Here is a 55,612-nt window from a genome sequence, read left to right as displayed (position 1 = left end):
ACAGCAGTCCTCGCCCCGCGAGATTGGCCATGAGAGCTCGGATGCCGAAGGTCCAGGGCGCCGCATCCTCCGAATGCGTGACGCGCCCGACGAGGGATCCGAGCTTCGATGATGCGATCGTGACCACGTCGCCGACGTGGTGCGTGAATCCCCGCCCGGGCTCGTCGCGGTCGTCCGTCGGGGCGAACATCGTGCCCAGGTAGAGCACGAAGCCGTCGGGGTACTGGTGGTGGCGGCCCGCGGCCTGGGCGGCGAGATCGGCCGGGTCGCGGCTGATCTGCTCCATGTGGCTCGAGGCCTCCATCGAGAAGCCGTCGTCGCCCGTGACGCGCAGGGCGACGGTCTCGTGGCGCACATCGTCGAGGGAGAATCCGTCGTCGAAGAGCCGGATGAACGGCCCGACGGCGGCGGAGGCGTTGTTGTCCTTCGCGCGACCGAGGAGCAAGGCGCTACGCCCCTCGATGTCTCGCAGGTTGACGTCGTTGCCGAGCGTCGCGCCGACGATGCGCCCCGTCGAGGCGACGACGATGACGACCTCGGGCTCGGGATTGTTCCAGCGCGATTCGGCGAGCACGCCTATGTCGTGGCCCGAGCCGACCGAGGAGAGCACGGGGGCCTTCGAGAAGATCTCGGCATCGGGCCCGATTCCGACCTCGAGGTACTGGCTCCACAGCCCCTGATCGATCAGGACGTCCTTGAGCCTCATCGCGGCCTCCGAGCCCGGGACGAGCTCGGCGATATCCCCGCCGATCGCCGCCTGGACCGTGTGGCGGATCCCCTCCGCCGACGATGCCTCGCCGCGGGCGCGCTCCTCGATGACGCGCTCCAGCATCGACACGGGGAATGTCACGCCCGAGGCCTTGATGACGTGCAGGTCGATCGGCGAGAGCAGGTAGATGCCGCGCTCGTCGCGGGTGTCGGGATCCGTGTTCCGCCACGCGTCCTCCAGGGATCCGAGGGACGGGCCGTCCGCGGCGCGGGCTGCCGAGGCGGGATCCGCGTGTTCGGTGAGCGCGCTCATCGTGGGGAACGCGGCGGTGATATCGACGAGCTCGCCGCCGCGCAGCACGACGACGCTCGGGCCGTCGGGCGTATGCACCCTCCCGACGAGGAGGGCGCGCTCGGCGTCGGCGGGCAGGACGTCTGCGGCGGCGGGAAGCCAGCTGCTCATGGGTGCTCCTTGAGGGGTTCGGGGGTGAGGGTCAGCGCCCGCGGAAGACGCCGTCGCGTTTTTCGGCGAACGCGGCGCGGCCCTCCGCGGCGTCCTCCGTGGCGAAGGTGATGGCCTGCATCTCGCGCTCGTACGCGATGGCCTGATCCTGTGGCAGGTTGTAGGCCGCGCGGAGGTTCGCCTTCGCGGTCTCGGCCGCGATCGGTGGGCGCTGCGCGATCTTCCCGGCGATCTGCTGGGCGCGGGCGACGACCTCTCCCGCGGGCACGACCTCGCTGACGAGCCCCCAGGCGAGCGCCCGTTCTGCGTCGATGGCCTCGCCCGTCATGAGCATGAGCGCCGCGTTCGAGGCGCCGACGGAGTTCGCGAGGAGCACCGACATGCCGCCGCCCCCGACCCAGCCGAGCTTGATCTCGGGGGCCGCGAAGCTGGCCGTGTCCGCGGCGATGCGGATATCGCAGGTGAGCGCCGACTCGAGGCCGCCGCCGAACGCGTATCCGTTGACGGCGGCGACGACCGGTTTGCGCAGCTCGCGCAGCGCGTCGCAGTAGTCGCGGCGGTTGCGGAACTCCCACGGGGTCTCGTAGGCGTCGAGCGTGCCGATGTCGCTTCCCGCGCTGAAGGCGCGTCCGGTTCCCGTGTAAACGATCGCGCGCACGGCGGGATCCGCGTTCAGCGCGCGGGCGATCCGTTCGAGCTCGTCGCTCATCGCCTGCGTGACCGCGTTGAGCTTCTCCGGGCGGTTCAGTCGCACGGTCGCAACGTGCCCGTCCTGCTCGACGACGATCTGCTCGCTCGTACTCGTCACGCTCATGATGCCTCCTCGAGAGCGGCGCGGTAACGCTGATCGATCGCATCGAGCGCGTCCGCGTGGGTGGTGGTGCCGGAGAGCGCGTCCCGCACGATGGCGGACGCGGCCTGCTGAAACGGGATGTACCCGGCGAAGCGGGGGCGGATCCAGGCGTGTTCGATGGTGTCGAGAGTCGCGGAATAGAACCCGTGCGCCGCCTCGTCCACCGCGGGATCCCGCCAGGCGGAGCGCAGCCCCGGCTGGCCCGCGTTGCGCGGGATGAAACCCGCCTGCGTCTCGGGCGAGAGGAGCCAGCGCAGGTGGTCGATGAGCGCCGGGCCGACCGCCGCTCGGCGGGAGACCGCGATCCCCGTCCCGCCGATCGTGGACCCGGGGCGGACCGATTGGGGTGGAGCACCGAATCGGATCGCCCCGGAGCTGTAGTTCACGTACCCGTAGACGAGCGGAATGAAATCGATGTCGCCCTGGTCGCGCATGCGCTCCAGCAGCCCGATCGGATTGAGTCGTTCGGATCCCGCCGGGGCGCGATCGGCGATGCTCTGCATGATCTCGAGCGTCCGGAGTCCCGCTTCGCGCCCGAACGCGCCGTCCGCGAACGGATCCGCACCCAGGGACACCGCGATCGAACAAGCGCTGAGGAATGCGTGCGGCCCGGCGAGGCTGAGGGCGCTCCGATCCGGGAGCTCGTCCCAGCTGCGCGGCGCGACGGGCACGGCGTCGACGCGGCGCGCCGAAACCTGCGTCGCGGCGTCGAGCGGAAGGGCCCACAGCCGCCCTTCCATCGTGTACGAGGCGATGGTGGGGCCGACGGCCGACCGCCGCCATGCCTCGAGCTCGGCCTCGCCGAAGAGTTCGTCGAGCGGCCGGATGCTGCGGTTTTCGAGGGCGTCGCCGAGGTGGGGGTGGTCGAGGACGACGAGGTCGTAGCGCTCGCAGAGCTCGTCGATCGGCGCCGACTCGAATCCCTCGAGCGACTGCACCTCCCAGCGGATCGTGTCTCCGCCGGCGAGCTCGCCAGAGGCCTCCTCGAGCGCCCGGCGACCACGGGGATGATCCCAGGTGAGCCCCACGTAGTCCGTCATGCCTTTTTCTCCGCAACCGCGCCCTCGGCCTTGAGGCGTTCGATCGCCTCGGGCCCGATCCCGAGCTCGGCGAGGATCTCGGACGTGTGCTCCCCGACGAGGGGCGCGCCCCTGTCGATGCGGGCGGGGGTCGCGTGGAAGCGATACGGGAAACCGGGCGTCTTGATGTGTCCCTCGGTCGGGTGCTCGTATTCGACGAAAGTGCCGTTGTGGATCACCTGCGGGTCGTTCACGAGCTCCTCGTAACCGTAGACCGGGCCGACCCATACGCCCTCGGCCAGGAGAGTGTCGAGCCAGTGCTGGGTCGTGTTCTTCGCCAGGTGCACGGAGACGAGGGCGAAGAGCTCGTCGCGGTGCGTCCAGCCGGCGACCTCCGGGTCGAGGCCCCGCAGCTCGGGTTCATCGAAGACGCGTCCGAGGGTGTCGAGGTCCGCAAAGGCGAGCGCGAGGTAACCGTCGCTCGTCGCGAAGACGCCGTACGGCGCCCGGATATACACGTGCGCGTTGGGCTCGGATCCGCGTTTCTGCGGCACGCCGCCGACGGTGTAGACGCTGAGTTCCTGCATCTGCAGGGTCGTCAGCGCGTCGAGCATGTTGACGGTGACGAGCTGCCCCTCCCCCGTGCGCTCGCGATGCAGCAGCGCCGCCAGCACGCCCTCGAATGCCGTCGAGGCGGTCACCGCGTCGGCGAGGAACAGCCCGGCCGCGCGCGGCGGTTCGCCCTCGCGACCGCCCGAGAGCATCGACCCGGTCATCGCCTGCAACAGCATGTCCTGCCCCGGACGGTTGACGTAGGGGCCGTCTTCGCCGTAACCCGAGATCGAGACGTAGACGATCGACGGGTTGATCTCGCGAACGCTCTCGTAGTCGAGCCCCAGTCGCTGGGCGACGCCCGGCCGATAGTTCTGCAGGAACACGTCGGATCCGGCGATGAGTTCGCGCACGACGCGCCGCCCGCCCTCGCTCTTGAGGTCGGCGGCGAGCGAGCGCTTGTTGCGGTTGAGCGAGAGGAAGGAGACGTTGATCTCGTTGCCCTGCGCCCCGCCCGCGGCGGCGAAGCGCTGCCACTCTCCGCCGGTGGGTTCGACCTTGATGACGTCGGCGCCGAGGTCGCCGAGGCGCTGCGCGGCGAAGGGCCCCGCCATTGCGATCGAGCAGTCGACGACGCGGTACCCGTCGAGGATGCCGCGGGGGGAGGAATCAGTCATGTCGTGCCTTAGGTCGTGACGTGTGTCGTGGGAGGTGCGTGCGGTCACACGGGCGTCTCGACGCCGCCGGCCGCGGAGGACCGCAGCAGGGCGTCGATGAGTTCGACGGATCGTGCCGCGACGGTGACGTCGGAGTTGTTCTCGGTGGAGGCGCCCGTGATCAGCTCGATGAACCGCACGGGCGGGACGAGGCATTCGTATTCGCCCTCGCCCGGCGCGATGTCGATGGATTCCCGGCGTCCGTCGTAGCGGCTGAGGGTGACGCGCTCGCGCTCCACGTCGATCATCATCACGCCCTCGGTTCCGAAGAGGCGGATGTCGATCTGATAGTTGTCGCCGTCGGCGAGGGTCGCAGCACCGGAGAGCGAGCCGAGGGCACCGCCCTCGAAGTGCACGACTCCGGCGTCGAAGAGGTCGACGGGCGCGCCCGCGGTCGAGACGCGCCCCGCGACCGAGCTCGCGCGAAGCCCCGTGAGCCAGAACAGCAGCGCCGAGGAGTGCGTGACCTGGCCGTGGGCGTAGCCGCCGCCGTGCTCGGGGCTCGACCAGGTGGTCGGGTTGGGCGCCGTCTCGGAGTTCCACAGCTCGAGCATGTAGCTCGGGTCGGTGCCGAACAGCCCGCGCGTGGGGGACGCCATGTTGCACGACACGAACTGGATCTCGCCGATCGCGCCGTCCGCCAGCAGCTTCTTGGCGGCGACCGTGAACGGCTTGTAGTTCCAGCCGTACGGCACGAGGAACACGGTGCCCGCCTCCTCCGCGCGCCGCGCGAGGTCCCAGGCCTCCTCGGCTTTCAGCGTCATCGGCTTCTCGCACAGGACGTGCAGGCCGCGGTCGAGCGCCTTCGCCGCGAGCTCGTGGTGCAGGTCGTGCGGGGTCGCGATGACGACCGCGTCGATGTCGGCGGAGAGCAACTCGTCGGCGTCTTCCGTCGCGAAGCCGAAGCCGAACTTCTCGCGGATCCGCTCGAGGTCGTCCCCGATCCCGCACACGCCGACGAGTTCGACGTCGGGGTGGTCGCGGAACAGGGGGAAATGGTTGCTCGTGGCCCACCACCCGGCGCCGATCGCGCCGAGGCGCACCTTCTTCGACTCGCTCATTCCGCCCACTTCCAGGTGCGGGTGCCGTCGCGCCAGCCCTCGGCGACGCGGCCCGCCCTCGCGAGTCGCTCGAGGTTTCCCGTCATCGGGAAGATCAGGTACTCGGCCGCCTCGCGCGGCCAGGGGCCGAGGTCGGCCGCCGCATCGTGGATCAGCTCCAGCGAGCTCATCTCACCGACGAGGTGCTTCTCGATCGCGCGATCAATCCGTTCGGTGTACGCCAGGGAGTTCTCGAGGAACTCGGTCACCTCGTTCGCCTCGTACACCGGGTAGTGCGCCGTCAGCAGCAGCTCCGCATCGTATCCGCGCAGGCGCGCGATCGAGTCGACGTATGCGGCGGTGTCGCGGTAGGTCGGAGGGAACGCCGGTGACCCCTCCGCTGTCGGCACCGTCTCACCGAGCACGGCATCGGAGATCGCGAGGGTCGCGTTAGCCGGATCCCACACCGCGAGGTGGCCCGGAGAGTGGCCGGGCACGGCGAGGATCTCGAGCACGCGGCCCCCGCCGAGCTCGATGCGCTCGCCGCCCGTCAACGCGCGGTCCACGCCGACGAGCCGCGTCGACTCGCGGATCTCCGCCGTCGTCGACGCCGGGTCGTCGAAGCCATCGGCCCGCGAGAATTCCCCGTAGCGACCCGCGATGAGCACCTCGAGGTTCTCGGTCATCAGCTGGTCGGCGGCGCCCGCGAGGAACTGTGCCTCGGGTGCGACCGCCTTGAGCGCGGCGTTGCCGCCGGTGTGGTCGAAGTCGCAGTGTGAACTGACGACCCAGCGGATCGACGCGGGGTCGATGCCCGCCTCCCGCAGGTACGGGAGGAGCGTCCCCTCGACGGATCCGTCGACTCCCGTGTCGAACAGCAGCGCGCCCTCCGGCCCGACGAAGAGGTGCATCGCGATGAATCGCGGCGGTATCGGCGCCACGATGCGATGCAGACCCGGCCTGATCTCCATAGTGTGTCTCCTGGGTGGTGGGCCGGCGCCGCCGAAGCGACGCCGGCCGGATCCGAACGGGCTCAGACGCCCTGGCGGACGAGGACCTCGTCGATGAACTTCTTCGCGCGCGGCACGTCCGACTCGTCGAGGTGCTCGATGATCAGCGGCACGTTCGGCGAACGCTCCGAGAGCCGCTTGACGTAGTGGTCGTAGTCGAGCAAGCCGAGCCCGGCGGCCGGGAGCTCGATTTCGCCGACGCCTCGGAACGTGTGCGATGCGAGCGCATCGTCGTCGCCAATGTCGGCGTGCTTCTCGCTCTTGTCGTCGCCCGCGAGCTTGACGTCCTTCGCGTGGGCGATCCGCACGCGGTCGCCGAGCACGTCGAACATCTCGTCGAGCGTGCCCTTCTGGTCGCCGATGTTGTGCACCTCGAAGAAGTTCGTCGGGTCCATGAGCAGCTCGAGACCGGGGTGGTTGACGTCGTGGAACAGGCGCGCGGCCTCGCGCACCGATCCGATGACGTTGTTGACGTAGGTCTCCATCAGGAAGGTCGCCCCGTGATCCCACGCGGTCTGCGCGAAGTCGGCCAGGGTCGAGCGCGCGAGGTCGTATGCCTCTTCCGAGCGGTTGTCGGGGTGCCCCGACCATTCGCTCTCGGGGTTCATGGTGCCGGTCTCGCTGATCACGTACGGCGTGCCGAACTCTCGGGCATGACGGAGGATCTCCTTGACGCGCTCGACATTGTGACGGCGGTTTTCCGGATCCGGGTGGATCATGTTGGTGTACGCGCTGATGCCGCAGATGGGCAGGTCGTGGGCGCGGAAGACGTCGCGCACCCGCTTGCCCTTTTCCGCGGTCAGCTGCCCGTCGGAGAGGTCGATGTCCTTGAAGTGCAGATCGAGCTGCACCGTGTTGAAGCCGAGGGCGCGAATCTTCGTCGCCGTCGTCTCGAGGTCGTAGGGAAAGTATCCCGAGAAGATGCCTACCTGAATCATGGAATGCTCCTTTGCGTTCTCCGTGCCGGTGGGTGGGGTACTACAGGGTGAACTCGTCGAGGCGCACGGTGCGCTTCTCGCCGAGGGATCGATAGCTCGCTTCGACGAGCGCCATGGTCCTGACGTTGTCGGCGACGGTGAGCGCGGGCTCCTCGCCGCTCTCCAGGGCGTACTGCAGTTGTTCCATCACGCCGGCGAAGGCGTGCGGGAACCAGTGCGTGTCCCAGGTGGGGGTCCGCCAGTGCCCGTCGGTCTCGATCGTCGACGCGTAGGACAGCGTGGACGGCTCGCCGTTCGGCCAGCCGATCGTTCCCTTAGCGGCGCCCTGGGTGCCCTCGACGCGCCACGAGATGAAGAAGTCGGAGTCGTAGCCCTCCTGGCGCGGGCCGCCCCAGACATCCTCGCGGGTCGTCGCGAGCACCCCGTTGTCGAAGAGGATCGTGGACGCCGCGATCCCGTCGACGTGCGCGAAGGCGGTTCGCGGATCCGTGCGCGCCGCCGTCGAGACCTCCACCGGCTCGCCGAAGAGGTAGCGCAGGGCATCGAGGTGATGCACGCCCATGTTCGCGATCGTCAACCGGTCGTAACTCTCGAGGAACGACTGCCAGTGCGGCACGGCGTGCATGTCGATCGCGGCGAAGACCGGTTCGCCCAGTGCGCCGCGGTCGAGGAGCTGCTTGAGCACCCGGATCGACTGGTCGTATCGCATGTTCTGGTTGACGGAGAGGAGGGTGCCGGATGCCCGGGCCTCGTCGCGCAGGGCGATCGCCTCGTCGAGCGAGAGAGCGAGGGGCTTCTGCGCGAGGATCGCCCTGACGTGCGGCGCGGCGAGCGCCTCGCGGATCAGCGCCGGCTGCTGGTCGGGCGGAAACGCGATGTCGACGATCTCGATCCGCGGATCCGCGATCAGGTCGCTCGGGGTGTCGTGCACGGTCTCGATGCCGTGCCGTGCGGCGACCTCCGCGGCGTGTGCTCGCGAGCGCGAGGCGATCGCCGCAACGGGGAAGCCCGCGAGGCCGTAGGCGGTGAGGTGTTCGTTGGCCATGATCGCACCGGCACCGATCGCTCCGATCATGTGGTTTCGCGCGCGGATCGGCGGGTCGGGTACGAGGCCCGCGTCGTCAGCTGTCATGCGTACTTCCTCCGTGAAGCGTCGCCGTACTCATCATTCGACAGTCGTATGATGATGACATCGTGGCATACGGCGCAAGCGCCATCAATGCCCCTCGAGGGTGAGATTCAGACCCGCTCGCGGCGAGCGCACGTGCGGCCCGGCGAGCACTCCCCACGCGCTCTCGGCGTGCGCCTGCCGGATGGCGCCCTCGTCGATCGCGATACCGACGCCCGGCTCGTCGCCGAGCACGACCCCGCCGTCGGCGAACTCCTGGTCGAGCGTGAGGCCGAACGGCTGGCCGAAGTCCTGGATCTCGGCCGTGAGGTGGTTCGGCACCGCGGCCGCGGCCGCCGTGACGGAGTGGTTCGCGGTGAGCCCGACGGGGCTGATGGGCAGGTCACGCGAGTGAGCCATCACGGCGACGCGGAGGAAATGCGTGATGCCCCACACGGCGCCCGCCTGCACGATGCCGACGCCGCCGGCGTCGAGCAGCGGGCGGTACTGCTCGAGGCCCGTAAGGTTCTCCCCGGTCGCGACCGCCGCGCGGATGGACGAGGCCAGACGCGCGTGCCCCGGCGCGTCCCAACGGCGCAGCGGCTCCTCGATCCAGGCGAGATCGATGCGCTCCTCGAGGCGCGAAAGGTAGCGGACCGCCTGCCCCAGGTTCCACGACTCGTTGACGTCGAGCATGAGGTCGGCACCGGGCATCCGCTGCTGAAGCACGTCGAAACGGGCGAGGTCGCGCTCGAGGCTGCGCCCGCCCTTGAGTTTCGCTGAGGTGAAGCCGCGTTCGGCAAAGCGCCCGTAGAGAGCGCCGAGCTCGTCGTCCGACAGCGCGATGTCGAGGGCGGACGCGTAGCCGGGCACGAAGCGATCGGCCGCGCCGAGCAGGCGCCACAGCGGCTCGCCGGCGATCTTCGCCTTGAGGTCCCAGAGCGCCGTGTCGAAGGCGCCTACGCCGCCGAAGGTCGCCCCCGCGTGCGAGGACTTGAAGACTCGCGCGAGCATCGCGTCGTAGAGCGCCGACACCGCTCGCGGATCCCGCCCCTCGAGTGCCGGGAACAGGCGGTCGAGGTCGGCGTGGGATCCCATGCCCACCCCTTCGATGCCCTCGTCGGTTTCGAGAACCACGAGCGGCACGTCGGTGACGCCGGAGGCGATGAACCCATTGACGTCGCCGACCGGCCGGCCCCAGTCGTGCACGGTGCGGAGCGTGCGGTACCCCGTGATCTTCATATCGTCCTCGAATCAGAGATCAGAATCTGGAAAGACCATACATCATATGTCTGCTGATTGCCGAACGTTCTCGCGAAGATGGACGGATTTCCTCATAGAGTGACCCCATGAACACGCCCCGTCGCACCCCCATCGAACGCATCGGCACGACCGTGCTGCGCGAGCTCGTCGAGCAGATCGTCACGGGCGTTCACCCATCCGACTCGACGATGCCGACCGAGGCCGCGCTCAGCGAGGAGTTCGGCGTGAGCCGCACCGTGATCCGCGAGTCGATGAAGCGCCTGCAGGAGAAGGGCATGGTGACCGTCGCGCAGGGACGCGGCACCAGCGTCAACCCCCGCACCAGCTGGAACATGCTCGACCCCCTCGTCATCGATGCGCTCGTCGCCAACGACGACAACCTGACGGTTCTGGACGAGCTGAGCATCGTGCGCGCCGCCCTCGAGGCCGAGATGGCGGGGGCCGCCGCGCAGCGGCTCGACGACGACGGACTCGAGCGCCTCCGCGCGGCGCTTCAGAACATGGCCGACAACATCGACGACCAGGCGGAGTTCCGCCAGGCGGACGTGCGCTTCCACCACGTCGTCATGTCGCTATCGGGCAACACGCTCGCGGAGAACATCGCCCGCGTTCTCATCGGACACGCGGTCGGAAGCTCGCGCTTCATGGGCCACGACCCCGCTCATTCCTTCGAGCTGACGCTCGCCGAACACGGGCGCATCACGGAGGCCATCGCGGAGAGCGACGCGGCCGCGTCGCGCACCGCGATGAGCGAGCACATCCTCGGCTCGTGGAGCCGCCGCAGGGATCCGTCACGCGGGGAGTAACGGGAGAACATCATTCATGTGATGTTTGTTGACGAGCGTTCATCAGACGTAGTACATTTCTCGGGACATCCGCACCACTCTCCTGCACCGCAGCGGATCATTCCGAGAGGATCGCAATGAAGCGAACAATCATCACCACCGCCGTCGCGGGCGTCGCGCTCGTGACCCTCACCGGCTGCGGCGGCGCCGCGCCGACCACGCCGGGAGACTCCGGTTCGACGGACGCCCCGTCGGGCGGATCCGCTCAGGAGCTGACGATCTGGAACTGGGGCGATGCCGACGAGGCTGCTGCCGCGTACACGGAGGACGTGAAGGCGGCGTTCGCGGAGATGCACCCCGACGTCACCGTCGAGATCGTGAACCAGCCGTTCGACCAGTACTACACGCTGCTGGGGAGCGCGATCGAGGCCGGAACGGGGCCGGACCTCGCCCTCTACAACGGCGGCACGCAGATCAAGAGCCGCGCGGCATCGCTCGTTCCGGTCACGGACGAGCTCGCCGATCTGAAGGACCAGCTGGCGGGATGGCCCGCGTTCGAGGAGGGCGGCGAGACCTACTCGGCGCCCACCTTCCTGCAGGGCTTCCCGATCTACTTCAACAAGGCGCTCTTCGCGGAGGCCGGGCTCGACGCCGACAACCCACCCCAGACGTGGGACGAGCTCACGAGCGCGTGCCAGGCGATCCTCGACAGCACCGACGCCTCGTGCTTCGCTCTCGGCAACAAGGAGGGCCTCGGCATCGAGTTCTTCCTCTCGGGCTTCGGCTCGGGCGTGTTCACCCCGGAGGAGTACGACGCCTGGATCGCGGGCGAGCGCGACTGGACGAGCGAGCACGCCACGCAGGTCCTGCAGATGTGGGCCGACTCGTCGGCCGACGGCTGGTACAACGACGGCGCCAACTCGACGGCGATGTTCAACGACTCGTTCGACATCTTCTCGGCAGGCGACGCCGCGCTGGTCATCGGCCTCATGAGCGGCACCGCCCACTGGAAGCAGTTCGATGAGTTCCTCGGCGACGACCTCGGCTTCGTGATGCCGGTGGCGACGAACGACGGCACGACCGTTGCGCTCCCCGCCGAGGGCGGCATCGGCTACGGCATCCTCAACGAGGAGAAGAAGGACCTCGGGGTCGACTGGATCCGTGCGTCCGTCGACCACGACGCGCTCGCCGCGTACTCGCTGGCCGGCGGCCAGATCACCTCCGACACGACGATCACCCTCGACACCGACATCTCGTCGGCGAACGAGATCGTCGCCGAGCTGCCCGGCAGCAAGCCGCTCCTGCACACCGCGCTCGGCGCCGACGAGCTCGACCTGCTGCACCGCCTCGGCCAGCAGCTCCTGAACGGCGACGTGACGGTCGCCGATGCCACGGCGCAGCTCGCTGACGCTGCGAAGGGCTGATCCGCATTGTCGAACTACGCAACGTCGACCCGCACCCTTGTCACGAGCGGCAAGGGTGCGGGTCGCCCGCGCGGCTCGCAGTCGCCGCGCCGTCGGCGCCCCTGGAACGCCGAGCGTCTCGCGCCGTACCTGATGGTGCTGCCCGTCATCGCCATCCTCGTCGTCTTCCGCCTGTACCCGCTGGTTCTCGGCATCAACTTCTCCTTCACCGGCGACGGTGAGCTCAACGGGCAATTCGTCGGCCTCGACAACTACACCTTCCTGCTGTACGACGAGCGGTTCATCGCCTCGGCAAAGAACGTCGTGATCGTCCTGCTGTTCGTGCCGGTGCAGGTGTTCTTCGCGGGGATCCTCGCGACCTTCATCTTCCTCAAGGTGCCCGGGCACCGCTTCTACCGCAGCGTCTACTTCCTTCCGGTCGTTCTCTCGCCCATCATCATCGGCGCGATCTTCAACATCATCCTCAGCGCGAACGGCCCGTTCAATTCCGCCCTCGGCGCGATCAACCTGCCGGCCGTCGACTGGCTCGGCCTACCCGCCACCGCGCTCCCGACGGTCCTCGTCGTGCACATCTGGGCGACTTTCGGCATGGCGTTCACGATCTTCCTCGCGGGCTTCGCGACGCTCGACGCGGAGCTCCTCGATGCCGCGAAGATCGACGGCACGAACCTGTGGCAGCAGATCGTCCACGTGATCATCCCGAGCCTCAGCCAGACGATCCAGTTCGTGTTCGTGACGACCACCATCGGCATGCTGACGGGCCTGTTCGCCCTGCTCTACACGATGACGGCCGGCGGTCCCGGAGCCTCCAGCTACCTGCCCGAGTTCCTCATCTGGAAGCTCAACGGAGAGGCGCGCCCCGCCCTGGCGTCCGCCGCGAGCGTGTTCCTGCTGCTGATCGTCCTCGTCATCGGGCTCATTCAGATCCGCGTGCTGCGCCGCGCGACGAAGGAGGCATGATGCGCCGCCAACGCGCCACCCAGTGGGTGATCGCCGTGCCCATGATGGTGCTCGCGCTCGCCACCATCTACCCCATGCTCTTCGCGCTCAACGTCTCGCTGAAGGACCGCAAGGGGTACGTTCTCGACCGGCTCGGCGTGACGCAGACGTTCAACGTGCAGAACTTCGCGGACGCCTGGACGAACGCGAGCATGGGCCGCTACTTCCTCAACACGATCATCGTCACGGTGATCTCCGTCGCGATCCTGCTCCTGCTGGCGTCGATGTGCGGCTATGCCCTCAGCCACCTCGCATTCCGGGGCAGCAAGGTGGCGTTCCTCATCATCCTCGCGATGATGATGATCCCGTTCCAGGTGATCATGGTGCCGACGATCAAGGTGCTGAGCTCGATGGGGTTGATCGACACCTTCCCTGGCCTCATCATCGCCTACGTCGCCCAGTACCTGCCGTTCACGGTCTACTTCATGACCTCGTACTACTCGGGCATCCCGAAGGAAATGACGGAGGCGGCCCGCGTCGACGGCAACGGCCTCTTCGGCGTGTGGTGGCGCATCATGGTGCCGAGCGGCAAGCCCGCGCTCATTTCGATGGGCATCCTGAACGCGCTGTTCATCTGGAACGACATCCTCATCGCGCTGCTGCTCATGCAGAGCCCCGAGAAGCGTACCGTCATGGTCGGCGTGAGCACGCTGCGCGGCCAGTACCCGGATAACGTGCCGACGTACATCGCGGGCGTGATGCTGACCGTGCTGCCGATCATCGTCGTCTATCTCATCTTCCAGCGACAGATCACGGCCGGCGTCACCGCCGGCGCAACGAAGGGCTGATCCTCCATGAGTACCGACCGCATCGAGGTCTACGTCGCCCCCGACGGTTCGCCGTTCGCCGACGGCTCGCACGGTTACCCCGCGAACGACCTGGCGCACGGGCTCGACCTCGTGCGTCGGCGCCGCGAGCCCGGCCAGCGGGCGGTGATCTGGATGGCGGGCGGCGAGTACGCGCACGCCGAACCCGTCGTGTTCGACGCGACCGACTCGTTCACCTCGGTCGTCGCCGTCGACCCCGCGGATCCGCCGGTGCTGCGCGGCTCGGTGCGGATCGCGGGCTGGCGGCCCGTCACCGTGAACGGGCGTTCCGTGTGGGCGGCGCCCGCGCCCCGCGCGAGCGGCCGCCGGCTCTATGTCGACGGGGGCGCCGCGCCCCGCCCGCGATACCCACGCGAGGGCTTCCTGCGCGTGGAGGAGCAGGAGGGTCTGGATCCGAAGGGCAGCTTCGTCGGGACGCTCTTCGACGGATCCGCAAGCTTTCGGTACCGCGACGGCGAGATTCCCGAGCTCGCCGAGGAGAGCGCCGTCGAGATCGTCGTGCCGCACTACTGGGTGCAGGAGCGGATGCCGATCGCATCGATCGATCGCGCGGCGCGCACCGTCACGAGCAGCCTCACGAGCATCTTCGCGCTGCGGGACGACGCGGCCGCCACCTTCGCCCGCTACTACCTCGACAACGTCGCCGAGTCGCTCGGCGAGGTCGATGGCGAGTGGTACCTGGACGCCACCGGCCGGATCTCCGGGCTCGAGGGGCCGCACATCCTCTTCGCCTCCGCCGAGTCGCCCGAGCATCTCGACGTGCGTTTTCCCGTGACCGACGCCTTCGTGTCGGTCGAGGGCACGGCGGAGCGGCCCGTGCGCGAGGTGCGCTTCGAGGGCATCTCCTTCGCCGAGGCCGACTTCGCCTCGGTTCCGCCCGCGACCCCGCCGTTCGGGGTGAGGGAGGATCCGCAGCTTCCCGCCGACGGACGCTACGCCGCCGACGTGCAGGCGGCCGCGACCGTGCCCGCCGCCTTGCGCTTCGCGTACGCGCGCGGCTGCGCCGTCACGGGCGGATCCGTGGAGCGCGTCGGCGGATATGGGCTCTCGCTCGGGGCCGGATCGCGCGGAAACCTCGTCTCCGGTGTCGTCTTCCGCGACCTGGGCGCGGGAGCCGTCCGCTCCGGCGGCGGCATCGACCCGCTCGCCGCGGACTTCAACCGCGCCAACGAGGTCTCCGACTGCACCGCGGAGCGCGGCGGGCAGGTGTACCGCGGCGCCGTCGCGATGCTGTTCCAGCATGGTTCGCACAACGTCATCGCGCACAACGAGATCCGCGACTTCCCCTACTCGGGCATCTCGGTCGGATGGATGTGGGACTATCTGCGCAGCCCGTCCGAGGGCAACCTCATCGTCGGCAACCACATCCATCACCTCGGCCAGGGCAAGCTCAACGACATGGGCGGCGTGTACCTGCTGGGCATCGCGCCCGGGACTGTGGTGCGCGGCAACCACATCCACGACGTCGAGTGCCAGAACTACGGGGGCTGGGGCATCTACCTCGACGAGGGCTCCAGCCACGTCGTGATCGAGGGCAACGTCGTGCACGATACCTCGAGCCAGTGCTACCACCAGCACTACGGGCGCGAGGTCATCGTGCGCGACAACATCTGGGCGCGCGGCCGCGAGGGCCAGATCTCGATTACCCGCCCCGAGGACCACACCTCGTTCACCTTCCTGCGCAACATCGTCGTGGGGAGCTCCTCCCCCGGCTTCGTCGGAACGCCGGGCGCGCGCGACGTGCGGAACTATCGGATCGACAGCGACCTGAACCTGTTCTGGGATGCCTCGCCCATCCCCGGTGCGGTTCGGGCCGCGAACGCGGAGCGCCCGAAGGGCGCCGACGGATCCGTCGGCTTCGACATCACCGAGGCCCTCGATGCGGAGTGGGCGAGGCTCGACCACGACCTGCATTCGATCGACGCGGATCCGCGTCTCTCGGACGACTTCACGGTTGACGCCGAGTCCCCGGCCCACGATCTCGGGATCCGGATCCCGGACGTCTCGGGCGCCGGCCCCCGCGCCGTCCCCGACCGCCGCCACCCGTTGGCCGGCCCCACACTCGTCGACCCGTTCCTGCCAACGCAGGGCTGAGCGAGGTCCGTCACACGCCGCACCCTCTCATCCGCACCCCCACCCGTTCAAATGACACTTATGAGGGGTATCGCGCCCCTCGACGGCCCACAAGTGTCATTTCAACGGGTGAGCCAGAGGGTGTTCTCGTAGCGTTTGAACCAGCTGACCTGGCGGCGGGCGTAGCGACGGGTGAGGGCCTGGGTTTCGGCGATCGCCTCGGCCTCGGTCTTCTCGCCCTTGAGTTGGGCGAGGGCCTGGGCGTAGCCGATCGCGCGGCTTGCCGTCTTGCCCTCTTCGAGCCCCTCCGCGCGCAGGGCGTCGGTCTCGGCGAGCATGCCCTGTTCCCACATCAGCTCGACGCGGCGGTCGAGGCGTTCGACGAGCCTCTCCCGCTCCATGCGCAGCCCGGCGATCGTCATGTCTCGCCACGGCACGGGCTTCTCCGGCAATGCGGCGCCGTGGCCGGCATCGCCCTGTGCGAGCACCTCAAGCGCGCGCACGACGCGGCGGCCGTTGCGCGGATCCACCCGCTCGGCCGTCGCCGGATCCTTCAGCCGAAGCTCCTCGTAGAGCGCGCCGGCGCCCTCCGACTCGAGGCGCGCCTCGAGCTCGGCGCGGAGCTCGTTGTCTCGCGGCGGGAAGCGGAAGTCGTAGATCACGCTCGACACGTAGAGACCGGATCCGCCGACGAGGATCGCGTGGCGACCGCGCGAGATGATGTCATCGATCGCGGCGCGCGCCTGCTCCTGATAGGCGGCGACCGCCGCCTCCTGTGTGACGCCGAGCACGTCGAAGAGGTGGTGAGCGATACCGCGGCGCTCGCCGACGGGCAGCTTCGCCGTGCCGATGTCCATACCGCGATAGAGCTGCATCGCGTCGGCGTTGACAATCTCCGCCGCCCGGCCGTGCCCGTCGAGCGCTTCCGCAAGATCGAGGGATAGCTCACTCTTGCCCGTGCCCGTCGCGCCCACGACCGCCCAGAGGTGCGGCTCGTCCGCCGCCTCCGCCGCGTTCCACAGCAGGGTGTCCGCCGACGGCGCCCCCACGGATCCGGGATCAGCCGCGGCCGCGGGGCCGGCGATCACAGCCCAACGCGGAGCGTCGGAATGCCGAGACCGACCTTGCCGTCGCCCGCACCTGCCGGCGAGGGCACGGCGCAGCTGTCGGACAGCGAGCGATCGTAGGCGTCACCCGCGCGGGTGCGACGGATCTTCAGCGGTGCTCCGTCGGTGCTGTCGGCCAGCAGGTGCGAGGGTGCGGCATGCGTGACCGTGACGGTGACGACGTCGCCGGGGCGCGGCGTCTCGGATCCCTCCGGCACCTCGAAGTGCACGAGCCGGTTGTCTTCGGCCCGGCCCGTCAGGCGCTGCGTCGAGGCGTCCTTCTTGCCCTCGCCGGTCGAGACGAGAACCTCGATGCTGCGGCCGAGCTGCTTCTCGTTCTCTTCCAGCGTGATGCGCTGCTGAAGCGCCATGAGGCGCTCGTAGCGTTCCTGCACGACCGCCTTCGGCACCTGGTTCGGCATCGTCGCGGCGGGCGTGCCCTCGCGGATCGAGTACTGGAAGGTAAATGCGCTCGAGAAGCGCGCCGCCTCGACGACCCGCATGGTGTCTTCGAAGTCTTCGTCGGTCTCGCCGGGGAACCCGACGATGATGTCGGTCGTGATCGCGGCGTTCGGGATCTTCTCGCGCACGCGGTCGAGGATGCCGAGGAACTTCTTCGAGCGGTACGAGCGGCGCATGTCCTTCAGCACCTTGTCGCTGCCGGACTGCAACGGCATGTGCAGCTGCGGCATCACGTTCGGCGTCTCGGCCATCGCGTCGATGACGTCGTCGGTGAAGGCAGCGGGATGCGGGCTCGTGAACCGCACGCGTTCGAGCCCCTCGATCTCTCCGCAGGCGCGGAGCAGCTTGCTGAACGCCTGGCGGTCGCCGAACTCGACGCCGTAGCTGTTGACGTTCTGACCGAGCAGCGTCACTTCGATCGCGCCGTCGTCGACGAGGAGCTTGATCTCCTCGAGAATGTCGCCGGGCCGGCGGTCCTTCTCTTTGCCGCGCAGACTCGGAACGATGCAGAAGGTGCAGGTGTTGTTGCAGCCCACCGAGATGGATACCCACCCCGAGTAGTGGGAGTCGCGCTTTGTCGGCAGCGTCGACGGGAAGACCTCGAGAGATTCGAGGATCTCGAGCGACGCCTCGCCGTTGTGACGCGAGCGCTCGAGCAGCTGCGGGAGCGAACCCATGTTGTGCGTGCCGAAGACCACGTCGACCCAGGGCGCCTTCTGCGTGACGGTGTCCTTGTCCATCTGCGCGAGGCAACCGCCGACGGCGATCTGCATGCCCTTGCGCTTGTCCTTCACCGACTTCAGGTGGCCCAGCGTGCCGTAGAGCTTGCCCGCGGCGTTCTCGCGCACGGCGCACGTGTTGATGATGACCACGTCGGCGTCCTCGCCCTCTGCGGCGCGCACATATCCCGCGCTCTCGAGAGATCCGGACATGCGCTCGGAGTCGTGCACGTTCATCTGACACCCGAAGGTGCGCACCTCGTAGGTGCGGGCGCGGCCGTCTTCGTCGAAGGCAGCGGGCGACGGGTCAATGAGCGTCGGGGCAGAAGATGGCGTGGTCATAGCGAGAGCCATTCTACGGAGCTGAGGGTGTGAGCGGGGTGCGCGGACATCACGAAACGTCCGCGCACCCCGGCGCGATCATTGGAAGCGCACCCGACGGCCGCCGCCGCGCGCCTCGTCGAGCGCCTGCGTCGCGACGCGCATCGCCATCGCCCCTCCGAACCCACGGCGGGAGAGCTGCCCGACCAGGCGGCGCAGGGCGGTGTCGTGATCGAGACGCGCGAGCGACCCGGCCTTCGTGCGTGCGAACTCGAGCGCCCGCTCGGCATCGTCGTCGGGAAGCGTTTCGATCGCGCGATCGATCGCGTCGCGCGACAGCCCGCGCTTGGCGAGCGTCTGAGCCACGGCCTTGCGGCCTTGATTCTTGCGGGTGGTCGCCTGATAGACGAGCTGCTCCGCCAGCATGTCGTCGTCGATCGCACCGACGCGCAGAAGACGGTCAATGATGTCTTCCGCGAGCTCGGACTCGACGCCGTCACGACGGAGTCGATCGCGTGCCTCCCGCTCCGAGAGGCCACGTGAGCCGAGCGCACGAACGAGCCGCTGCTCGGCGCGATGCGCGATCTCTTCGGAATCCGTCTCGTCGGGCTCGGTGTTGTCGGGCGCGGTGTCGTCGGTCTCCGAAACGGAGCTCAGATCCGGAAGGGCCGCATCGTCGCCGCTCGCGAGAGCATCTGCGACGCGGCGCACGGGCGCACCCTGCCAGGTGGTGTGCCACTGCGGGTCGTTCTCGTCGAGGTCGGCCCGGGGGCCGCCGGGCCGGTTCTCCGGGTGGGCAGGCGCCTCGGGCGCCGGCCCACCGAAGAGGGGCACGACGGGGGCGAGGCGTTCGCCCCCGTCGTCATGCGAGGTGCGCATGATCAGGCCGCGGCGCGCTCGTCGCTTTCGGGCGCCTCGACCGCGGCCGAGTCGTCTTCGAGCAGGCCGAGCTTGACCTTGATCTTGTTCTCGATCTCGAGGGCGACGTCGGCGTTCTCCTTCAGGAAACGACGCGCGTTCTCCTTGCCCTGGCCGAGCTGGTCACCGTCGTACGTGTACCACGAGCCCGACTTCTTGACGATGTTGTGCTCGACGCCGAAGTCGATCAGCGAACCCTCGCGCGAGATTCCCGTGCCGTAGAGAATGTCGAACTCCGCCTGCTTAAAGGGCGGGGCCATCTTGTTCTTAACGACCTTGACGCGCGTGCGGTTACCCACCGCGTCGCCGCCGTCCTTCATCGTCTCGATGCGTCGGATGTCGAGGCGAACGGAGGCGTAGAACTTCAGCGCCTTGCCGCCGGCGGTCGTCTCGGGAGAGCCGAAGAAGACACCGACCTTCTCACGCAGCTGGTTGATGAAGATCGCCGTCGTCTTCGTCTGGCTCAGGCCACCGGTGATCTTACGCATCGCCTGCGACATCAGTCGGGCCTGGAGACCCACGTGCGAATCGCCCATCTCGCCCTCGATCTCCGCGCGGGGCACGAGCGCCGCGACCGAGTCGATGACAATCAGGTCGATCGCGCCCGAGCGGATCAGCATGTCGGCGATCTCGAGCGCCTGCTCACCCGTGTCGGGCTGGGACACGAGAAGCGCGTCGATGTCCACGCCGAGCTTCCGCGCGTACTCCGGGTCGAGCGCGTGCTCGGCGTCGATGAACGCCGCGATACCGCCCGCCGCCTGAGCGTTGGCGATCGCGTGAAGCGTCAGCGTCGTCTTACCCGAAGACTCCGGGCCGTAGATCTCGACGACGCGACCGCGCGGCAGCCCGCCGATTCCGAGGGCGACATCGAGCGCGATGGAGCCCGTGGGGATGACCTCGACAGGGGCGCGCTCTTCGCTGCCGAGCCGCATGACCGACCCCTTGCCGAACTGACGATCAATCTGCGCGAGTGCCGTTTCGAGGACTTTCTCGCGATCTGTAGCCGTAGCCATGATGAACTCCTTCTTCGCTCGTGTACCGCCGCCCATAGGCTGTCGCGATCCGCCTCACGGGGACGGATTCTTCGACAGGGCGCGTGGCGTCTTGCCTGTTTCCACGCTACGGAGAACCACTGACAAACGAAGCGGATCACCCGAAGATGTGGAGAACAAGCACGATCTCCACGTTGTGAACAACGCTACGCCTCATAGAACGAATATTCGAGATTCGGTCGGCGTGTCGAAAAGACCTTCGAAACAGATCGCCGGAAACGGGTCAGCGCGGTGGCGCCTGCAGTCCCTGTCCGTAGCGCGCCGAGTCGGGGAGATCCGTCTCATCGCAGAGCGCATTCCAGATCTCGCGCACGGAAACACCGGCGGCCAGAGCGTCATTGGCGCTCTGGCCGATTCCGGGCAGAATCAGGTCGGCGAGGATCCAGCTGGCTCGCGCGCCGAAGTGCTCATCCGCGGCCCGCAGGAACTCGCTCCGCTTCACCGGAGCGACAGCTCGGGCTCGACCTCGGCGACGAGTTCGTCGGGAACGACATCCGGGAAGGGACTCTCGATCCCCTCGAGCACGGCGAGACGGTCGCCGACGCGACGCATAACGGCCGACATCGGCACGCCGAGCGCGTCTGTCACCGATGCAAGGATCTCGCTCGAGACTTCCTTCTGTCCGCGCTCGACCTCGCTGAGATACCCGAGCGCGACGCTCGCCTTACTCGCAACCTGGCGCAGGGTCTGCCCCTGCTGCTGCCGGAAGTCGCGAAGCACGTCGCCGATCTCTTGACGAACCAGGATCATGGCGCCCTCCTTACGTTTCGCGTCTTACGATCTCGTTCACACGACCACGGAGTTGTCGCCGGATCGCTTGTCTGACATACCAGAGTAATCGAGATTCGGCCGCGAGATGCTCCTCACGGCAAATGGATATGTAGGTGGAACGCTTCTCTCAGTGCGAGTTATTCCCGAGCACGCGAAGCGCCAGTTCGAGCACCGCGTCGACGGCCGCGGCGCGGATCTCGGCCCGCCCGCCGCTCAGCTCGCAGCGCTCCACCACCACGTCCTCGGCGCTCGCGACGGCGACGTAGACCGTTCCCACCGCGTGCCCGTCCTGGGGGTCGGGGCCCGCCACCCCGGTGGTCGCAAGCCCGAGATCGGCGATCGATCCGTCGAGCGTGAACGCGCGCCGGATTCCGGACGCCATCTGCTCGGCGACCCGCGGATTCACCGCTCCGCGTTCGGCGAGCAGTCCGCCGTCGACGCCGAGGAGGTCGCGCTTGGCCCGCGTGTCGTAGGCGACGATACCGCCGCGCATCGTGCGAGACGCGCCCGGGACGTCGACGAGAGCGGAGGCTACGAGTCCGCCGGTGAGCGACTCGGCCGCGGCGATCGTCAGACCGCGAGCGACGAGTGTCTCGACCAAAGCCGCCGCGCGCGTCATGCGACCTTCCGCGCCCCGCGCAGCTGAGCAAGCACGTAGTCGAGTCCGCTCACGATCGTCAGCACCACAACGACCCACATTCCGATCGCCGTGACGAGGGTCCACGCTTCGCGCCCGATCACGACGTCGAGCGGCAGCAGCGCCCACGACAGCACGACGCCCTGCGTTGCCGTCTTGATCTTCCCCAGCCAGGCGGCCGCGACGACGTGCGTGCGGCGCACGACGAGGCGGTGAACCGTGATGCCCCATTCGCGAACGAGGATCACGATGACCATCCACCACGCGATCTCATCGAGCACGGCGAGGCCCACGAACGCCAGCCCCGTGAGGAGCTTGTCGGCGATCGGATCCCAGAGTTTGCCGAAGTCGCTCACGATCTCGTACTTGCGCGCGAGGAATCCGTCGACCCAGTCGGTCGAGATGGCGACGACGAACAGGATCGCCGCCGTCCAGCGGAGCGCGAGGTGGCCGTCACCGAACGGCCCCCCGACGAGGAGCAGCGCGACAAAGACGACCGCGAGCGGGATGCGCGCGAGCGTGATCGCGTTGGGAAGCTGCGGGTGGATGGCCATCAGTCGCGTCCCGTCAACTTCCAGGCGTCTTCGCCATCTTCGTCATCGCCATTTACGGTCGGGAGCCCATCGAACTGGGCCTCGATCGGGTCGACACCGTAGCGGTCATCGGCGTCGTTCGCCGACGGAGCCGGGGCCGCCGCCGCGGCCGGAGCAGCGGGTGGCTCCTCCCCCTTGAGCTTCGCGAGCACGGCGGGCAGTTGCTCCGGCGCCACGAGCACGTCGCGCGCCTTGGAACCCTCCGACGGCCCGACGATCTCGCGCGACTCGAGCAGGTCCATGAGACGGCCGGCCTTGGCGAATCCGACGCGCAGCTTCCGCTGCAACATAGACGTCGAGCCGAACTGACTCGAGACGATCAGTTCCGTGGCCGCGAGGAGTACCTCGAGGTCGTCTCCGATGTCCTCGTCGATCTCCTTCTTGGGCGCCTCAAGCGCCTCGGCGACGTCAGCTCGATACTCCGGTCGCGCCTGCCCCGTCACGTGCTTGACGACCGCGTCGATCTCGGCCTCGGTCACCCACGCGCCCTGGAGGCGGAAGGGCTTCGAGGAGCCCATGGGCGAGAACAGCGCGTCGCCCTGGCCGATCAGCTTGTCGGCACCGGGGCCATCGAGGATGACGCGCGAGTCCGTCACGCTCGTCACGGCGAAGGCCATGCGTGAGGGCACGTTGGCCTTGATCAACCCCGTCACGACGTCGACCGAGGGTCGCTGGGTGGCGAGCACGAGATGGATTCCGGACGCGCGCGCGAGCTGGGTGATGCGCACGATGGAGTCTTCGACGTCGCGCGGCGCGACCATCATGAGGTCGGCGAGCTCGTCGACCACGACGAGAAGGTACGGGTAGGGCTTCAGCACGCGCTCCGAACCGGCGGGAAGCTGCAGTTCACCCGCGACCACGGCCTTGTTGAAGTCGTCGATGTGACGGAAGCCGAACGACGCGAGGTCGTCGTAGCGCATGTCCATCTCCTTCACGACCCACTGCAGCGCCTCGGCCGCCTTCTTCGGGTTCGTGATGATGGGCGTGATCAGGTGCGGCACACCGGCGTAGGCGGTGAGCTCGACGCGCTTCGGGTCGACGAGCACCATGCGCACCTCGCTTGGCTTGGCGCGCATCAGCAGGCTCGTGATCATCGAGTTCACGAAGCTGGACTTACCGGATCCGGTCGATCCGGCGACCAGCAGGTGCGGCATCTTCGCGAGGTTCGCCACGACGAACCCGCCCGACACGTCCTTGCCGACGCCAATCGTCAACGGGTGAGTCGACTTCTGGGCGGCGGCAGAACGGAGCACGTCGCCGAGAGCGACCGTTTCGCGGTCGACGTTCGGGATCTCGATGCCGATCGCGCTCTTGCCCGGGATGGGCGCGAGGATGCGCACGTCGTTCGATGCGACGGCGTAGGAGATGTTGTTCGACAGCTGCGTGATCTTCTCGACCTTGACGCCGGGGCCGAGCTCGACCTCGTACTGCGTCACGGTCGGACCGCGCGAGAAGCCGGTGACCTTCGCATTGACCTTGAACTCGACGAAGACCTGCTCGATCTGCGCGACCATGCGGTCGTTCGCCTCGGAGCTGACCACCGCGGGCGGGCCGGCGGCGAGCTGCGCCGGCGACGGCAGCACGTAGGGCGCTTCGGGCGGCTGCGGCCCCCGCGAACCGGGGCCATCGGTCCCGAAGCCGGAGATCTCACCGAACTCGTCGTCGGGGCCGAGCTCGTCGTCACCCATGAGATCGATTCCGAAGTCGCCCGCCGCCGCCTCCTCACGGATCCGCGAGAGCGCCGGGTCGTCGAGGACCTGCGTCACCTGCTCGGCCGCGGTGACCTTCGGCTCCGGCGCCCGAGGCGCCGGGTCGTCAGCGAACGGGAGCGGCACGGGTGCGGTCTCCGTGGGCGCCGGAGCGTCGTCTGCGATGACCGCCTGGTCGTAGCCGGGGTCGTCCTGCAGCCCGAGGAGCTGGCCGAGGTGCACCGTGTCCGCCGGCACCTCGACGTCCTCCTCGCGCCCCGTGGCGTTGCGCCGCCACCACGGCAGCTCGTCCGCGCCATCGAAGAGCACGTCCTCGTCGGTCTTCTTCTTCCGCGAGCGGCGGACCCGCGCCGGCTTCTCATCGAGCACCTTCGTCTCGGCCAGGTCCGCCTCCGCGTCGCCGGCCGCCACGCGCGGTTCGCGCGGCTCGGCCTCGAACATCCACCGATACAGGTCGCCCAGGCGCTTGCCGATGCGGTTCGGGGGCGTCTTGGTAATGATCAGGAGGCTGAGAGCGATCAGCAGCGCGAGCACCACGTATGCGCCGATCGGCGAGAGCAGCTTCGCGAGCGGCTCGCCGATCATCCAGCCGAAGACCCCTCCCGACCCGCTGAGCGCGGGCATGCCCTCGGCGGGCGCCGGCCGACCGGAGGCGGGCTCGGGGCGCACCACCGCGATGTGGCAGATCGCCGCGACCGACAGCGTCAGGAGTGCCGTGCCGATCCCGACCCGACCGTTGTTGTACACCGAGGAGGGATGGCGGAACAGCCAGCCCGCGAGGAGCACCAGAACGACGGGGAAGACCAACGCCGTGCGCCCGATGACGCCGCCGAACGTGTACGCGCTGATGTTCTCGGCGACCGGGTTGTTGATGAAGAACCATTCGACGACCGCACCGGCGATCGCGAGCAGCACGAGGAAGAACGGGAAACCGTCGCGACGATCCGACTTGTCGAGCGTCTCCTGCCCGAACGCGCGGAAGAGCCCGCCGGTGGCACGGGCGAGCCCGTGCCACATCCGCACGGGTGCGGCGGGGCGCTCGGGGTCGCCGATGTGCTTCTTCGGCGCAGGGGCGGGCTTCGCGGCGCTCCCCTTCGAGGAGCCGCCGCGGCCGGATCCCGAAGAGTTCTTGGGCGCGGTGGACGATCGTGCCATGGGATCCACGGTACGCGTGACCGCTGACAATCGAACGCAGGACGCGCAAAAACCCGGGTGATCACCGAAGAATTCACCCGGGCTTGCGGCACCGTCGAGGCGTTTACGCCTCGATGACGAGGGGAACGATCATCGGGCGTCGGCGCAGGCGCTGACCCACCCAACGGCCGATCGTGCGACGGATCACCTGGCTGAGCGCGTGGTTGTCGCGAACGCCCTTCTCCGCGGCTTCCTGAAGGGCCGCAACGATCTTGGGACGGATCTTGTCGAAGACCTTGTCGTCCTCCGCGAATCCGCGGGCGTGGATCTCCGGCCCCGTGATGATCTTGCCGGTCTTCGAGTCGACGACCACAATGATCGAGACGAAGCCCTCCTCGCCGAGCACGCGGCGATCCTTGAGGTCAGCATCGGTGATCTCGCCCACCGACGAGCCGTCGACGTAGACGAAGCCGAGGTCGAGCTGACCCGACACCCACGCCTCGCCGTCCTTCAGGTCGATCGAGGTGCCGTTCTCGACGATGAACGTGTTCTCCTCGGGCACACCCGTCTGCTGCGCGAGGTTGGCGCTGGCCGTGAGGTGACGGTATTCACCGTGCACGGGGATGACGTTCTTCGGCTTGAGGATGTTGTAGCAGTAGAGCAGCTCGCCCGCCGCCGCGTGACCGGAGACGTGCACCTTCGCGTTCGCCTTGTGCACGACGTTGGCACCGAGCTTCGTGAGGCCGTCGATCACGCGGTAGACCGCGTTCTCGTTGCCGGGGATGAGGCTCGACGCCAGGATCACCGTGTCGCCCTCGCCCGGCGTGATGGCGTGGTCGAGGTTCGCCATGCGGCTCAGCACCGCCATGGGCTCGCCCTGCGATCCGGTCGACATGTACACGATCTTGTCGTCCGGGATGTCGTGCGACTTCTTGTAGTCGACGAGAGCGCCCTCGGGGACGTTGAGGTAGCCGAGCTGCTCGGCGATCGTCATGTTGCGCACCATCGAGCGGCCGAGCAGCGCGACGCGGCGGCCGTTGTTGACGGCGGCGTCGATGACCTGCTGCACGCGGTGCACGTGGCTCGAGAAGCTCGCCACGACGACCCGGCCCGTGGTCTTCGACATGACCTGGTCGATGACGGGACCGATCTGCCGCTCCGTCGGGGTGAAGCCCGGAACGTCGGCGTTGGTCGAATCGGGCAGGAACAGGTCGATGCCCTCCTCGCCGAGCCGCGCGAAGTGGCGCAGATCCGTGATGCGGCCGTCGAGCGGGAGCTGATCCATCTTGAAGTCGCCCGTGTGCAGCACAAGGCCCGCCTCGGTGCGGATCGCCACGGCGAGCGCGTCGGGGATCGAGTGGTTCACCGCCACGAACTCGAGGTCGAAGCCGCCCACCTGGCGCTTCTCGCCCTCACGGACCACGTTCGAGATCGGCGTGATCCGGTGCTCCTTGAGCTTCGCGGTCGTCAGCGCGAGCGTCAGCTTGGAGCCGTAGATCGGGATGTCCTCGCGCAGGCGCAGCAGGTAGGGGACGCCGCCGATGTGATCCTCGTGGCCGTGCGTGAGCACGAGGCCGACGATGTCGCCGAGTCGACCCTTCAGCGGCTCCATGTCGGGCAGGATGAGGTCGACACCCGGCTGGTGCTCCTCGGGGAACAGCACGCCGCAGTCGACGAGCAGGATCTTGCCGTCGAACTCGTACATGGCCATGTTGCGGCCGACCTCGCCGAGGCCGCCGAGGGGCGTGACGCGCAGGGCGCCGGATTCGAGTGCGGGCGGGTCAAAGACAGGGGTGGACATTGTGCCTTTCAGCGCGTGACGCGCAGGGTTTCGTCACCGTGTGGTGCCAGGCACCTTAGGCAGCGCACCGCCCGCGGCCGCATTGCGGTCCGGACGGAAGTTCGAGAAGTCCACGCCTTCGACGTCCTTCACGAGGGCGAGCTCGTCCTCGATGATGGCGGCCTCCCACTCTTCCGGGCCCACGAGCGGCAAGCGCACGCGAGGGCTCGAGATTCGGCCGAGGCCGTGGAGGATGTACTTGGTGGACACCGTGCCCGGAACGTGAGTCATCACGGCGCGGACGAGCGGCTCGAGCTTCTTGTGCTGCTCGGTGGCGGTTGCGAGGTCGCCGCGGTTGACCGCGTCGACGATGGTTCGGTATGGGCCGGCGGCGATGTTCGCCGTGACGCCGATCAGGCCCGTGGCGCCAATGGACAGTGCGGGCAGCGCGTTCGCGTCGTCGCCCGAGAAGTAGATGAGGTCGGTCTGGTTGAGGACGCGGCTGACCTCGCTGAAGTCGCCCTTCGCGTCCTTCACCGCGACGATGTTGGGGTGCTTGGCGAGACGGAGGAACGTCTCGTACTTGATCGGGACGCCGGTGCGGCCCGGAATGTCATAGGCGATGACCGGCAGATCGGTCGAGTCGGCGATGAGCCGGAAGTGCGTGAGGATGCCCGCCTGGGTGGGCTTGTTGTAGTACGGCGTGACGACCATGATGCCGTCGGCGCCTGCCTTCTCGCTCTTCTTGTAGAGGTCGATCGCGTGGGCGGTTTCGTTCGAGCCGCCGCCCGTGATGATCTTCGCGCGCCCCGACGCGACACTCTTGCCGACCTCGACGAGCTTGAGCTTCTCGGCATCGGTCAGCGTCGACGTCTCGCCGGTGGTGCCGGTGACGACGATGCCGTCGGCACCGGAGGTGATCACGTCGTCCATCAGCCGCTCGGTCGCATCCCAGTCGACCTCACCATCGGCGGTCATCGGGGTGACGAGGGCGACGAGAACCTGACCGAAGGGGTTAGCGGGATGCGTCATAGAGACAAGATTAGCGCGAGCGGCCTGGATCACGTGTGTACGTGACGAAGCGATACCGCGTCCCCGTGCGGCTCGTGAGCCACTCCCCCGCCCCGGACCGGATCCACTCGGCACCGATTTCGGGCGCGCGGGTGTCGCCCGCGACGTCGAGGTCGATCTCGGTCACGTACAGCTCGGACACGCGTTCCATCGCCTGCCGGTAGATCTCTCCCCCACCGATGATCCACGCGTCGCCGCCCGCGAGTTCGATCGCCTCCGAGAGGGATCCGCACGTCTGCCCACCCGGCGCCGCGTAGGATCCGTCGCGGGTGATCACGATGTTGCGGCGCCCGGGCAGGGGGCGAAACCGCTCGGGGAACGACTCCCAGGTGCGGCGGCCCATGATGACCGCCGACCCCCCGGTCTTCTCGGCGAAGTACGCCATGTCCTCCGGCACGTGCCAGGGCATGGATCCGTCCGCGCCGATCACGCCGCCCCGGGCCTCCGCCCAGATCGAGCGGAGCATCAGACCGCGACCGCGCCGCGGATCGCCGGGTGGTGCTGGTAGTCGACGACCTCGAAGTCGTCGTATTCGTAGTCGGAGATCGTCGCGGCCCGGCGGATCCGGAGCGTGGGGTACGGGTACGGCTCGCGGGAGAGCTGCTCGGCGACCTGCTCGCGGTGGTTGTCGTAGATGTGGCAATCGCCGCCCGTCCAGACGAACTCGCCCGGCTCGAGTCCCGCCTGCTGGGCGATCATCATCGTAAGCATCGCGTAACTGGCGATGTTGAACGGCACCCCGAGGAACAGATCCGCGCTGCGCTGGTACAGCTGGCAGCTGAGGCGCCCGTCCGCGACGTAGAACTGGAACATCGCATGGCACGGCGGGAGTGCCATGTCGTCGACCTCGGCCGGGTTCCACGCGGAGACGATCATGCGACGCGAATCCGGCGTGGTGCGGATCTGCTCGACGACCTTCGCGATCTGGTCGATGTGGCCGCCGTCCGGCGTCGGCCACGAGCGCCACTGCACCCCGTAGACCGGACCCAGATCACCGTTGTTGTCGGCCCACTCGTCCCAGATCGACACGCCGCGCTCCTGCAGCCACTTCACGTTCGAATCGCCGCGCAGGAACCACAGCAGCTCCAGCGCGACGGACTTAAAGTGCACCTTCTTCGTCGTGATCAGGGGGAACCCCTGCGAGAGGTCGTAGCGCAGCTGTCGCCCGAACACGCTCGTCGTGCCGGTCCCCGTGCGATCCGACTTGTGCGCACCGTTCGCGAGCACATCGCGGAGCAGGTCTTCGTATGGTGTCGGGATCGCGGCAGACATGCCTCCAGCGTACGCGGCGCCGCGTGGTGATTCGCCGCGTCTTCGTGACGTGTCTTCCGGGCGCCGTTAGGCTGATCCCGAAGGCACACCACTACCCCGAGGAGTCACCATGGCTGTCACCAGCGAAGCAACCGCCAACTGGTCGGGATCGCTCACCGAAGGATCCGGAACCGTCTCCGCCGCGAGCGGCATCGGCACGTTCCCCGTCAACTGGAAGGCGCGCTCCGAGGGCTCGGAGTCGACGACCACGCCCGAGGAGCTCATCGCTGCCGCGCACTCGTCCTGCTTCAACATGGCGCTGTCGAACGAGCTCGGTCAGGCGGGTTTCACGCCCACCTCGCTCACCACGACCGCATCGGTCACGTTCGTTCCCGGAACGGGCATCACGGGCAGCCACCTGAACGTGTCCGCGAGCATCCCGGGCATCTCGGAGGAGCAGTTCGAGCAGATCGCGAACGGCGCGAAGGCCGGTTGCCCGGTTTCGCAGGCGCTCGCCGGCATCGAGATCACGATCGAAGCAACGCTCGCCTAGATCGTCCGCGTAGCAGAACGGCCCGTCCTGAGGACGGGCCGTTCTGCTACGCGATTCGATCGTCGGATCAGCCTCGGCGAGCCAAGCGAATGGCCTGCCGAGTCGCCGCGCGAGCGCGCTTCCGGTCGCCCGCCGCGTCATAGACGACACCGAGCCGGAACCACGCGCGCCAGCTCTCGGGTTCGTCCTCGACGGCGCGCTGGTACGCCGGGAAGAGCGCGTCGGCGTCGGCGCGGACGACGCCACCGGAGGGGCGCAGGGCGACCTCCTCGTCGGGGAGCAGCCCCTCTTCGCCGAGTTGCTTGGCGAGCCGGTCTCCGCGCCAGCCGAACCACAGCTCTCGCCCGAGCGCCCAGAAGCCCAGGAGCGGAAAAACGATCATCGTGGCGCCCATGATGACCGCGACCGGCACCTCGGTGTCGATCCCGGTGCGGATGAGCGCGATGGAGCGACCGCCGAGCAGCCAGATGTAGAGGACGAAGACGACCGCCATCACGGCGACGCCGATACGGGTGCCCATCAGGCGAGCTCGAGGAAGTTCTCGAGACCGACGACGACGCCCGACGCGTCCGGCGCCCCCTCGAGCGCACGCCGGATGCCGGGGGCGTATGCGGCCTGCGGATCGGCGGTGTCGTGCTGGATCGTGAGACTCTCGCCGGGCCCGGAGAGGACGACCTGCTGCTGCGCGACGACGCCGGGCCGGCGGAGCGAGTGCACGGGCACGCCGGAGACGAGCTCACCACGCGCCGGCTGCTCCGCGTGGGGCGCCCGCACCGGCTCGTCCTTCGCGGCGGCGATGAGCTCCGCGGTGCGCACGGCCGTGCCGCTCGGCGAATCGATCTTCGTGTCGCGGTGCGCCTCCACGACCTCGGCGAAGTCGAAGAACCTGGCCGCCTGCGCGGCGATGCGCGAGCCGATGACCGAACCGAGCGAGAAGTTCGGGATGAAGACGACGGCCACGCCTGCGGCCTGCGCGAGCGGGGTGATCTCCGCGACCTTCTCGGCCGACCATCCGCTCGTGGCGACGAGCGTCGGAATGCCGCGCGCGATCGCCTCGCGGACGATCTTCTCGCTCGCCTCGATGTTCGTCGCGTCGACGACGAGCTCGGCGCCCGCGATCTCCGCCGGCTCGCTCGCGGATCCGAGCACTCGGGTCACCTCGAAGCCGGGCGTCTCGTCGATGACCGAATGGATGATCCTGCCGAGTTTGCCGGAGGCGCCGGCGAGAGCCACGAGAGTCATGGATCCAGTTTAGACGGGCGGGATTTCGGGCAGCCCGGTGCGCAGCTCGTACGGGAGGTGGGCGATGTCGTTGTGGCTCACGAGGCTCCAGGGGCGCCCCTTCTTCTGCGCCAGGATCGTGAGCCCACAATTGGCCTGGTTGAGCGTGAGCCAGCGCCATTCCTCCGCACCCAGCACCTCGCGCACGAACCAGGAGATGACGAAGTTGTGCGTGATGAGCAGCTCATGAACGTCGCCCGGCTTGCGCACGAGGAACTCGTTGACGGCATCGGCCATCTGCGCCTGCCCCGCCTCGATCTCCTCCTCGCTGATCCCGCCGAAGAAGGGCTCGAAGACCGAGGGCGTGTCCTCGCACATCCCTGTGGGCACGCAGTCGAACAACAGGGCGTGCGGCTGCGGGTCGATCGCCGGCATGCGCTCGGCGAGGATCTTCGCCGTCTCGGTGGCGCGCAGAAGCGGTGAATGCCAGACGGCATCGAACGGAACGCCCGAGAGGCGGTCGGCGAGAAGGCCCGCCTGGCGGACGCCTCGCGGCGAGAGCGGCCCGTCTTCGAGACCGTATTCGGCGTCCTGGTGTTCGCCATGGCGAACGAGATAGATGTAGTGCGTCACCGTTGATCCGCTTCGTCGAGGTCAGTGCTGTATCTGGCGCAGTGTGGGCATGTGTGCAGTATGAAAGCCGCGCGCTGAGGCGCCGCGGCTTTCATCCACCCTATCCCGCGTCACGGCCGAGGGCCTCGATTCCGGCGTTTCGGAAAGCGAGGCCCTCGACTACAGCGTCTGGAAATCAGGCTTCGGTCGCCTCGGCTTCGGGCTCAGCGCCCTCTTCCTGCACGAGCTCGAGCGAGAGCTTTCCGCGGTCGTCGACCTTCGAGATCTTGACGAGCAGCTTCTGACCGACGCTCACGACGTCCTCGATCGTCTCGACGCGCTTGCCGCCGTTGAGCTTGCGCAGCTCGGTGACGTGCAGCAGGCCGTCCTTGCCTGGGAGGAGGGAGACGAACACGCCGAACTTCGCGATGTTGACGGCCGTACCGAGGTACTGCTCGCCGACCTCGGGGTTGGTCGGGTTGGCGATCGCGTTGACCTGGGCGCGCGCGGCGTCGGCCGCCGGCCCGTCGGTCGCGCCGATGTAGACGGTGCCGTCCTCCTCGATCGAGATCGTGGCACCCGTCTCGTCCTGGATCGCGTTGATCGTCTTGCCCTTCGGGCCGATGAGCTCACCGATCTTGTCGACGGGGATCTGCACGCTGATCACGCGCGGAGCCGTCGGCGCCATCTCGTCGGGGGCGTCGATCGCCGAGTTCAGGACGTCGAGGATGCGCAGGCGCGCGTCCTTCGCCTGGGTCAGCGCGCCGGCGAGCACCTCGGAGGGGATGCCGTCGAGCTTCGTGTCGAGCTGGAGGGCCGTCACGAACTCGCTCGTGCCGGCGACCTTGAAGTCCATGTCGCCCAGGGCGTCCTCGGCGCCGAGGATGTCGGTGAGGGCCGCGTAACGCGTCTCGCCATCGACGTCCTCCGACACGAGGCCCATCGCGATGCCGGCGACGGGGGCGCGCAGCGGCACACCCGCGTTCAGCAGCGAGAGCGTCGAGGCGCAGACCGAGCCCATCGAGGTGGAGCCGTTCGAACCGAGAGCCTCCGAGACCTGGCGGATCGCGTAGGGGAACTCCTCGCGCGTCGGCAGCACCGGCACGAGGGCGCGCTCAGCAAGGAAGCCGTGACCGATCTCGCGACGCTTCGGGCTGCCGACGCGGCCCGTCTCACCCGTCGAGTAGGGCGGGAAGTTGTAGTGGTGCATGTACCGCTTCGACGTGGTCGGCGAGAGCGAGTCGATCTGCTGCTCCATCTTGAGCATGTTCAGCGTGGTGACGCCCAGGATCTGGGTCTCGCCGCGCTGGAAGATCGCCGAACCGTGCACGCGCGGGATGACCTGCACCTCGGCGTCGAGCGGGCGGATGTCGGCGAGGCCGCGGCCGTCGATGCGCACACCATCGGTGAGGATGCGACCGCGGACGACGTCCTTCGTGACCGACTTGTAGGCAGCGGAGACCTCTGCGTTCGCCGAGGCGGGAAGCTCGCCGGCCTCCACCTTGGCGGCGACCTCTGCCTTGACGCGATCCTTCAGTGCGTCGTCGGCGTCCTGGCGCTGCTGCTTGTCGGCGATCTGGTAGATACCCTTGAGCTCTTCCAGGGCCGCGTCGCGCACGACGGCGAAGACCTCGTCGGAGTACGAGGCGAACACCGGGAACTCGAGCGGGGCGCGCGTCGACGACGCGGCCATCTCGGCCTGCGCCGCGACGAGCTGCTTGATGAAGGGCTTGGCGGCCTCGAGACCGCCGGCGACGACCTCTTCGTTGGGCTTCACGGCACCGCCGCGGATGAGGTTCCACGACCCCTCCGTGGCCTCCGCCTCGACCATCATGATCGCGACGTCGCCGTTGTCGAGCACGCGGCCCGCGACCATCAGGTCGAACACGGCCTGATCGACCTGCTCCGCGTTCGGGAACGCGACCCACTGGTCCTCGTGCTGGCCGAGCCCGGGGATGAGCGCGAGGCGCACGCCGGCGATGGGACCCGAGAAGGGCAGGCCGGAGATCTGCGTCGACGCCGAGGCGGCGTTGATCGCGAGGGCATCGTAGAACTCGCCCGGTGCGATCGAGAGCACCGTCACGACGATCTGAACCTCGTTGCGCAGGCCGTTCACGAACGACGGGCGCAGCGGGCGGTCGATGAGGCGGCACACCAGGATGGCCTCGGTCGAGGGGCGGCCCTCGCGACGGAAGAACGAGCCGGGGATCTTGCCCGCGGCGTAGGAGCGCTCTTCGACGTCGACCGTCAGCGGGAAGAAGTCGAAGCCCTCGCGGGGGTGCTTGCCGGCGCTCGTAGCGGAGAGAAGCATGGTCTCTTCGTCGAGGTAGGCGGCGACGGCGCCCTGCGCCTGCTGCGCGAGGCGACCGGTCTCGAATCGGATGGTGCGCGTTCCGAAGCGGCCGTTGTCGAGAACGGCCTCGGCTGCAGTGATTTCTGGACCCTCCAAGGGATCCCTCCTTTTATACGTGCGTGCCCGAGCTGATGACTGGGCGTACGTGAAGGAGCAGGAGAGGATGCCATGCTGGCCACCAGGAGAAACCCACCGGGAAGACCCGGGAAGCCACTTCTAGAGACCAGCTCCTATCAAGCCTGCTCCGCTGAATATGTTCAATTGTGTGCTTTCAGCCTATCAGGGGCGCTTGAATAGAGGGACAACCGAGATCGAAGGAGACTCAATGACCGCGAAGAAGGCCCTCATCGTCCGAGGCGGATGGGACGGGCACCAGCCCGTCGCCGCGACCGACCTCTTCGTCCCATTCCTCGAGGCGAACGGCTTCGACGTGCGGATCGAGGAGGCGAACGAGATCTACACCGACGAGGCCGTGATGGCCGAGACCGACCTCATCCTTCAGTCCGTGACGATGTCGGAGATCTCCCGGGAGGCCTTCGCGGGCCTCCGCGACGCGATCATCGCGGGCACGGGCTTCGCCGGCTGGCACGGCGGCATCGCCGACTCCTACCGCAACAACTCCGACTATCTGCAGCTCGTGGGCGGCCAGTTCGCGACCCACCCGTCGAAGGCCCCGGATCTGCGCGCGGGCGACGGATCCGACAACTTCCTCACCTACACCGTCCACATCACGGACCGGGATCACGAGATCACGCGCGGCCTCGACGACTTCGAGCTGACGACCGAGCAGTACTGGGTGCTGCACGACGACCTGATCGATGTGCTCGCCACGACGACCCACCCCGTGCAGCCGTACCACCCGTGGCACCGCCCCATCACCTCACCGGTGGTCTGGACGCGGCTCTGGGGCGAGGGCCGGATCTTCGTCGCCACCCCGGGCCACTCCCCCGAGGTCCTCGAGGATCCGAACGTGCGCACGCTCATCGAGCGCGGCCTCCTCTGGGCGTCGCGCTGACGCGTCAGGCGTCGGCGCGCTGACCGCGGCGGCGGCCGGGTATCACGACGTAGTCGCTGTGCTTGGCGACGATCCCGTCCCCGGCCGTTCGCCCGTTGATCCGGCGCCAAATCCACGGCAGGGCGTGTGCCGTGAGCCAGGGGCTCGACGCGGGATCGGGATCCGTGTGGAGCGCGTCGTCGAGGTCGCCGAGGTGCGCCGCGTCGGGCACCCCGAGGACCTCGGCCGCCCGATACGACAGCAACCGGTGGCCGCGACTGGCGAGGTGCACCCTGTCGTCCGCGAACATCTCGAGGTCGCTCAGCTCGGGCAACGCCTCGACGTCGACGAGGTAGGCGCCCGTGTCGCGCGCGACGCGACGCATCTCGTGCGCGAAGCGGGCGAAACGCCGCGCGAAGGGGCGAGCGGCCCTCCGGCGCGGGAGGAAGGGTGTGACGAGCAACACGTCGGCGCCGGCCTCACGCAGCGCGCGCACACTCGCCTCGAGCTCGCGCGCGAGCCGCACGGGATCCGCCGCGTGGCTGACGAGGTCGTTGGAGCCCATGAAGATGGCCACGAGGTCCGGCTTCAGCTCGAGTGCCGCCGGCACCTGCTCGCCCGCGAGGTCGCGCATGCGCCGGCTGCGCACCGCCAGATTCGCGTAGAGGAAGTCGTCGCCCTCGTTCTCGGCGAGCATCGTGGCGAGCCGATCGGCCCAGCCCCGGTAGTGCCCGTCCATCATGCGCGATGTGTCGCATAGCCCCTCGGTGAGAGAGTCGCCGAGCGCGACGAAGCGGCGCCAACGCGGCCGCAGCGGCGCCAGTGCCGGCGCGAGCGGACGCGTGACCGAGCGCGCGAGCAGGTTGCGGTCGAAGTGCTTCAGGCGAACGGCCTCGAGATAGTGCGCGACGAGCTGCTCCGTCAGCGCGCGCCAGGTGCGCGCCCGCACACTCTCCCGCGCGGCGGATCCGAACGCGAGCCTCTTGGCGTCGTCGCCCACCAGGTCGACGACCCGCGCGCGCAGGTCCTCCAGGTCGCCCGGCGTGTAGAGCCAGCCGTCGATCGAGCTCCGCACGAGGTCGACCGGGCCGCCGGATCCTGTCGCGACGACGGGAACGCCGCTGGCGAGGGCCTCCTGCACCGTCTGACAGAAGGTCTCCGATTCGCCGGGGTGAACGAACACGTCGAAACTCGCGACGGCGCGGCCGAGCTCGTCGCCGCCGAGGAAGCCCGTGAACACGGCCCCCGGGAGCTCCCGTTCGAGCCGGGCGCGTTCCGGTCCGTCTCCGACGATCACCAGCCGCGCGCCGGGGATGTCGTTCAGGACCCTCAGATCCTCGACCTGCTTCTCGGGCGCGAGCCGGCCGACATAGCCGATGATCTTCTGTCCCGGCGCGAGCTCCGCGCGCCACTGCTCCGAGCGCCGTGCGGGCGAGAACTTCTCGGCGTCCACGCCCCGCCCCCAGCGCCACATGCGGTCGACGCCGAGCGCCTCGAGCTGCCGCTCGGCGGCGCTCGAGGGCACGAGCGACATGGTGGCGCGGCGGTGCAGGCGCGCCACGTGGGCCTCGGCGAGCGCCGCCACGCCAGCCACCCCGTACCGCGCGGTGTACGCGATGACGTCCGTCTGATAAACCGCGACCGTGGGCAGGCCGAGCGTATCGGCGGCGACGAGGCCCTGCCAACCGAGCACGGCCGGCGACGCGAGGTGAACGACGTCGAAACCGGCGAGGATCCGCTTCAGCTGCGCGACCGGCGCGATCGCGACACGCACATCCGGATAGCTCGGCAGCGGGACGGAGGCGAGGTACGTGGCCTGGTCGTCGGACTGGCCGCCCGGGGCCTTCGGGGCGATGATGAGCACTTCGTGCCCGAGTTCGCGCAGGTGCCGGGACACCTGGAGGACGGAGTTCGTGACGCCGTTCATGTGCGGAAGGAAGCTCTCGGTGACGATCGCGACGCGCATGGCTTCAGGATGCGCTTCGCGACCTGTCGGCGCACCCCGTTTTCCGCACTGTTCCCGGACTGTTCACCGGCCCGTGGCCGACGAGACGCCTTGTCCCGCCGACGCGCGCGCACTAGCCTGGGGCCATGACCGGTCACGACGATGATGTCACTCCCAGCGAGGAGATGAAGCGCAAGTTCCGAGAGGCGCTCGAGAAGAAGAACGCCCACCAGCGGGCGGGCGAGGCCCACCTCGACGGTGACTCCGCCATCCACGAGACGCACTCGGCCCACACCCAGCGACAGTTCCGCCGCAAGAGCGGCTGAGCTGCCCCCGACGACGAAACCGGCGGACCCCTACGGGCCCGCCGGTTTCGTGCGTCAGGAGCTCAACCTCGACTCGGCAGCTTCGTCAGCAGATCCTCGAAGGAACTGCCGCCCGCGAGATACGCCTCCGGCGCAAAGGGATCGGTCTTCTGCGCAGCGCTGGATCCGCTCAGCCGGTCGGCGAGCTCACCCGCGGCACGGTCGATGCGCTTCTGCAGCGGGGCGACGCTGTCGGCCTCCGCACCCCAATCGCTGCTGGCGGCGAAGACGCCCGTGGAGATTGGCTCGGCGTGCAGATAGGTGAACAGCGGCCGCATCGCGTAATCGATCGCGAGCGAGTGGCGGGCGGTCCCCGCCGTCGCGCCGAGGAGCACCGGGGTACCCTCGATCGCGTCGCGGTCGAGCACGTCAATCCAGCTCTTGAAGAGGCCCGAGTAGCTCGTCGAGAAGATGGGCGTCACTGCGATCAGCGCGTCGGCCTTGGCGACGTAGTCGTTCATCTCGGCGAGCGCCTTCGGCGCGAAACCCGTCATCAGGTTGTTCGTGATGTCGTGAGCGACATCTCGGAGTTCGAAGACGCGCGCCTCCCGCTCGACGCCGCGATCATCGAGCGCCTCGAAGACGGCCTGCACGAGCTTGTCGGCGAGCATGCGCGTCGAGGACGGATCCGACAGCCCCGCCGAGACGACGGCGATCCTGCGGCTCATCGGTTGGCCGCCGATCCGAATGCGCTCTCGGTGTCCTGGTACGGCGACCCGCCCGTCACGTTGTCGCCACGGTTGGCGTTGGGGCGCGGCTGGCGCGGCGCCTTGTCACCGTACTTGGCCTTGACGAGCGCGGCGTGCGTCGGCGCGTCGGGCACGTTCGCGGGACGGTTCTTCTGCAGCTCGCGCCGCAGCACCGGTACGACGTCCTGACCGAGGAAGTCGATCTGCTCGAGCACCATCTTCAGCGGCAGGCCCGCGTGGTCGACGAGGAACAGCTGGCGCTGGTAGTCGCCGTAGTAGTCGCGCATCGCGGCGTAGCGGTCGATGACCTGCTGCGGCGAGCCGACCGTGAGCGGGGTCATCTCGGTGAAGTCCTCCATCGAGGGACCGTTGCCGTAGACCGGTGCGGCGTTGAAGAACGGGCGGAACTGATCGATCGCATCCTGCGAGTTCTTCGCCATGAACGCCTGCCCGCCGAGGCCGACGATCGCCTGCTCGGGCGTGCCGTGCCCGTAGTGGGCATAGCGCTGGCGGTAGAGGCTGATGAGGCGCTGGTAGTGCTCCTTCGGCCAGAAGATGTTGTTCGCGAAGAAGCCGTCGCCGTAGTACGCGGCCTGCTCGGCGATCTCGGGCGTGCGGATGGATCCGTGCCAGACGAACGGCGCGACATCGTCGAGCGGGCGCGGCGTCGAGGTGAAGCCGTTGAGGGCCGTGCGGAACTTGCCCTCGAAGTCGACGACGTCCTCGCGCCACAGGCGGTGCAGGAGCTGGTAGTTCTCGATCGCCAGCGGCAGGCCCTGACGGATGTCCTTGCCGAACCATGGGTACACGGGGCCGGTGTTGCCGCGACCCATCATGAGGTCCATCCGGCCACCCGATAGGTGCTGGAGCATCGCGTAGTCCTCCGCGATGCGCACGGGGTCGTTCGTCGTGATCAGCGTCGTCGAGGTCGAGACGAGCAGGCGCTCGGTCTGCGCCGCGATGTACGCCAGGGTCGTCGTCGGCGACGACGAGAAGAACGGCGGGTTGTGGTGCTCGCCGATGGCGAAGACGTCGAGGCCCGCGTCCTCGGCGTGCTTGGCGATCGTCACGACGTCGCGAATGCGCTGCGCCTCGCTGGGCGTCTCGCCCGTGAGGGGGTTGCGCGTGATGTCGCTCACGCTCATCAGGCCGAACTGCATGCCCTGCCAGGTGGTGTTGTCGTTCATGAGATCGCTCCCCGTTTCCATGCGTTTGAATATACATGGTGAAACCACGCACGGATCAATCTATTCCCGCGGCGTGTCGCGGATCCACCGGGGACGACGAAAGCCCGCCCCACACCGTGGGACGGGCTTTCGAGAAGTCGATTGAACGCTGGCTGCGTTCGGCTCTGCTCCTGCTGTCTTAGCGACGCAGGCCCAGGCGCGCGATCAGAGCGCGGTAGCGCTCGATGTCGACGCGCTGGAGGTAGCCGAGCAGGCGACGACGCTGACCGACGAGCAGGAACAGGCCACGACGCGAGTGGTGGTCGTGCTTGTGCTCCTTGAGGTGCTCCGTCAGGTCGGAGATGCGACGCGACAGCATCGCAACCTGCACCTCGGGGGATCCGGTGTCACCGGGGTGCGTCGCGTACTCTTCGATGATCGACTTCTTCACTGCAGCTTCAAGTGCCATAGAAGTGATCCCCTTTCGTCTCGTTGCGCGGTGCCCGTCGCAGGATGCGCGAGCTCTCTTTATCCGCGGCCGTCAATACGGCAACCGTCATAGCCTACCGTACGATGAGGCTTCGTGTCTCAGCGTTCCTCACACTTCATCGATCTGCGGCCGATCACGGAGCATCCCGCGTTCGCCCGGCTCTGGATCGGCAATGTGCTGGGCGGTCTCGGCGGCCAGCTGACGATCATGGCCGTCATGCTGCACATGTATGCCCTCACGGGTAGCGATGTCGCGGTCGCGATGATCGCCTTCGCGGGGCTCGTGCCGATGATCATCGCCGGACTCTACGGGGGCATGCTCGCCGACGTCTTCGACCGGCGCAAGCTCGCCCTCACGGCGGCGACGATCACCTGGGCGTCCACGGCCCTGCTCGCCGCCCTCGCGTGGTCCGGAGCGGCGAACGAATGGTGGCTCTACGGCCTCTCGATCGTGAATGCGTGCGCGAACACGATCGTCGGCGCGACGAAGGCGGCGATGACACCCAAGCTCGTCGGCGCCGAGCTCGTCCCCGCCGCCTCAGCCCTGAACGGCATGACGGGCGGTCTCATGGTCATGGTGGGGCCGGCGCTCGGCGGCGTCCTCGTGGCCGCCTTCGGCTACTCCATCACGTACACGATCGACGTGGTGCTGATGTGCTCGCTGTTCTTGGGCCTGTGGACGCTGCCCGCCCTCAGGCCGGAAGGATCCGCGTCAACGACGCCCGGCCTGGCCTCGATCCGCCAGGGCCTCGCGTTCCTGGCGAAGGCGCCGAACATCCGCATGGGCTTCATCATGGACATCACGGCGATGACCTTCGGCCATCCCGTCGCCATCCTTCCCGCCGTCGGCGTGCTCGTCCTCGGCGGCGGCGAGGTGACGACGGGGGTGCTGACCGCGGCGATCGCGGTCGGCGCGATCCTGTCGAGCCTGTTCTCGGGCCGCGTCGGCGGGATCCGGCGGGCCGGGTACGGCATCGTGCGCTCGATCCAGGTCTTCGGCGCGTTCACCGCGCTCTTCGGCCTCACGCTCCTCGCCGCGCGGCTCGGCTGGCTCTCGCCCGGGCGCGTCGACGAATCGCATCCGAACATCGCGCTCATCGTGCTCGCATGCGTCTTCCTCGCCGGGGCCGGTGCCGCCGACAACATCAGTTCTATCTTCCGTCAGACCATGCTTCAGGTGGCGGTACCCGACGACTTCCGCGGGCGCCTGCAGGGCGTGTACCTCGTCGTCGTCACGGGAGGGCCGCGCCTCGGCGCCATGTATTACGGCGTGCTCGCGACGCTCTTCGCGCACTGGGTTCCGCCCGTCGCCGGCGGCATGATCATCATCGGCGTCGTGGCGATGCTGTTCCGCACCGCGACGAGCCTGCGAGCCTACGACGCGCTCAACCCGACGCCCTGACGCGCGAACGACGAAGGGGATCCCCGATCGGGGATCCCCTTCGCTTTTCGCGGCCTCAGACCGCGATCAGGTCGATGATAAAGATGAGGGTCTTGCCACCGAGGAAGTGGCCGGATCCTGCCGGACCGTAGGCGAGGTGCGGCGGGATCGTGAGCTGACGGCGACCGCCGACCTTCATTCCCGGGATCCCCTCCTGCCAGCCCTTGATGAGCATGCCGAGCGGGAACTGCGCGGCCTCGCCGCGGCTCCACGAGGAGTCGAACTCCTCGCCCGACTCGAAGTCGACACCCGCGTAGTGAATGGTGACGGTTGCGCCAGGCTTGGCCTCGGCGCCGTCACCGACGATGAGGTCGCGGATCTCGAGCTCGGTGGGGGCCGGGCCCGCGGGAGCGTCGAACTCAGGCTTCGTGCGATCGAAAGTCATGCGACCATCTTCCCCCGTTCCCCGGGAGCGCGCCACCGAATGCGCTCTCCGCGAAATGAGCGGCCCGTCGGTATAAAGGAAGACCAGCGACCGGGTCTCGGCGATGCCGGGGAACCTGCGGGCGCTGGTCTATGGGATAACCATCCCCCGTTTCGGCCTGGCTGTCAATACCCTGTGGATCACGATTTTCTCGTCGGTTTCCACAAGACGGCCGCGGGATCCCCGCCATGTACGGTGGAATCATGCGTTTCGCACATGCGGTCCTGCCCGCGTCCGACACCCCAGTTCTCGTGCACGTCACCGATGACGGCGTCGTGCCGGTGCCCGAGCTCGTCCCCTCCGGTCCCGCAACGATCGAGCAGCTCATCGCCGGCGGATCCGCCGCTCGCGCCGCGGTGGAAGCCGCCGCGAGCGCCTATGCCGGGGAGCGCACGCCGGTCGCGGCCGTGTCGCTCGCGCCCGCCGTGCTCACGCCGCCGTCGATCATGGCCGTGGGGCTGAACTACGCCGCGCACGCCGGCGAGCTGAGCCTCAAGAGCGACGACACCCCCACGGTCTTCACGCTCTGGCCCAACTCACTCGCGCCGCACGGCGGCACCACGACCTGGTCGCGTGAACTCGCGACCTCGGTCGACTACGAGGCGGAGCTCGGCGTGATCATCGGGCGTCCCGCCCGAGATGTGTCGGAGGAGGAAGCGCTCGACTACGTCTACGGCTACACGGTCGTCAACGACATCTCGGCGCGCAACATCCAGTACTCCGAGGCGCAGTGGTGCCGTTGCAAGTCGCTCGACGGTTTCACCCCCGTCGGCCCGTACGTCGTGACCGCCGACGAGATCCCGGATCCGCAGGCCCTGAAGATCTGGACCCGCATCGGCGACCAGTACCTTCAGGACGCGACCACGGGGCAGATGATCCGATCGGTCGCCAAGCTCATCGCGCACCTCTCGAAGGGCATCACGCTGCTGCCGGGAACGCTGATCTCGACGGGATCCCCGGGCGGATCCGGCTACTCGCGCACCCCGCAGGTGCTGCTTGCGGACGGAACCACGGTGCACGTCGGCGTCGAGGGCATCGGCGAGCTCACGACCCACTGCGTCACGACCGAGTAAACGCGCCAGATGGGACACGGGTGTAGGCGTGTCCCACTTATGGCGGGAATAGCCGCGCCATAACCGCCACAAGTGGGACACGGTCCGGGGCGTGTCCCACTTTGTGCGGGAATAGCCGCGCCATAACCGCTACAAGTGGGACACGGTCCGAGGCGTGTCCCACTTATGGCGGGAATAGGCACGCCATAACCGCCACAAGTGGGACACGGTCCGGAGGGGGTTAGTCCGCGTCGCGGAGGCCCATCGTGTCGAGGATCCATGCCAGCTCGTAGGCGGTCTCGCGCCACGAGTTGTAGCGCCCGGACACGCCACCGTGGCCCGCCACCATCTCGCACTTGAGGAGGGCGTCGGCCCCGACCTCGCGCAGGCGTGCGACCCACTTGGCCGGCTCGACGTAGAACACGCGCGTGTCGTTGAGCGAGGTCACCGCGAGGATCTTCGGGTAGTCGACGCCCTCCCGCACGTTCTCATAGGGCGTGTACGACGCCATGTAGTCATACACCTCCGGATCCTCCAGCGGGTTCCCCCACTCCTCCCATTCGATGACCGTGAGGGGAAGCGACGGATCGAGGATCGTCGTCAGCGCGTCGACGAACGGGACATCAGCGAGAATCCCCGCGAACAGCTCGGGGGCCAGGTTCGCGACGGCGCCCATCAGCAGCCCGCCCGCGGATCCGCCCGATGCGACCATCTTGTCGGGTGCGGTGTACCCGTGTTCAACGAGGTGACGGGCGACGTCGACGAAGTCGGTGAAGGTGTTGCGCTTCGTGAGCGTCTTGCCGTTTTCGTACCAGGCGCGCCCCATCTCGCCGCCGCCGCGCACGTGGGCGATCGCGTAGACGACGCCGCGATCGAGCATCGACAGGCGCGAGACCCCCATGCCGGGATCGATCGAGTGCTCGTAGGAACCGTATCCGTAGAGGAACAGCGGTCGCTCGCCCGCGCCGGGCTCGCCGAAGGAGCGCTTCCAGACGAGCGAAACGGGGATCCGCGTACCGTCCTCGGCGGTCACCCACAGTCGTTCCTGGCCGTAGTCGTCGGGGTTGTAGCCGCCGAGCACCTCGGCCTGCTTGCGGAGCATCAGCTCGCCCGAGGCGACGTCGTAGTCGAGGACGCGCGACGGCGAGACGAAGGAGCTGAAGTTCAGTCGCACCGTGGGCTGCGCCCACTCCGCGTTCCCGCCGGCGCCGGCCGTGTACAGCGGTTCGTCGAACGCGATCTCCCGCAGCTCGTGCGTGGCGTAGTCGAGGATCCCGACCCGCGCGATACCGCCGGATCGGTACTCGACCACGGCGAAGTCGCGCAGGCAGTCGATGTCCTCGAGGCGGACGCCGGGCGTATGCGGGATGACGACCTCCGGCTCGGCATCCAGGTCGTCGACGGGAAGCCGAACGAGCGTGAAGTCCTCCGCCCCCTGATTGTGGAGCACGTAGAACCAGTCGCGCCCGTCGATGACGGCGTGGTCGATCGAATGCTCGACGCCGTCCTCTCGATCGAAGACGCTGAGGCTCTCGACGTCGTCATCGCCCGCGTAGAGGCGCTCGACGTCCTCCGCACGGATCATTGCAACGTCGTCGACGACCTTCGACCCCGACGCGATCTGGAAGAACGCGTGGCTTCGGGTGAAACCCGCCCCCGCCCAGAATCCCTCGTCCTCCTCGTGGAAGACCTCCACGTCGTTCTCGCGGCCGGCGTCACCGACGCGGTGCAGCCACACACGGTCGGGGCGCCACGCGTCGTCAACGGTCGAGTACAGAATGAAACGGCCATCGGGGGTGAACGAGGCGCCGCCCGCGATGCCCTCAATGAGATCGGGCAGCAGCTCGCCGGTGGCGATGTCGCGCACGCGCACCGTGTACCGTTCGTCGCCCGCGAGGTCGACGCCCCACAGCATCCGGGTGCCGTCCATGGTCACGCCGAACGCTCCGAGCGAGAAGAATTCGCTCTCGCCGGCCTCGACGTTCGCGTCGAAGAGGATCTGCTCCCCGGGAACATCGGCATCGGGGGTCAGCTTCGGCGGCGTCCAGTCGTCCGGGTCGGTGATCGGCGCACGGCAGTTCAGCCCGTACTGCTTGCCCTCGACGGAGCGACCGTAGTACCACCAGTCTCCACGGCGGATCGGCACCGACAGGTCGGTTTCGCGAACCCGACCCTTGATCTCTTCAAAGATCTTCTCGCGCAACGGTGCCAGGTGCGCGAGACGGCTCTCGGTGTATGCGTTCTCCGCCTCGAGGTGTGAGATCACCTCGGGGGACTCCTTCTCTCGCATCCACTCGTAGTTGTCGACGAACTCGCGACCGTGATGCTGTCGAGTCGTCGGGATCTTCTTCGGGGTTGGCGCAGTGGTCACCGGATCAACGTTAGCCTTTCTCCCATGCAGTTCGGTCACCGCGCGCCCGCCCGCCGCACGCTCGTCCACATCAGCGACACGCACCTGATCGCGGGCAATCGGCCGCTATCCGGATCCTTCGATCCGATCGCGAATCTGGAGGCCATGCTCGCGCGCATCGAACAGATCCGGGACGCCGACGCGCTCGTCATCACGGGTGATCTCACCGACCTCGGCGAGCCGGAGGCATACCTCGACCTGAAGCGACTCGTCGAACCCGTCGCGCAGCGCATGGGGACCCCCGTCGTCTGGGTCGCGGGAAACCACGACGAGCGGCCCGAGATGCGCCACCATCTTCTGGGCGAGGAGGCTTCGCAGGATCCCATTCGGAGCACTCTCGACCTCGACGGCCTCCGCCTCATCGCACTCGACTCGACCGTGCCGGGCTGGCATCACGGCGAGATCGGCGAGGAGCAGCTGGCCTGGCTCGCCGAGCAGCTGCGGACGCCGGCGCCGCTCGGCACGGTCCTCGCGCTACACCACCCGCCCCTGCCGAGCCACGTGCCGATGTTCGACATCCTCGATCTGAAGGACCAACCGGCCCTCGCGGACGTCGTCCGCGGATCCGATGTGCGGGCGATCCTCGCCGGCCACCTGCACTATTCGATGCACGGATCCTTCGCGGGCATCCCGACGCACGTCGCCGCCGCCAGCTGCTACACGATGGACGTCGCGCGCCCCGCACTCGAGGTGAACGGGATGGACGCGGGACAGTCGTTCCACCTCATTCACGTGTACGACGATCAGGTCACGAGCACCGTCGTCCCGGTCGCATCGGCGGATCCGTCGGACTTCTTCACGCCCGAGTGGTACGCCCGGCTCGAGGAGATGACACCGGAGGCGCGCCTGGAGTATTTCTCGAAGAAGCGTGCCTAGCCTGGTGGCATGACATTCGCGAAGACGCGTACTGAATCCGACTCCCTGGGCACGCGGGAGATCCCCGCACAGGCCTATTGGGGGATCCACACCCTGCGAGCGCAGGAGAACTTCGACATCACCAAGCGCGAGATCTCGGTGTACCCCGAGCTCGTCACGGCTCTCGCAATGGTCAAACAGGCCGCGGCGCGAGCCAACCGCGAGGTCGGTGCCCTCGATGCGAAGCGCGCCGAGCTCATCGACCGCGCGGCGCAGCGCGTGATCGATGGGGAGTTCCACGACCAGTTCACGGTGGGCGTCATCCAGGGCGGCGCCGGCACCTCGACGAACATGTGCGCGAACGAAGTCATCACGAACATCGCCCTCGAGATGGCCGGCCGGCAGAAGGGCGACTACGCCTACCTCTCCCCCACCGACCACACCAATCGCTCGCAGTCGACGAACGACGTCTACCCGACCGCGCTGAAGATCGGGATCCTGCTCGCCCACGTGTCGCAGCTCGACGAGCTCGAGAAGCTCGGCACCGCGTTCCGGGCGAAGGGCAACGAGTTCCACGACATCCTGAAGGTCGGGCGCACGCAGCTGCAGGACGCCGTTCCCATGACGCTCGGGCAGGAGTTCCACGGATTCGCCACGACGATGCGCGAGGACTGGGAGCACCAGACTCACAACGCGGGCCTGCTCTACGAGATCAACATGGGCGCGACCGCGATCGGCACGGGTATCAATGGCCCCATCGGATACGCCGAATCGGTCAGGCGGCACCTCGCCGAGATCACCGGCATGCCGTTGCGCACCGCGACCGACCTCATCGAGGCGACGAGCGACACCGGCGCCTTCATGTCGCTGTCGGCGGCGATCAAGCGCACCGCCATGAAGCTTTCGAAGATCGCCAACGACCTGCGGCTGCTTTCCTCCGGCCCGCAGGCGGGCCTCGGCGAGATCAACCTGCCCGCGAAGCAGGCCGGATCCTCGATCATGCCCGGCAAGGTGAACCCGGTGATCCCCGAGGTCGTGAACCAGGTCGCCTTCGCCGTCGCGGGCAACGATCTCACGATCACGATGGCCGTGGAGGCGGGGCAGCTGCAGCTCAACGCTTTCGAGCCCGTCATCGCGCACTCGATGTTCCAGTCGATCATCTGGCTGCGCCAGGCGATGCACACGCTGCGGATCAACTGCGTCGAGGGCATCACCGCCAACACCGCCCGGCTCAGCGCGATGGTCGGCCAGAGCGTCGGGGTCATCACGGCGCTGACGCCGTACATCGGGTATTCCTCCGCCGCGGCGCTCGCGAAGACCGCGCTGCTCACGAATCGTGACGTCGCCGACCTCGTCGTCGAGGCCGGCCTCATGAACCGTGAGGACGTCACGAAGCGTTTGCGCCCCGAGCGCCTGACCGGCGTGGAGCCCGCAACCACCGCCATTCCGGTGATCTCGCCGGAAGACCTCCCGTAGCCTTCCGGAGCGTGTCCCACTTGGTGCGGGTATGCGGGCGCTATTCGTGCGTTTAGTGGGACACGGTGTGGGGTGTGTCCCAGTTGATGTCGGAATAGGTGCGCCATTCCCGCGTTTAGTGGGACACGGATTGGGGCGTGTCCCAGTTGATGTCGCAATGGGCGCGCCAATCCCGCACTTAGTGGGACACGGTCCGGGGCGTGTCCCAGTTGATGTCGCAATGGGCGCGCCAATCCCGCGCTAAGTGGGACACGCAATGCGCAGAATTATCCACAGATTTCGCCTTAACGCCGGATCTGTCCACAATCGGCCCCCGCGCGCCGTCGTCGTCACGGCCGACGCGACATCCTCGAGAGATGAGGATCCCTGCCCCGCTTCCCCCTTCGTTGAGCGCACGCCCGTTCAGCGTCGCACAGGCCGACGAACTCGGCGTTTCGCGAGCTCGATTGAGAGCGCGTGACCTGCGCGCACCCTATCGCGGCATCCGCTCAATGGATCCAGAGCCGCCCCGCGAGCTCCTCGACAGGTGCGTCGAATATGCGCCCCGTCTCGAGCCTTGGCAGTTCTACAACCAGGCAACGGCGCTGGCGCTCGCCGGCGTACCGCTACCGGGCGGCCTCGATCCCGCCGCCTTACACGTCGCCGCGCATAGGCCGCGGCGCGAGCCGAGGATCCCCGGAGTCACGGGTCATCGTCTGCAGCGCCGCGCGCCTCTACTTCTCACCCATTCCGGCGGATTCCTCGTCGAGTCCCTGCCCCGGGCGTGGCGTCAGGCCGGCTACTCGTGGCCGCTCGATGCGCTCGTCGCGGCCGCGGACCACCTGATCCTTCCGCGCCGCGGGCTCTGCACGATCGAAGAGCTCTGGCAGGAACTTGAGGAGATGGGCGACATGCGCGGCCGGATCCTCGAAACGGCGTTGCGTCTGGCCCGGATTGGCTCGGAGTCGCCGCGGGAGACCGCGCTCCGGCTGATGCTGGTGAGGAACGGGCTTCCGGAGCCGGAGCTGAATGTTGAGATTTTCGACGTACGAGGCACGTTTATCGCTCGCATGGACATGCTGTATCCCCGATGGAAAGTGGCCGTCGAGTACGACGGCCGACAGCATGCGGCGGATCCGGAGCAGTTCGAGAAGGACGCCGACCGCTGGGAGATGATCCGCCGGCAGGGCTATCACCTGGTTCGGATCCTTCGCCACCACATGCGCGGCGACGCCCCTCAGGCTCCGGGCCTCGTGGGCGAAGCCCTGTGGGAAGCGGGATGGCGCCCCCACGCGCCCGGACGCTGACGGGATACGCTCGGGCTGCTTTTCTGACGTTCAGTGGGACACGCCCCACCCCGTGTCCCACTAAACGTCGGAAAGAGCACCCCAAAACAGCACCAACTGGGACACGCCCCAATCCGTGTCCCACTAAACGTCGGAAAGACCACCCCATAACAGCACAAAGTGGGACACGCGAAAAGGCGTGTCCCACTTGGTGCTCGAAAGACGTCGCCATAACCGCGTCAAGTGGGACACGGGTATGGGAGGGAGATCAGCCGAAGAGTGCGGCGGCCTCTTCGTAGCGGCTCAGCGGCACCTCGTGAAGCTCGCCGAGGGCCTCCTCGAACGTGACGCGCTCGATGTCGGTTCCCTTCATCGCGACCATCTGGCCCCAGGCTCCGTCCATGACGGCGTCGGCCGCGTTGAGGCCGAGGCGCGTGGCGAGCACGCGGTCGAAAGCCGACGGGGATCCGCCGCGCTGGATGTGGCCGAGCACCGTCGAACGGGTCTCGATGCCGGTCTTCTCCTCGATCAGCGGCGCGAGCACCTCGCCGATACCGCCGAGGCGCGGACGGTTGAAGGCGTCCAGGCCCTTGTCGGAGTATGCCTCGTCCTGCCCCTTGAGCTTGAAGCCCTCGGCGACGACGACGAGGGGGGCGCGCCCGCGCTCCGAGGCCGACTCGACCTGCTCGCAGATCTCCTCGATCGACAGCGGCACCTCGGGGATGCAGATGATGTGCGCGCCGGCGGCCATGCCGGAGTGCAGGGCGATCCAACCGACGTGGCGACCCATGACCTCCGCGACCATGCAGCGCTGGTGCGAGTCACCCGTCGTGCGCAGGCGGTCCATCGCCTCGGTGGCGATGTTCACGGCCGTGTCGAAACCAAACGAGTAGTCAGTCGCCTGCAGGTCGTTGTCGATCGTCTTGGGAACGCCGAGAACCGGCACGCCATCGTTCCACAGGCGGTTCGCCGCCGCGAGCGTGCCCTCACCGCCGATCGCAATGATGCCGTCGAGCTTATGCCCGTACATCGTCTTCTTGATGTTCTCGGCGCCGCCGCGGTCGCCCTCGTAGGGGTTCGTGCGGCTCGTGCCGAGGATCGTGCCGCCGACCTTCGACAGGCCCTTCACGTCGGCGCGCTGCAGCGGGAAGAAGTCGGCGTCGACGAGACCGCGCCAACCATCCCGGATACCCACGAATTCGATGCCATACTTGCGCGAGCCCTTGAGCACCGCACCACGGATAACGGCGTTGAGCCCGGGGCAGTCTCCGCCCGACGTCAGGATCCCGATCTTCATATCTCGAGACTACTAGCCCCGAACGGGTGATTCCGCATCGTGAATGCGGCCCGCGCGCGGCCGGATCCCTTGGAACGTTTCACCCGACACGCAAGAGACGACCCCGCAATAGCGGGGCCGTCTCTTGCGTGTCGGGTCGGGCGCGGATCAGGCGCCGAGCGCGTCGCGCAGCAGCGACTTGAGGGCCGCCAGCTGCACGGACTCGGTCGCCGCGTCGTCGACCTGCATGCCGTCGAGGGCGCGGGCCGCGAGCCCTTCCTTCGAGTCGATGAGCTCGGCGATCTTCTGGTCGATCGTGTGCGCGGCGATGATCCGCCAGGCGGTCACGGGCTCGTCCTGGCCGATGCGGTGCACGCGGTCGATCGCCTGCGTCTGCTCCGCCGCGGTCCAGCTCAGCTCGGCGAGCACGACGTTCGAGGCCGTCTGGAGGTTGACGCCCACGCCCGCCGCGGTGAGCGAACACACGGCGATGCCCACCTCGGGGTCGCCGTTGAAGGCGTCGATCGCCTGCTGGCGGGCCGCTGTTGACTGCTCGCCGCGGATCGACACCGAGCGGACGCCGGCCTCGGCGAAGTGCCTCTCGGCCGCGTCCATGACGTCGATGTGCTTCGCGAAGAACACGACCTTGCCGACCGAGCGCTGCAGCTGAGCCGCGTAGTCCGCGGCGAGGAGCGCCTTGGCCTGACCGATACGACGCACCATGGAGAACACGTTGTCGCCGTCGGTTCCGGCGGCACGCGATTCCTCGAGCTCGCCATGGGCGACGAGGTCGACGATGTCCTCGTCGATCTCGCCGTGCGCAAGACCGCGGTCGCCGCGCGCGGCGAGGATCCGGTGGTACCGGTCGGCGAGCCGCTTTGCGAGCTCCTGCTCGGCCCGGGCGATGGAGCGCCCGAACTCGTCATCGAGCTGCACCGGCATGTCGGCGATGAGCTTGTCCGGCAGGTCGGTCGCCACGTCCTTCTTGCGGCGGCGGACGATGCCCATGTCGATCACGGCCTGGCGGGCCGCAGGGTAGAACGCCTTATCCGCCGGCGTGTACCCCGTCGCGTCGAGGCGCTCCATGAGCTCCGGCCCGGGCTTGACGCCGTCGGTCCAGTCCAGGAATCGCCAGATCGCGTCGAAGTCCTCGACGTCGTTGATGAGGGGCGTGCCGGTAAGGGCCATCAGCAGCGGGTTGCCGCTGGGCGCCGTCTGCCGCACGCGCTGGGAGAGCGCGAGCACGTTCTGCGAGCGCTGGGAAGACAGGTTTTTGATGAAGTGCGCCTCGTCGACGACGATGCCCTCCAGCCCGATCTCGCTCAGCCAGCCGAGGTGTCGGTCGAGGATCTCGTAGTTGACGATGAACACGTCGGCGAAGGCGTCGATGTCCTTACCGTCGCCGGCGATGACGGTGGCGCGGCGCTGCGGCGTCCACCGCTCGACCTCACGCGCCCAGTTCATCTTCACCACGTTCGGCACGACCACCAGCAGCGGGTATGCCTCCGCGATGCTCGCCGCGAGAACCGACTGCGCCGTCTTACCGAGACCCGGTTCGTCGGCGAGGAGGAAGCGGCGGTGTCCCGCACGCACCGACTCGAGGAATCGAGCCTGGTGCTTCATGATCTCGAGGCCGCGCGGCGAGACGCGGTCGAACTCCGGCACCTCCGGCAGCGGCATCGTCGCGGATCCGCCGCCGGCACCCAGCGCGAACGACTTGTACAGCGGGCTCATGAGCTCCCAGCCGTCGAGCCGCCGGCGCGGCTGGTCGCCGCCGGCCGGATGGTACGAGGACGGCGCGCGGAACGGGTTCGCGTCGATCCGAGACTGCACTTGGACGGGCCGGACCGCGCGCTCGGCGGCGACGGCGGGAACGATCGTCTCCGCCGCGACAGGCTTCGCGTCATCGATCACGAGTTCTTCCGGCGGCAGTTCGACGCCCGCATCGAGCAGCCAGTCGCGGCGCATCCGCTTGGCGACGGGGCTCGTCGCCTGATCCGCCTCGAGCAGCTGGATGAGCGAGGTGTCGCGGGCCGCCGTCTTCGCGAGGATCGTCGCCACGCCGTCGAGGCGCTTGAGCAGCTCCGCGCGGGCACTGTCGGTGATCTCGGGGTCTTCCTTCACCCGCGCGCGCTCCTCGCGCACGAGGAAGGCGATGACCTGGAACTTGACGCGATTCGTCGGTCCCAGCTTGTTCTTCTGCGCCTTTGCCTCCACCTCGCGCACCTTGCGCGCGAGGATGGGGATGATGGGCGCCTCGTCGTCGCGCCTGGAAGACGAGGACTTCTTGCGCTGTCGCGCGGGTGCCGTGCTCGGCATGCTCCTCCTGAGCCAATTCGCCGCGGCCGGGGCCTGCGGGCCGTGAGGTCGTGCATCGCGTGACGGTGTCGGAGGGAACTCGATCGTTCCGGCTAGTGGGCCGGGCGAGAGCCCGAGCGGCGCGCCCCGCGGATAACGCGGATAGTCTACGCCATCAGCCCGCGAATCGCCCGCGGACGCGATCGGAGCAGCGTCAACGCCTTCTCCACGTCGTCGTGCATCTGCGCGATGAGGGGCTCGAGACCGTCGAAGGCGATCATGCCGCGGATCCGGTAGGAGAAGTAGACGTCGACGGTGCGGCCGTAGAGATCCAGGTCGTTGCGGCCCAGGACGTGCGCCTCGACGACGCGCTCGGGCACGTCATCGAAGGTGGGGTTGGTGCCCACCGAGATCGCCGCCGGGAACTGCGCGCCCGTGGCGATCTCCCCGTCGGGCGGGACGACCGCGACCCAGCCGGCGTAGACGCCATCGGCGGGCACGAAGCCCGACAGGTCCGGTGAGAGGTTCGCCGTGGGAAAGCCGAGCTCGCGCCCGCGCTGCAGGCCCTTCACGACCTCGCCGCGCACCGCGTGGGCGTGCCCGAGGATCTTGGCGGCGCGCTCGACCTCGCCCGCGGCGAGGAGCTCGCGGATCCAGGTCGACGACACGCGGCGGCCCGGTTCGTGGTCGCGCCCGCTGGAGACGTCGGCCATGACGGCGACCGTAAACCCGTATTGCTCGCCCATGCGTCGCAGCAGCTCCGGATCGCCCTTGCCTCCGCGCCCGAAGCGGAAGTCCTCACCGACGAGGATGCGCTTGGCATGCAGGCCGTCGACGAGATAGCGCGTGACGAACTCCTCCGCCGGGACGGCCGCGAGTTCCTTGTCGAAGGTCAGCACGAGCGCCGCGTCGAGCCCGGTTCCGGCGAGAAGATCGATCTTCTGCTCGACGCCGACGACCTGCTCGGGGCAGTGCTCCGGGGCGATGGTCGCCAGCGGGTTGCGGTCGAAGGTCACCGCGACGGTGCGCGCGTCCGCCTCGACCGCGTCGAGGAGCACGTGGTCGATGATGGTGCGGTGACCGGCGTGCACGCCGTCGAACTTGCCGATCGCGACGATCGTGTCGCCGAAGTCGTCCGGCAGCTCGGAGGGATCCTGAACGACGATCACGCGACGACCTTCTTCCGCTGCGAGGCGAGGTACCACAGGCCCACGATCGGCAGCACGAGCGGGATCCAGTAGTAGCCGCTGCCGTAGTACGACCAGACGGTCGCGTCGGCGTGGAAGATATCCGGAGCGGCGACGCTCAGCGTACCGACGACGATCACGCCCACCAGTTCGAACGCGACGGCGATCCACGCGATCCGGTACCACCTGCGGCTCTTGGAGAGCAGCAGGGCGACGGTCGCGAGGATGTAGACCACGGCGGAGGCCGCGCTCAGCAGGTACGGGAGCGGCGCCTCGTCGAACCGCTCCACGATCTGCACGAACGAGCGGCCCGTGGCGCCGAGCGCCATGATCGCGTAGACGAAGGTGAGGACCGTGCCGACGCCGGTCACGCGGCGGCTCGAGCGTGTGTCAGACATATCAGCAAATATTACGCGCGCGCGGATCTAGGCGCCCTGAACGGTCCAGATGACCCACTCGCGATACGTCATCACGGCCACCGCGAGGGCGAGCACGCCCATGACGACCACGCTCCACCGCCCGCGGTCGATGAAGGCCCAAATGATGCCGGCGAGCGGCAGCACCGCGGCCGTGACGAGGTAGGTCCAGAACTCGAGTATGCTCCCCGTCGGCGAGTTGCCGACGAACGGCGCGACGATCGCGACGATGATCTGCGCGATGAGGACGAGCTGCAGGAGCGCCATCGCCCCGACCGATACGTCGCCCGGCCGACGGCCGGCGAGCCCGAGCCCAATGCAGAGCAGCCCGACGATCACCGCGAGAGCGATCTGCGCGATGGTGAACCACAGGATCATTTCGAGGCCTCCTCGGGCATGTTCATGACGCTCTTCATCGTGGATCCGCGGCGCTCGACGACGCCGATCAGCGATCCATCGGGCGCGATCGCGGCGCGGCGCCCGTCGAACTCATCGGGCGCCTCCACGCGCTTGCCGTGACGCAGGTCGCGGGCGACGTCCTCGCTCACGTCGAGCCGGCCCAGCACCGCCGTCGCCGCGTCTGCGGGCGATACGAGCCGGGCCTCCTCGATGCCATCCACCGGGACGGCGTGCGCGACGTCGAATCCGCCGATCCGCGTGCGGCGGAGCATCGTGAGGTGCCCGCCGACGCCGAGCCCGGCGCCCAGGTCCCGCGCGAGCGCACGGATGTAGGTGCCGGACGAGCAGTCGACGATGACGTCCAGATCGATGTGATCCGCGCCGCGGCGGATCTCCGTGATCTCGAAGCGCGTCACGGTCACCTCGCGCGCCTTCAGTTCGACCTCGACGCCCTGGCGCACGAGGTCATAGGCACGCTTGCCATCGACCTTGATCGCCGACACCTTGCTGGGCACCTGCGAGATGCGTCCCGTGAGCTGCGCGATGCCCGCGCGGATGCGCTCGTCGGTGGCGGCGGAGACGGCGTCCGCGTATGCCTCTGTCACGACGTCGCCGTCGGCGTCGTCGGTCGTCGTCGTCGCACCGAGCCGCACCGTCGCGAGGTAGGTCTTGTCGCAGCCCACGATGAAGGTCAGCAGGCGCGTCGCCTGCTCCACGCCGACGATGAGAAGCCCCGTGGCCATGGGGTCGAGTGTTCCGGCGTGCCCGATCTTTCGCGTCCCGCGCGCCCGACGCGATCGTGCGACGACATCGTGACTGGTGATTCCGGTGGGCTTGTCGACGAGGAGGATCCCGGAAGCTGTCATGCTGTTCAGCTTATTCTGCAGGGATGCCCGCTTCCTCCGAGTCCCGGATCCACGCCGCCCACCTCACCGAGATGGATCCGGCCACGCTGTATGCCGTGATGCGCCTGCGCGTCGACGTCTTCGTGGTCGAACAGGAATGTCCCTATCCGGAGCTCGACGGCCGCGACCTCGAGCCGGACGCGCTCATGATGTGGGCCGAGGTGAACGGCGCCGTCGCGGCGCACGTGCGGCTGCTGTGCGATGGCGAGGATCGCCGCATCGGCCGCGTCGCCACCGACAGGGCCCACCGCGGCAGGGGGCTCGCGGCGGCGCTCATCCGCGACGCAATGCGGCGGGCGGAGGGCCGCACGATCCGTCTCGACGCGCAGGCCCACCTCGAGCACTGGTACGCGGGCTTCGGCTTCGCGGTCGACGGTCCTCCATTCCTCGAGGACGGGATCCCGCACGTGCCGATGATCGCTCGCTAGTGCGGCGATCGGCCGGGATCAGGCGCAGGGTTCGTAGGCGGGTTCTTCGCCGGTGATCACGGAGACCGAGACGGCACCGTCGTACCCGTCG

At 68.2% G+C, this 55,612-nt stretch carries 53 protein-coding genes (2 of these 53 only partly in view); 14 read left to right on the top strand and 39 right to left on the bottom strand.

All coding sequences use genetic code 11. From position 1 onward, the window contains the following. The 9 genes from IEX05_RS09930 to IEX05_RS09890 form a co-directional block, all read right to left on the bottom strand. A protein-coding gene (locus IEX05_RS09930; protein ID WP_188701401.1) for a fumarylacetoacetate hydrolase family protein crosses the window boundary here: on the bottom strand, positions 1-1,171 show its 5' portion. It extends 2 nt beyond the left edge of the window; 1,171 of the gene's 1,173 nt are visible here — the first part of the coding sequence; the start codon lies at positions 1,169-1,171; only part of the stop codon is in view: it crosses the left edge, with 1 base visible at position 1. 31 nt (positions 1,172-1,202) lie between these two features. Then, the gene (locus IEX05_RS09925) at positions 1,203-1,985 is read right to left on the bottom strand and encodes an enoyl-CoA hydratase/isomerase family protein (protein WP_188701399.1); all 783 of its coding nucleotides are present in this window, start codon (positions 1,983-1,985) and stop codon (positions 1,203-1,205) included. Further along, positions 1,982-3,064 carry a type 2 periplasmic-binding domain-containing protein gene (locus tag IEX05_RS09920; RefSeq protein ID WP_188701397.1) on the bottom strand — a complete coding sequence of 361 codons (1,083 nt, stop codon included), beginning with the start codon at positions 3,062-3,064 and terminating at the stop codon, positions 1,982-1,984. Before IEX05_RS09920 ends, IEX05_RS09925 begins: the two co-directional genes overlap by 4 nt. Then, positions 3,061-4,272 (bottom strand): CaiB/BaiF CoA transferase family protein, encoded by a 1,212-nt coding sequence (locus IEX05_RS09915; protein ID WP_188701395.1) that lies wholly within the window; start codon positions 4,270-4,272, stop codon positions 3,061-3,063. The genes IEX05_RS09920 and IEX05_RS09915 overlap by 4 nt, the downstream gene beginning before the upstream one ends. Before the next feature lie 44 nt (positions 4,273-4,316). After that, entirely contained in the window at positions 4,317-5,372 is a 1,056-nt protein-coding gene (locus IEX05_RS09910; RefSeq protein WP_188701393.1) for a Gfo/Idh/MocA family protein, read from the bottom strand. Next, positions 5,369-6,322 carry an MBL fold metallo-hydrolase gene (locus IEX05_RS09905; RefSeq protein ID WP_188701391.1) on the bottom strand — a complete coding sequence of 318 codons (954 nt, stop codon included), beginning with the start codon at positions 6,320-6,322 and terminating at the stop codon, positions 5,369-5,371. The genes IEX05_RS09910 and IEX05_RS09905 overlap by 4 nt, the downstream gene beginning before the upstream one ends. A 62-nt stretch (positions 6,323-6,384) precedes the next feature. Continuing rightward, entirely contained in the window at positions 6,385-7,299 is a 915-nt protein-coding gene (locus IEX05_RS09900; protein ID WP_188701389.1) for a sugar phosphate isomerase/epimerase family protein, read from the bottom strand. Positions 7,300-7,339: 40 nt separating this feature from the next. After that, entirely contained in the window at positions 7,340-8,431 is a 1,092-nt protein-coding gene (locus tag IEX05_RS09895; RefSeq protein ID WP_188701387.1) for a Gfo/Idh/MocA family protein, read from the bottom strand. A gap of 84 nt (positions 8,432-8,515) precedes the next feature. Continuing rightward, positions 8,516-9,649: a mandelate racemase/muconate lactonizing enzyme family protein gene (locus IEX05_RS09890; RefSeq protein WP_188701385.1), complete on the bottom strand. Its 1,134-nt coding sequence runs from the start codon at positions 9,647-9,649 to the stop codon at positions 8,516-8,518. Between the two features lie 107 nt (positions 9,650-9,756). Here IEX05_RS09890 and IEX05_RS09885 point away from each other — a divergent pair, with 107 nt between their 5' ends. From IEX05_RS09885 to IEX05_RS09865, 5 genes are all read left to right on the top strand, one after another. Continuing rightward, a complete protein-coding gene (locus IEX05_RS09885) occupies positions 9,757-10,476 on the top strand; it encodes a FadR/GntR family transcriptional regulator (protein WP_188701383.1) in 720 nt (239 codons plus the stop codon). Between the two features lie 116 nt (positions 10,477-10,592). Beyond that, positions 10,593-11,879, top strand: a complete 1,287-nt coding sequence (locus tag IEX05_RS09880) for an ABC transporter substrate-binding protein (RefSeq protein WP_188701381.1) — start codon at positions 10,593-10,595, stop codon at positions 11,877-11,879. A 6-nt stretch (positions 11,880-11,885) separates the two neighbouring features. Continuing rightward, positions 11,886-12,839, top strand: a complete 954-nt coding sequence (locus IEX05_RS09875) for a carbohydrate ABC transporter permease (protein WP_229661246.1) — start codon at positions 11,886-11,888, stop codon at positions 12,837-12,839. After that, positions 12,836-13,666, top strand: coding sequence for a carbohydrate ABC transporter permease (locus tag IEX05_RS09870; RefSeq protein ID WP_229661245.1), 831 nt, complete (start codon positions 12,836-12,838; stop codon positions 13,664-13,666). The genes IEX05_RS09875 and IEX05_RS09870 overlap by 4 nt, the downstream gene beginning before the upstream one ends. A gap of 6 nt (positions 13,667-13,672) precedes the next feature. Further along, a complete protein-coding gene (locus IEX05_RS09865; protein WP_188701372.1) occupies positions 13,673-15,799 on the top strand; it encodes a right-handed parallel beta-helix repeat-containing protein in 2,127 nt (708 codons plus the stop codon). Positions 15,800-15,900: 101 nt separating this feature from the next. Here IEX05_RS09865 and miaA read toward each other — a convergent pair whose 3' ends face one another. The 13 genes from miaA to IEX05_RS09800 form a co-directional block, all read right to left on the bottom strand. Next, positions 15,901-16,803: a tRNA (adenosine(37)-N6)-dimethylallyltransferase MiaA gene (miaA, locus tag IEX05_RS09860; protein ID WP_373286299.1), complete on the bottom strand. Its 903-nt coding sequence runs from the start codon at positions 16,801-16,803 to the stop codon at positions 15,901-15,903. Positions 16,804-16,862: 59 nt separating this feature from the next. Continuing rightward, complete coding sequence (gene miaB / locus IEX05_RS09855) at positions 16,863-18,407, bottom strand: tRNA (N6-isopentenyl adenosine(37)-C2)-methylthiotransferase MiaB (RefSeq protein ID WP_188701371.1); 1,545 nt, start codon at positions 18,405-18,407, stop codon at positions 16,863-16,865. Positions 18,408-18,485: 78 nt separating this feature from the next. Then, on the bottom strand, positions 18,486-19,265 hold the full coding sequence (locus tag IEX05_RS09850; protein WP_188701369.1) for a regulatory protein RecX: 780 nt from the start codon (positions 19,263-19,265) through the stop codon (positions 18,486-18,488). A 2-nt stretch (positions 19,266-19,267) separates the two neighbouring features. Next, complete coding sequence (gene recA / locus IEX05_RS09845) at positions 19,268-20,317, bottom strand: recombinase RecA (RefSeq protein ID WP_188701367.1); 1,050 nt, start codon at positions 20,315-20,317, stop codon at positions 19,268-19,270. 262 nt (positions 20,318-20,579) lie between these two features. Further along, complete coding sequence (locus tag IEX05_RS09840; protein ID WP_188701365.1) at positions 20,580-20,798, bottom strand: DUF3046 domain-containing protein; 219 nt, start codon at positions 20,796-20,798, stop codon at positions 20,580-20,582. Continuing rightward, the gene (locus IEX05_RS09835) at positions 20,795-21,106 is read right to left on the bottom strand and encodes a helix-turn-helix domain-containing protein (RefSeq protein ID WP_188701363.1); all 312 of its coding nucleotides are present in this window, start codon (positions 21,104-21,106) and stop codon (positions 20,795-20,797) included. Before IEX05_RS09835 ends, IEX05_RS09840 begins: the two co-directional genes overlap by 4 nt. 148 nt (positions 21,107-21,254) lie before the next feature. Then, positions 21,255-21,746: a CinA family protein gene (locus tag IEX05_RS09830; protein ID WP_188701361.1), complete on the bottom strand. Its 492-nt coding sequence runs from the start codon at positions 21,744-21,746 to the stop codon at positions 21,255-21,257. Beyond that, the gene (gene pgsA / locus IEX05_RS09825) at positions 21,743-22,318 is read right to left on the bottom strand and encodes a CDP-diacylglycerol--glycerol-3-phosphate 3-phosphatidyltransferase (protein WP_188701359.1); all 576 of its coding nucleotides are present in this window, start codon (positions 22,316-22,318) and stop codon (positions 21,743-21,745) included. The genes IEX05_RS09830 and pgsA overlap by 4 nt, the downstream gene beginning before the upstream one ends. After that, entirely contained in the window at positions 22,318-25,221 is a 2,904-nt protein-coding gene (locus tag IEX05_RS09820) for a DNA translocase FtsK (RefSeq protein ID WP_188701357.1), read from the bottom strand. The genes pgsA and IEX05_RS09820 overlap by 1 nt, the downstream gene beginning before the upstream one ends. 103 nt (positions 25,222-25,324) lie before the next feature. Then, entirely contained in the window at positions 25,325-27,001 is a 1,677-nt protein-coding gene (locus IEX05_RS09815; protein WP_188701355.1) for a ribonuclease J, read from the bottom strand. Positions 27,002-27,034: 33 nt separating this feature from the next. Next, on the bottom strand, positions 27,035-28,012 hold the full coding sequence (dapA, locus tag IEX05_RS09810; protein ID WP_188701353.1) for a 4-hydroxy-tetrahydrodipicolinate synthase: 978 nt from the start codon (positions 28,010-28,012) through the stop codon (positions 27,035-27,037). Positions 28,013-28,022: 10 nt separating this feature from the next. Continuing rightward, a complete protein-coding gene (locus IEX05_RS09805) occupies positions 28,023-28,517 on the bottom strand; it encodes a dihydrofolate reductase (protein WP_188701351.1) in 495 nt (164 codons plus the stop codon). Next, complete coding sequence (locus tag IEX05_RS09800) at positions 28,517-29,323, bottom strand: thymidylate synthase (RefSeq protein WP_188701350.1); 807 nt, start codon at positions 29,321-29,323, stop codon at positions 28,517-28,519. Before IEX05_RS09800 ends, IEX05_RS09805 begins: the two co-directional genes overlap by 1 nt. A gap of 109 nt (positions 29,324-29,432) precedes the next feature. On the opposite strand from IEX05_RS09800, the gene IEX05_RS09795 reads away from it, so the two are divergent. Then, positions 29,433-29,855, top strand: a complete 423-nt coding sequence (locus IEX05_RS09795; protein WP_188701348.1) for an OsmC family peroxiredoxin — start codon at positions 29,433-29,435, stop codon at positions 29,853-29,855. A 67-nt stretch (positions 29,856-29,922) separates the two neighbouring features. On the opposite strand, the gene IEX05_RS09790 is transcribed toward IEX05_RS09795, so the two are convergent. The 4 genes from IEX05_RS09790 to IEX05_RS09775 form a co-directional block, all read right to left on the bottom strand. Continuing rightward, positions 29,923-30,375 (bottom strand): tetratricopeptide repeat protein, encoded by a 453-nt coding sequence (locus tag IEX05_RS09790; protein ID WP_188701346.1) that lies wholly within the window; start codon positions 30,373-30,375, stop codon positions 29,923-29,925. Beyond that, positions 30,375-31,097 (bottom strand): 4-hydroxy-tetrahydrodipicolinate reductase, encoded by a 723-nt coding sequence (gene dapB, locus IEX05_RS09785; RefSeq protein WP_188701344.1) that lies wholly within the window; start codon positions 31,095-31,097, stop codon positions 30,375-30,377. The genes IEX05_RS09790 and dapB overlap by 1 nt, the downstream gene beginning before the upstream one ends. Before the next feature lie 9 nt (positions 31,098-31,106). Beyond that, entirely contained in the window at positions 31,107-31,709 is a 603-nt protein-coding gene (locus IEX05_RS09780; protein WP_188701342.1) for a histidine phosphatase family protein, read from the bottom strand. A 175-nt stretch (positions 31,710-31,884) separates the two neighbouring features. Then, positions 31,885-34,137 (bottom strand): polyribonucleotide nucleotidyltransferase, encoded by a 2,253-nt coding sequence (locus IEX05_RS09775; RefSeq protein WP_188701340.1) that lies wholly within the window; start codon positions 34,135-34,137, stop codon positions 31,885-31,887. A gap of 229 nt (positions 34,138-34,366) precedes the next feature. Here IEX05_RS09775 and IEX05_RS09770 point away from each other — a divergent pair, with 229 nt between their 5' ends. Then, the gene (locus IEX05_RS09770) at positions 34,367-35,056 is read left to right on the top strand and encodes a ThuA domain-containing protein (protein ID WP_188701337.1); all 690 of its coding nucleotides are present in this window, start codon (positions 34,367-34,369) and stop codon (positions 35,054-35,056) included. 4 nt (positions 35,057-35,060) lie between these two features. Here IEX05_RS09770 and IEX05_RS09765 read toward each other — a convergent pair whose 3' ends face one another. Beyond that, positions 35,061-37,001: a GDSL-type esterase/lipase family protein gene (locus tag IEX05_RS09765; RefSeq protein WP_188701335.1), complete on the bottom strand. Its 1,941-nt coding sequence runs from the start codon at positions 36,999-37,001 to the stop codon at positions 35,061-35,063. Positions 37,002-37,126: 125 nt separating this feature from the next. On the opposite strand from IEX05_RS09765, the gene IEX05_RS09760 reads away from it, so the two are divergent. Further along, the gene (locus tag IEX05_RS09760) at positions 37,127-37,306 is read left to right on the top strand and encodes a DUF5302 domain-containing protein (protein WP_188701333.1); all 180 of its coding nucleotides are present in this window, start codon (positions 37,127-37,129) and stop codon (positions 37,304-37,306) included. Between the two features lie 62 nt (positions 37,307-37,368). Here the strand turns inward: IEX05_RS09760 and IEX05_RS09755 are convergent, their stop codons facing one another. The 3 genes from IEX05_RS09755 to rpsO form a co-directional block, all read right to left on the bottom strand. After that, positions 37,369-38,013, bottom strand: coding sequence for a CE1759 family FMN reductase (locus IEX05_RS09755; RefSeq protein ID WP_188701331.1), 645 nt, complete (start codon positions 38,011-38,013; stop codon positions 37,369-37,371). Further along, positions 38,010-39,194, bottom strand: a complete 1,185-nt coding sequence (locus tag IEX05_RS09750; protein ID WP_373286298.1) for an LLM class flavin-dependent oxidoreductase — start codon at positions 39,192-39,194, stop codon at positions 38,010-38,012. Before IEX05_RS09750 ends, IEX05_RS09755 begins: the two co-directional genes overlap by 4 nt. A gap of 205 nt (positions 39,195-39,399) precedes the next feature. Beyond that, entirely contained in the window at positions 39,400-39,669 is a 270-nt protein-coding gene (rpsO, locus tag IEX05_RS09745; RefSeq protein ID WP_114117972.1) for a 30S ribosomal protein S15, read from the bottom strand. Positions 39,670-39,783: 114 nt separating this feature from the next. Between rpsO and IEX05_RS09740 the strand changes: the two genes are divergently transcribed. Then, positions 39,784-41,091, top strand: coding sequence for an MFS transporter (locus tag IEX05_RS09740; protein WP_188701327.1), 1,308 nt, complete (start codon positions 39,784-39,786; stop codon positions 41,089-41,091). A gap of 55 nt (positions 41,092-41,146) precedes the next feature. Here the strand turns inward: IEX05_RS09740 and IEX05_RS09735 are convergent, their stop codons facing one another. Next, positions 41,147-41,515, bottom strand: a complete 369-nt coding sequence (locus tag IEX05_RS09735) for an FKBP-type peptidyl-prolyl cis-trans isomerase (protein ID WP_188701324.1) — start codon at positions 41,513-41,515, stop codon at positions 41,147-41,149. 242 nt (positions 41,516-41,757) lie between these two features. On the opposite strand from IEX05_RS09735, the gene IEX05_RS09730 reads away from it, so the two are divergent. Next, the gene (locus IEX05_RS09730; RefSeq protein ID WP_188701322.1) at positions 41,758-42,627 is read left to right on the top strand and encodes a fumarylacetoacetate hydrolase family protein; all 870 of its coding nucleotides are present in this window, start codon (positions 41,758-41,760) and stop codon (positions 42,625-42,627) included. A 220-nt stretch (positions 42,628-42,847) separates the two neighbouring features. Here IEX05_RS09730 and IEX05_RS09725 read toward each other — a convergent pair whose 3' ends face one another. Beyond that, the gene (locus tag IEX05_RS09725) at positions 42,848-44,977 is read right to left on the bottom strand and encodes a S9 family peptidase (RefSeq protein WP_188701320.1); all 2,130 of its coding nucleotides are present in this window, start codon (positions 44,975-44,977) and stop codon (positions 42,848-42,850) included. 24 nt (positions 44,978-45,001) lie between these two features. On the opposite strand from IEX05_RS09725, the gene IEX05_RS09720 reads away from it, so the two are divergent. The 3 genes from IEX05_RS09720 (at position 45,002) to IEX05_RS09710 (ending at position 48,633) form a co-directional block, all read left to right on the top strand. Continuing rightward, a complete protein-coding gene (locus tag IEX05_RS09720; RefSeq protein WP_188701318.1) occupies positions 45,002-45,892 on the top strand; it encodes a metallophosphoesterase in 891 nt (296 codons plus the stop codon). Positions 45,893-45,901: 9 nt separating this feature from the next. After that, positions 45,902-47,347 (top strand): aspartate ammonia-lyase, encoded by a 1,446-nt coding sequence (locus tag IEX05_RS09715; RefSeq protein WP_188701316.1) that lies wholly within the window; start codon positions 45,902-45,904, stop codon positions 47,345-47,347. Positions 47,348-47,838: 491 nt separating this feature from the next. Then, complete coding sequence (locus IEX05_RS09710) at positions 47,839-48,633, top strand: DUF559 domain-containing protein (protein WP_188701314.1); 795 nt, start codon at positions 47,839-47,841, stop codon at positions 48,631-48,633. A 247-nt stretch (positions 48,634-48,880) separates the two neighbouring features. On the opposite strand, the gene IEX05_RS09705 is transcribed toward IEX05_RS09710, so the two are convergent. The 6 genes from IEX05_RS09705 to truB form a co-directional block, all read right to left on the bottom strand. Continuing rightward, positions 48,881-49,909 carry a 6-phosphofructokinase gene (locus IEX05_RS09705; protein WP_188701312.1) on the bottom strand — a complete coding sequence of 343 codons (1,029 nt, stop codon included), beginning with the start codon at positions 49,907-49,909 and terminating at the stop codon, positions 48,881-48,883. Between the two features lie 147 nt (positions 49,910-50,056). Further along, a complete protein-coding gene (locus tag IEX05_RS09700) occupies positions 50,057-52,207 on the bottom strand; it encodes a DEAD/DEAH box helicase (protein ID WP_188701310.1) in 2,151 nt (716 codons plus the stop codon). Positions 52,208-52,353: 146 nt separating this feature from the next. Next, on the bottom strand, positions 52,354-53,355 hold the full coding sequence (locus IEX05_RS09695; protein ID WP_188701308.1) for a bifunctional riboflavin kinase/FAD synthetase: 1,002 nt from the start codon (positions 53,353-53,355) through the stop codon (positions 52,354-52,356). After that, on the bottom strand, positions 53,352-53,771 hold the full coding sequence (locus IEX05_RS09690; RefSeq protein WP_188701306.1) for a hypothetical protein: 420 nt from the start codon (positions 53,769-53,771) through the stop codon (positions 53,352-53,354). The genes IEX05_RS09695 and IEX05_RS09690 overlap by 4 nt, the downstream gene beginning before the upstream one ends. 27 nt (positions 53,772-53,798) lie before the next feature. Beyond that, positions 53,799-54,167, bottom strand: coding sequence for a hypothetical protein (locus tag IEX05_RS09685; RefSeq protein WP_188701304.1), 369 nt, complete (start codon positions 54,165-54,167; stop codon positions 53,799-53,801). Then, positions 54,164-55,054: a tRNA pseudouridine(55) synthase TruB gene (gene truB / locus IEX05_RS09680; RefSeq protein WP_188701302.1), complete on the bottom strand. Its 891-nt coding sequence runs from the start codon at positions 55,052-55,054 to the stop codon at positions 54,164-54,166. Before truB ends, IEX05_RS09685 begins: the two co-directional genes overlap by 4 nt. Before the next feature lie 23 nt (positions 55,055-55,077). On the opposite strand from truB, the gene IEX05_RS09675 reads away from it, so the two are divergent. After that, positions 55,078-55,521, top strand: coding sequence for a GNAT family N-acetyltransferase (locus tag IEX05_RS09675; RefSeq protein ID WP_188701300.1), 444 nt, complete (start codon positions 55,078-55,080; stop codon positions 55,519-55,521). Between the two features lie 18 nt (positions 55,522-55,539). Here IEX05_RS09675 and IEX05_RS09670 read toward each other — a convergent pair whose 3' ends face one another. Continuing rightward, on the bottom strand, positions 55,540-55,612 hold the end of the coding sequence (locus IEX05_RS09670; protein ID WP_188701298.1) for a hypothetical protein. The gene runs 593 nt beyond the window's last position; 73 of the gene's 666 nt are visible here — the last part of the coding sequence; the start codon falls outside the window, past its right edge — the gene reads right to left on this strand; it ends in the stop codon at positions 55,540-55,542.

The sequence above is a fragment of the Microbacterium nanhaiense genome (genome assembly GCF_014646015.1).
Taxonomy (GTDB): Bacteria; Actinomycetota; Actinomycetes; order Actinomycetales; family Microbacteriaceae; genus Microbacterium; species Microbacterium nanhaiense.
The sequence above is the reverse complement of the archived record's forward strand: the minus strand, read 5'-3'. Positions and strand labels throughout refer to the sequence as shown.

What these genes read in the sequence shown, in the direction of transcription:
- IEX05_RS09925 (WP_188701399.1), bottom strand. Translation starts at nt 1,985, where the DNA reads ATGAGCGTGACGAGTACGAGCGAGCAGATCGTCGTCGAGCAGGACGGG.
- IEX05_RS09920 (WP_188701397.1), bottom strand. Translation starts at nt 3,064, where the DNA reads ATGACGGACTACGTGGGGCTCACCTGGGATCATCCCCGTGGTCGCCGG.
- IEX05_RS09915 (WP_188701395.1), bottom strand. Translation starts at nt 4,272, where the DNA reads ATGACTGATTCCTCCCCCCGCGGCATCCTCGACGGGTACCGCGTCGTC.
- IEX05_RS09910 (WP_188701393.1), bottom strand. Translation starts at nt 5,372, where the DNA reads ATGAGCGAGTCGAAGAAGGTGCGCCTCGGCGCGATCGGCGCCGGGTGG.
- IEX05_RS09905 (WP_188701391.1), bottom strand. Translation starts at nt 6,322, where the DNA reads ATGGAGATCAGGCCGGGTCTGCATCGCATCGTGGCGCCGATACCGCCG.
- IEX05_RS09900 (WP_188701389.1), bottom strand. Translation starts at nt 7,299, where the DNA reads ATGATTCAGGTAGGCATCTTCTCGGGATACTTTCCCTACGACCTCGAG.
- IEX05_RS09895 (WP_188701387.1), bottom strand. Translation starts at nt 8,431, where the DNA reads ATGACAGCTGACGACGCGGGCCTCGTACCCGACCCGCCGATCCGCGCG.
- IEX05_RS09890 (WP_188701385.1), bottom strand. Translation starts at nt 9,649, where the DNA reads ATGAAGATCACGGGGTACCGCACGCTCCGCACCGTGCACGACTGGGGC.
- IEX05_RS09885 (WP_188701383.1), top strand. Translation starts at nt 9,757, where the DNA reads ATGAACACGCCCCGTCGCACCCCCATCGAACGCATCGGCACGACCGTG.
- IEX05_RS09880 (WP_188701381.1), top strand. Translation starts at nt 10,593, where the DNA reads ATGAAGCGAACAATCATCACCACCGCCGTCGCGGGCGTCGCGCTCGTG.
- IEX05_RS09870 (WP_229661245.1), top strand. Translation starts at nt 12,836, where the DNA reads ATGATGCGCCGCCAACGCGCCACCCAGTGGGTGATCGCCGTGCCCATG.
- IEX05_RS09865 (WP_188701372.1), top strand. Translation starts at nt 13,673, where the DNA reads ATGAGTACCGACCGCATCGAGGTCTACGTCGCCCCCGACGGTTCGCCG.
- miaB (WP_188701371.1), bottom strand. Translation starts at nt 18,407, where the DNA reads ATGACCACGCCATCTTCTGCCCCGACGCTCATTGACCCGTCGCCCGCT.
- IEX05_RS09850 (WP_188701369.1), bottom strand. Translation starts at nt 19,265, where the DNA reads ATGCGCACCTCGCATGACGACGGGGGCGAACGCCTCGCCCCCGTCGTG.
- recA (WP_188701367.1), bottom strand. Translation starts at nt 20,317, where the DNA reads ATGGCTACGGCTACAGATCGCGAGAAAGTCCTCGAAACGGCACTCGCG.
- IEX05_RS09835 (WP_188701363.1), bottom strand. Translation starts at nt 21,106, where the DNA reads ATGATCCTGGTTCGTCAAGAGATCGGCGACGTGCTTCGCGACTTCCGG.
- IEX05_RS09830 (WP_188701361.1), bottom strand. Translation starts at nt 21,746, where the DNA reads ATGACGCGCGCGGCGGCTTTGGTCGAGACACTCGTCGCTCGCGGTCTG.
- pgsA (WP_188701359.1), bottom strand. Translation starts at nt 22,318, where the DNA reads ATGGCCATCCACCCGCAGCTTCCCAACGCGATCACGCTCGCGCGCATC.
- IEX05_RS09820 (WP_188701357.1), bottom strand. Translation starts at nt 25,221, where the DNA reads ATGGCACGATCGTCCACCGCGCCCAAGAACTCTTCGGGATCCGGCCGC.
- IEX05_RS09815 (WP_188701355.1), bottom strand. Translation starts at nt 27,001, where the DNA reads ATGTCCACCCCTGTCTTTGACCCGCCCGCACTCGAATCCGGCGCCCTG.
- dapA (WP_188701353.1), bottom strand. Translation starts at nt 28,012, where the DNA reads ATGACGCATCCCGCTAACCCCTTCGGTCAGGTTCTCGTCGCCCTCGTC.
- IEX05_RS09805 (WP_188701351.1), bottom strand. Translation starts at nt 28,517, where the DNA reads ATGCTCCGCTCGATCTGGGCGGAGGCCCGGGGCGGCGTGATCGGCGCG.
- IEX05_RS09800 (WP_188701350.1), bottom strand. Translation starts at nt 29,323, where the DNA reads ATGTCTGCCGCGATCCCGACACCATACGAAGACCTGCTCCGCGATGTG.
- IEX05_RS09795 (WP_188701348.1), top strand. Translation starts at nt 29,433, where the DNA reads ATGGCTGTCACCAGCGAAGCAACCGCCAACTGGTCGGGATCGCTCACC.
- IEX05_RS09790 (WP_188701346.1), bottom strand. Translation starts at nt 30,375, where the DNA reads ATGGGCACCCGTATCGGCGTCGCCGTGATGGCGGTCGTCTTCGTCCTC.
- dapB (WP_188701344.1), bottom strand. Translation starts at nt 31,097, where the DNA reads ATGACTCTCGTGGCTCTCGCCGGCGCCTCCGGCAAACTCGGCAGGATC.
- IEX05_RS09770 (WP_188701337.1), top strand. Translation starts at nt 34,367, where the DNA reads ATGACCGCGAAGAAGGCCCTCATCGTCCGAGGCGGATGGGACGGGCAC.
- IEX05_RS09765 (WP_188701335.1), bottom strand. Translation starts at nt 37,001, where the DNA reads ATGCGCGTCGCGATCGTCACCGAGAGCTTCCTTCCGCACATGAACGGC.
- IEX05_RS09760 (WP_188701333.1), top strand. Translation starts at nt 37,127, where the DNA reads ATGACCGGTCACGACGATGATGTCACTCCCAGCGAGGAGATGAAGCGC.
- IEX05_RS09755 (WP_188701331.1), bottom strand. Translation starts at nt 38,013, where the DNA reads ATGAGCCGCAGGATCGCCGTCGTCTCGGCGGGGCTGTCGGATCCGTCC.
- IEX05_RS09750 (WP_373286298.1), bottom strand. Translation starts at nt 39,194, where the DNA reads ATGCAGTTCGGCCTGATGAGCGTGAGCGACATCACGCGCAACCCCCTC.
- rpsO (WP_114117972.1), bottom strand. Translation starts at nt 39,669, where the DNA reads ATGGCACTTGAAGCTGCAGTGAAGAAGTCGATCATCGAAGAGTACGCG.
- IEX05_RS09735 (WP_188701324.1), bottom strand. Translation starts at nt 41,515, where the DNA reads ATGACTTTCGATCGCACGAAGCCTGAGTTCGACGCTCCCGCGGGCCCG.
- IEX05_RS09730 (WP_188701322.1), top strand. Translation starts at nt 41,758, where the DNA reads ATGCGTTTCGCACATGCGGTCCTGCCCGCGTCCGACACCCCAGTTCTC.
- IEX05_RS09720 (WP_188701318.1), top strand. Translation starts at nt 45,002, where the DNA reads ATGCAGTTCGGTCACCGCGCGCCCGCCCGCCGCACGCTCGTCCACATC.
- IEX05_RS09715 (WP_188701316.1), top strand. Translation starts at nt 45,902, where the DNA reads ATGACATTCGCGAAGACGCGTACTGAATCCGACTCCCTGGGCACGCGG.
- IEX05_RS09710 (WP_188701314.1), top strand. Translation starts at nt 47,839, where the DNA reads ATGGATCCAGAGCCGCCCCGCGAGCTCCTCGACAGGTGCGTCGAATAT.
- IEX05_RS09705 (WP_188701312.1), bottom strand. Translation starts at nt 49,909, where the DNA reads ATGAAGATCGGGATCCTGACGTCGGGCGGAGACTGCCCCGGGCTCAAC.
- IEX05_RS09700 (WP_188701310.1), bottom strand. Translation starts at nt 52,207, where the DNA reads ATGCCGAGCACGGCACCCGCGCGACAGCGCAAGAAGTCCTCGTCTTCC.
- IEX05_RS09690 (WP_188701306.1), bottom strand. Translation starts at nt 53,771, where the DNA reads ATGTCTGACACACGCTCGAGCCGCCGCGTGACCGGCGTCGGCACGGTC.
- IEX05_RS09685 (WP_188701304.1), bottom strand. Translation starts at nt 54,167, where the DNA reads ATGATCCTGTGGTTCACCATCGCGCAGATCGCTCTCGCGGTGATCGTC.
- truB (WP_188701302.1), bottom strand. Translation starts at nt 55,054, where the DNA reads ATGACAGCTTCCGGGATCCTCCTCGTCGACAAGCCCACCGGAATCACC.
- IEX05_RS09675 (WP_188701300.1), top strand. Translation starts at nt 55,078, where the DNA reads ATGCCCGCTTCCTCCGAGTCCCGGATCCACGCCGCCCACCTCACCGAG.